This is a genomic window from Nocardioides conyzicola (genome assembly GCF_039543825.1).
GTDB classification, from domain to species: Bacteria; Actinomycetota; Actinomycetes; order Propionibacteriales; family Nocardioidaceae; genus Nocardioides; species Nocardioides conyzicola.
Window position 1 is genome coordinate 338,290 of the sequence record NZ_BAABKM010000001.1, and the last position, 56,205, is coordinate 394,494.

Genomic DNA, 56,205 nt, shown 5'->3' on the forward strand with positions numbered 1-56,205 from the left:
CCGCGGGACGCACGAGGTGGATCACAGCTGCCTCTCGTACGACGCCCACGCGACGTGGGACTCGTGCAGCGTGACGACGAGGCGTCGTACGCCGTCGCCCAGCTCCGCGATCCGGTCCGCGAGCCGGTCGGCGACGACCCGGGCGAGCACCTCGGTCGAGGTGTTGGCGCCGGCGAGGTCGGGGTCGTCGTCGAGGTTGCGGTAGGTCAGCGCGCCGAGCACCTCGTGCAGCACCTCGGTGGCCCGCCCGATGTCCACTAGGATGCCGTCGGGGCCGAGCTCGGGTCCGGCGAACGCCGCGTCCACGACGTACGTCGCGCCGTGCAGCCGCTGGGCCGGCCCGAACACCTCGCCGCGCAGGCTGTGGGCGATCATCATGTGGTCGCGGACGGTCACGGTGAACACGGAGCCTCCAGGTAGCTGATCGTGTGGCACAGCGCGGCGAGACGTCCGTCGCTCAGCCGCGGCATCAGGTCGGGCAGCTCGGCGAACGCCGAGTCCCCCGTCAGCAGCGCGTCGAACGCCGGGTCGTCGAGCAGCCGCAGCGCCAGGGCGAGCCGGTCGGCGTGGGTGTGCCGGTGGCGACGAGCCGCCGCGACGGCACCGACCTGGCTGGCCCGGATCCCCAGGCGACGGGAGTGGAACGCGCCGCCGAGCGACAGGTGGACGCGTTGGTCGCCGTACCAGCTGAGGTCGAGCACGGTGCCGTCCGCCGCGAGCAGGTCCACGCAGAGCTGGAGCCCCGCGGCGGTCGCGCTCGTGTGGACGACGGCGTCGCGGTCGCCGGCCGCGTCGGCCGGCAGCGCGAAGCCGACCCCGAGGAGCGCCGCCACCTCGGCCCGGGACGGGTCGACGTCGGCCAGGGTCACCTCGACCTCGGGGATCCGGGCCAGCAGGCGGGCGACGCTGCACCCGACCATGCCGGCACCGACCACCGTGATCCGGTCACCCGGCAGCGGACCCAGGTCCCACAGCGCGTTGAGCGCGGTCTCGACGGTGCCGGCCAGGACCGCCCGGCGGGCGGGCACGCCGTCCGGCACCGCGACGACCGCGGCGGCGGGCACGACGTACGCCGTCTGGTGCGGGTGCAGGCAGAAGACGGTCGTGCCGACGAGCGGGTCCGGGCCCCGCTCGACGCGGCCCACGCTCAAGTAGCCGTACTTCACCGGCCCCGGGAACCGGCCGTCCTGGAACGGCGCCCGCATCTCCTCCCACTGGCTCTCGGGGACGCCGCCGCGGAACACCAGCGCCTCGGTGCCGCGGCTGACCCCGGAGTGCAGGGTGCGGACCAGCACCTCGTCGGGGCCGGGCTCGGGCAGCCGCTCGGACCGGATCTCCCCCCGACCGGGCTCCCGCACCCAGAACGCACCGGCGGTGAACTCCACCGGCGCCTGCTCCGTACGACTGGTCACACCCCACACACGGAGGCACGGTGCTCCTGGTTCAGCGACCGGCGGACGCGATCACCGCCGTCCGGGCAGCGCTCGCGGTGGCCGTCGTCGTGATCGGCCCGACGGGACCCGGCCTGGTGCTCGTCGTGGTGGCGCTCGCCCTGGACTGGGTCGACGGCCAGGTCGCCCGCCGGACGGGGACCGCGAGCGCGTCCGGCGCCCGCTTCGACATGGAGACCGACGCGTTCCTGATCCTGGTGCTCAGCGCGTACGCCGCGCCCGAGGTCGGCTGGTGGGTGCTGTTCATCGGGGCCGCCCGCTACGTGCTGTGGCTCGCCGAACGGGTGCTGCCCTGGCTGCGCCGGCCGGTGCCGCCCCGCTACTGGCGCAAGGTCGTGGCGGCGGTCCAGGGCATCGCGCTCGCGGCCGCGGTCTCGGGCCTGCTGCCGGCGCGGCTGTCCGAGACGCTGCTGCTGGGGGCGCTGGCGCTGCTCGTGGAGTCGTTCGGCCGCGACGTCTGGTGGCTGTGGCGGACCCGCCACGCGGCAGCGCCGTACCCGGTCGGCGGTGGCGCCACCCTCCTGGCGCTGGGCGCGGTCTGGATCGCGCTCGTCCTCCCGCGCGACCCCGGCGACCTGGCCCGGCTGCCGGTCGACGCGCTGCTGCTGGTCGCCGTCGCCCTGCTCCCGTGGCGGCGGGCCCGGGCGTCGGCGGCCGCCGTCCTCGGCGTGGGGATGGCCGTGCTGGTGGTCATCGAGGCGTTCGACGCCGGGTTCCACACGTTCCTGGACCGGCCGTTCGACCCGCTCACCGACTGGGCGTACCTCGGGCCGGGCGTCGGCGTGCTCGGCGACTCGATCGGTGTCGGCGCGGCCCGGGCGACCGCCGTCCTCGCCGCGGTGGTCGTGCTCGTCCTGCTCGTCGTGCTGCCGCTCGCGGCCGTCCGGGCGGCCGGCACGATCGCCCGGCACCGGCGCCCGGCGCTGGCGGTCGCGCTGGTGCTCGCCCTCGCGCCACTCGCCCAGGTCGGCTCGACCAGCGCGTCCGGCCTGGCGTACGACGAGGTGCGCCAGGTGCGCTCCGACCTCGCCGACCGGCACGAGTTCGCGGCCGAGATCGAGGTCGACCCGTACGCCGGCGTACCGCCCCGCGACCTGCTCGGCGGGCTGCGCGGCAAGGACGTGCTCGTGGTGTTCGTCGAGTCCTACGGGCGGGTGGCGCTGCAGGACACGTCGTTCGCACCGGGTGTCGAGGCCGTCGTGGACGACGGGACCCGGCGGCTCGAGGCCGCGGGCTGGTCGTCGCGCAGCGCCTTCCTCACCTCACCCACGTTCGGGGCCGCGAGCTGGCTGGCGCACTCCACGCTCCAGTCCGGGGTCTGGGTCGACAGCCAGCGGCGCTACGACCAGCTCATCGACACGGACCGGCTCACGCTGACGTCCGCCTTCGCCGGGGCGGGCTGGCGCACCGTCTTCGACGTGCCGGCCGACACCAAGGACTGGCCGGAGGGCCAGGCCTACTACGGGTTCGACCGGATCTACGACTCCCGCGACGTCGGCTACCGCGGACCGCAGCTCGGGTACGCGCCGGTGCCGGACCAGTACACGCTGGCGCGGTTCCAGCAGCTCGAGCTCGACCCGGGCGAGCGGCCGCCGGTGATGGCCGAGATCGACCTCGTCTCCAGCCACCACCCCTGGGCGCCGCCGCCCGCGCTGGTGCCGTGGGACCAGGTCGGCGACGGCTCGACGCTGGTCGCTCCCCCGACCGACGAGGACCCCGACGTGCCGACCCTCTACGGCCGGTCGATCGAGTACACGATGTCGACCCTGGTCTCCTGGCTGGAGTCGCAGCCGGACCCGGACCTGGTGCTGCTCGTGCTCGGCGACCACCAGCCGCACTCCTACGTGACCGGGCCGCACCCCGGGCACGACGTCCCGGTCTCGGTGATCGCCCGGGACCCGGAGGTGCTGCACCGAATCGCCCACTGGGGCTGGCAGCGCGGCCTGCACCCGAGGCCCGACGCGCCGGTGTGGCCCATGGACGCCGTACGCGACCGCTTCCTCGAGGCGTTCAGCCGTTGAGCTCGAGGACCGGGCGGCCGTCGGCCGTGCGGACCTCCACCGACGCGATCTGGTCGGCGTCGAGCGCGGTGGCGCCGGTGAGGTGCATCGTCCTGCCGGGCAGCGCCTTCCAGGTCGCGACCTGCTCGACACCGCCGTCCTGCGTGCGCACCACGAGGGAGTACGTCGGGGCCGGGGTCTCGTGCGAGTAGCCACCGCTCGGCTCGTCGTAGCTGCACGTCAGGTCCAGCCGGGTGCCCCACGCGACCGAGGTCAACGCGACGCTGGCGTCGACCCGGTCCTGGTCGATCGGGGTCATCGTCTGGCCGCTCGCGGCGGGCGGCGGCTCGTCCTCGCCGGTCACCTCGACGACGGTCACCCCCAGGACCGCGATCGCCGCGACGGCGGCCGCCGCGGCCAGACCGACGATCCAGCGGCGGCGCCGCTGCACGCGGCGTACCTCGTCCACGAGACGGGGCAGCAGGGTGGCCGGCACCGGTTCCGGGGCCGGCGCGGACTCGACCTCGTCGAGCGTCAGCCGGCCCAGCAGGCCGGGCAGCCCGGCGAGCTGGCGCACTGCGGCGTCGCACACGGGGCAGGTGGCCAGGTGGCGCTCGAAGGCCAGCCGCTCGGCCGGCGGCAGGGAGCCGAGGACGTACGCCGCGTCGTCGTGCGCGCGCTCGCAGCCGTGGGTCTCCGTCATGCCACCACCCCCATCTCCTCGAGAGCGAGCCGCAGGGAGCGCAGCGCGTAGTGCGTCCGTGACTTCACGGTGCCGGCCGGGATCCCGAGCCGCTCGGCGGCCTCGGCCACCGGCAGCCCGCGGTAGTAGCACTCGACGAGCACCGCCCGGTGCTCCGCGGAGAGCCGGGCGAGCGCGTCGGCGACGACCCACGACAGCAGCACCTGGTCGGTGCGGTCGGCCTCGCCGGCGCCGTCGGGCACGTCCGCGACGGTGACCTCGCTCTGCGAGCGCTTGGTCCGCCAGTCGTCGATCACGATGTTGCGGGCGACGGTGAAGAGCCACGACCGGACCGAGCCCTGGGCGTCGTCGAGGGCCGGCAGGTTGCGCCACGCACGCAGCAGCGTCTCCTGCACCACGTCCTCCGCGCGTGCCCGGTCGTTGCCGGTCAGGCGCAGGCAGTAGCCCCAGAGCGCGGCGGCATGCTCGTCGTGCAGCTGTCGCATCAGCGCCACCGGACCGTCCCCCATCGCCCACCTCCACCCCTGACACGGAGGACAGGGCGATCCGGTTCAGTCCTGCTTCTCCTCGAGGGCCTCGGTGAGGAGGCTGACCAGCGCCTCGAGCTGGACGTCGACCGAGGTCGCGACCGTCTCGCCGGCTCCGTCGAGCGCACGGGCGGCGAGGCCGGCCTTGCTGTCGATGAGCTCGGCGATCCGGGTGTCGATCGTCTGCGCGGCGATGATCCGCCACGCGGTGACCGGCTCGGACTGGCCGATCCGGTGCACCCGGTCGATGGCCTGGGTCTGCTCGGCGTCGGTCCACGAGAGCTCGGCGAGCACCAGGTTGGACGCGACCTGCAGGTTGATGCCGACGCCCGCTGCGGAGAGCGAGCAGACGATGACCTCGACCTCGGGGTCGTTGACGAAGTCGCTGATGTTCTTCTCGCGGGCCTTCGTCGTCTGGTCGCCGCGGATCGAGGTGTAGCGGATCCCGCGGCGGGCGAAGGTCTCCTCGGCGGTGTCCATCACGTCGATGTGCTTGGCGAAGAAGACGACCTTGCCGACGCTGCGCGCCAGCTGGGCGGCGTAGTCGGCGGCCAGCGCCGACTTCGCCTGCCCGATGTGGCGCATCATCGTGAAGACGTTCTCGCCCGACGAGCTGTCGGTGTCCTCGCGCTCCCACGCGGCGACCTGGCGGACCAGCGCGTGGTCGATGCCCTCGACGGTGCGGCCCGACGTACGGGTGGCGAGCGCCGTCTCGTAGCGCAGGACCATGCGACGGGCGAGCTCGCGCTCGGCGTCGCGGATCGAGCGGCCGACCTCGCCGTCGAGCTCGACCGGCAGGTCGGCGACCCGGCGGGCCGGGATGTCGGCGGCCACGTCGACCTTGCGGCGGCGCACGATGCCCATGTCGACCACGCAGCGGCGGGCCGCCGGGTAGAACGCCGGGTCGGCGGGCGTCAGGCCGGTCTCCTCGAGCGGGGCCATCAGCTCGGGCAGCGGCTTGCGGTCGTCGATCCAGCCGAGGAACTGCCAGATCGCCCGGAAGTCCTCGATGTCGTTGATCAGCGGGGTGCCGGTCAGCGCCATCAGCAGCGGCCGGACGGTCCGCTGGCGGATCTGCTCGGACAGGTGCAGCACGTGCTGCGAGCGCTGCGAGCTCTTGTTCTTGATGAAGTGCGCCTCGTCGACGACCATCCCGCGGAAGCCGTGCTCGGCCATCCAGCCGACGTGGCGGTCGAGCACCTCGTAGTTGACGACGACGATGTCGGCGAAGCCGTCGATGTCCTCGCCGTCACCGTGGATCACGGCGACCGCGCGGTGGGGCGTCCAGATGCCGGCCTCACGGGCCCAGTTCATCTTGACGACGTTGGGCACCACGACGAGGAGCGGGAAGGCCTTGGCGGCCTCGGCCGCCAGCAGCGACTGGGCGGTCTTGCCGAGGCCCGGCTCGTCGGCGAGCAGGAAGGTGCGGTGGCCCTGGCGGGCGGACTCGACCAGCTGCGCCTGGTGGTGCATCAGCTCGTGGCCGCCGGCGGCCTGGAGCGAGGCCGGCTCGGGCAGCGCCATGCAGGACGTCGCGCCGGCGCCGGCGAACTCGAAGGAGCGGAAGAGCGGGCCGAGCAGCTCCCACGTCGCGAGGCGGTGGGTCAGCGGCTTGTGCGCCGTACCGGAGAAGTCGGGGGCGAGGAACGGGTGGGCGAGCTGGCGCGAGATCACCGACTGCGGGACGACCCGACGCTCGGTCGTGGCCGCGGCGTCGGTCTCCGTGACCTCGGGGACCTCCTCGACCTCGGCCTCGAGGCCGGCGGCGGCGATCATCTCCTTGCGCAGCTCCTTGGCGGCGTCGGAGATGACGGCGTCCTCGGCGAGCAGCGTGAAGAGCGTCGAGTCCCGCGCAGCCGTCTTGGCCAGGATCGTGGCGATCCCGTCGAGCCGCTTCAGCTGCTCGTTGCGCTGGGCCTCGGACATCTCGGTGTCGCCCTTGACCCGGATCCGCTCCTCGCGGGCGAGCAGCGCGACGACCTGGAACTTGGTGCGCACGCCGGGCATCGCCGAGCGACGCTCGACGGCGTTCTCGACCTCGCGCACGGCGCGGGCGAGGACCGGGATGATCCCGTCGTTGTCGAGCGGGCGCCGGCGACCGTTGCGCTGGTTGGTGCCACGCTGGTTGGACGATCGCTGCGACGTGCGCTGCGACGTACGGCGGTTTGCCGTCTGCTGCTGGCCCGATCGAGCCAAGGACCCCTCCTCGGAGTGGAGCCACGGCGACGGTGAGGGCAGCTGCACCCCCACGGCCTCCGAGACCGGTACGAACGTGCGTCAACGGACGTGGACGTGCTGCCACTTCCCTGACGCGATGTGGTCCGCGAGACACGGCACGCGACCGACAAGGCCGCGGCCCGACCGGGCCGACGACGTCGCCATCCTAGCGCGCCCCGCCCGGATCCGTGACTCAGACCGTGAAGTCCACCCCCTGGGCCAGCGGGAGCTCCCCGGAGAAGTTGATCGTGTTGGTCGCGCGGCGCATGTAGGCCCGCCACGCGTCCGACCCCGACTCGCGCCCGCCGCCGGTCTCCTTCTCGCCCCCGAAGGCGCCGCCGATCTCGGCGCCGGAGGTGCCGATGTTGACGTTGACGATGCCGCAGTCCGAGCCCTCGGCCGACAGGAAGAGCTCGGCCTCGGCGAGGTCGGAGGTGAAGACGCTCGATGACAGCCCCTGCGGCACGGCGTTGTTGAGCTCGATCGCGCCCGCGAAGTCGTCGTACGGCAGCACGTAGAGCAGCGGGGCGAACGTCTCCCGCGCGACCACGTCGGTCTGCGCGTCCATCCGGACGATCGCCGGCCGTGCGTAGTAGGCGTCGGGCGCGACGTCGGCGAACGCCCGGCCGCCGCCGGCGACGACCTTGCCGCCGTCGCCGGTGGCCGCGGCGATGGCGGCCTCCATGGCGTCGTACGCGCGCTGGTTGATCATCGGGCCGACGAGGGTGCCGTCGGCCATCGGGTTGCCGATCGGCAGGCGGTCGTACGCCGAGGCGAGCCGGTCGGTCAGCTCGTCGACGACGCTGGTGTGGGCGATCACGCGCCGCATCGTGGTGCAGCGCTGGCCCGCCGTACCGGCCGCGGAGAAGACGATGCCGCGCACGGCCAGGTCGAGGTCGGCGCTGCCGGACACGACGGCCGCGTTGTTGCCGCCGAGCTCGAGGAGGCTGCGCCCGAAGCGCTCGGCGACCCGCGGGCCGACGAGGCGGCCCATCCGGGTCGAGCCGGTGGCACTGAGCAGCGCCACGCCCGGGTGGTCGACGAGCGCCTGGCCGACCTCGGGGCCGCCGAGGAGCACCTGCGACAGCGCCTCGGGGGCACCGTGCTCCCGGATCGCCTGGGCGAGCACGGCGTGGCACGCGAGCGAGGTCAGCGGGGTCAGCTCGGACGGCTTCCAGACGACCGGGTCGCCGCAGACGAGGGCGACCGCGGTGTTCCACGACCAGACGGCGGCCGGGAAGTTGAAGGCGGAGACGACGCCGACGACACCGAGCGGGTGCCAGGTCTCCATCAGCCGGTGGCCGGGGCGCTCCGAGGGCATCGTGCGGCCGTAGAGCTGGCGCGACAGCCCGACGGCGAAGTCGCAGATGTCGATCATCTCCTGGATCTCGCCGCGCGCCTCGGAGGTGATCTTGCCGGCCTCGATGCTGACCAGGACCGCGAGGTCGTCCTTGTGCTCGGCCAGCAGCTCGCCGAAGCGCTTGACCAGCGCACCCCGGGCCGGCGCCGGCACCCGGCGCCAGGCCAGGAACGCCTCGTGCGCCCGGCCGACCGCCTCGTCGACGTACGCCGCATCCCTCCAACCGAGCGACGTCACCCGCTGGCCGTTGACCGGCGACCGGGTCTCGACGTCACCGCCCAGCGCGTCGACGTCGACCCCGCAACGACGGGCGGTGTCGAGGGCCAGCGCGGACAGCTCGGACTGGGTGGGGAGAGTCGTCATGGGTCGTTCCTACACGATCCCAGCGACGCCGGTTGAGTCGGGACTTCTGACCAGTTGAATCGGGAGATTTGACCGTCGAGTCGGGAGTTCTGGCGCGCCGGGTGTCCAAAAGTCCAGACTCGACCGTCAGAAGTCCGGATTCAACCGTCACAACTCCCGACTCGACCTCTCAGACGATGTTGAGCTCGGGACGTACGCCGCGGTCGGCGAACCGGTCGGCCGACAGCTCGGACACGTCCACGACGGGCGGCCGGTCGAGCACGAGGTCGCGCAGCACCTCGCCGATCGCCGGTCCCATCAGGAAGCCGTGGCCGGAGAAGCCGGTGGCGTAGAGGAACCGCGAGACCCCCTCCGCCTCGCCGACCAGGGCGTTGTGGTCGGGCGTCATCTCGTAGAGCCCGGCCCAGCCGGACGCGATGCCGACGTCGGCGAGCGCCGGCACCCGCCGCTCGATGGCCGCACCGAGGCGCGGCAGCCAGGCGTCGGTGCGGCCGACCTCGAAGCCGGGGTGCTCGTCGGGGTCGGACATGCCGAGCAGCAGGCCGGGGCCCTCGAGATGGAAGTACAGCGACGTGGCGAAGTCGATGGTGAACGGCGTGGCCGGGTCGAGCCCCGGCATCGGCTCGGTGATGAGGATCTGCCGGCGGAGGGGGACGACGGGCAGGTCGAGGCCGACCATCTCCCCGACCCCGCGCGCCCAGGCACCGGCCGCGCAGACGACGGTGTCCGTGGCGATCCGCCCGGCGTCGGTGAGCACGGCGCGGACCTGCCCGGCCTCGACCTCGATCCCGGTCACCGCGCAGCGGGTGACGATGCGGGCGCCGGCGCGACGGGCGCCGCCGGCGTACCCGAGCACCACCGACTCGGGCGTGCAGTGCCCGTCCTCCGGCGACCAGGCGGCGGCCAGGACGCCGTCGACGTCGACCATCGGCGAGAGCGCCTTGGCCTCCGCCGGCGAGATCATCCGGCTGGGGACGCCCAGGGAGTTCTGCAGGGCCACGTTGGCCTCGAACGCCGCGACGTGGTCCGGGTCGTCGAGCAGGAAGAGGTAGCCCGACTTGTGCAGGTCGATCTCCTGCCCGAGGTCCTCGGTGAAGCGTTCGTAGGCACGCAGGCTGCGCTGCCCCAGCTCGATGTTGACCGGGTCGGAGAACTGCGCGCGCACCCCGCCCGCGGCCTTGCAGGTGGAGCCGGACCCGAGGCTGTCCCGCTCGAGCAGCACGACGTCGACGCCGGCGCGGGCCAGGTGGTACGCCGCGCTCAGGCCGATGACGCCGCCACCGATCACCACCGCCGCGGCGGTGGTGGGGACGTCAGCCACCGGTGCCGCCGACCATCGACCGCGCGGCCTCGAGGATCTCCTCCTCGGTGACCAGCACGGTCCGGGAGGCCGGGCCGAGCGGCACGTAGGAGTCGGCGCTCGCGACGCGGGAGAGGCGGCCGACGTAGCCGCGCTCGACCAGGGCGCTGACGATGCCCTCCCCCACGCCGCCCGACCGCCGGGTCTCGTCGACGACCAGCACCCGGCCGAAGCCCGACGCGTACGCTGCGAGCTCGTCGACCGGCAGCGGCGAGAGCCACCGCAGGTCGAGCACGGTCGCCCGGACGCCCTCGGCCTCGAGCGACCGGCAGGCGCGCAGCGACATGGGCACCCCGTTGCCGAACGTCACGACCAGCAGGTCGTCGCCGTCACCGTGCGCGCGCGGGCCGCGCGGCGTCCCACCGACGCCGTACTCCGCCGTCCAGGCGCCGTCACCCGGCTCGTGCAGGTCGCGCGAGTGGTAGAGGGCGATCGGCTCGACCACGACGCACACGCGGCCCTCGAGCTCGGCCAGCTCGGCGCACTCGCGCAGCAGCAGCGGGGCGTCCGCCGGGTGGCTGGGCACGCACAGCACCAGGCCCGGGATGTCGCGCAGCACCGCGAGCGAGTTGTCGTTGTGGAAGTGGCCGCCGAAGCCCTTCTGGTAGCTCAGGCCCGGGATCCGCACGACCATCGGGTTGCGGTACTGCCCGTCAGAGAAGAACGCGAGCGACGCCGCCTCGCCCCGCAGCTGGTCCTCGGCGTTGTGGAGGTAGGCGAGGTACTGGATCTCCGGGATCGGCAGCAGCCCTGCCAGCGCCGCGCCGAGGGCGGTGCCGAGGATGGTCTGCTCGTCGAGCAGCGTGTCGATGACCCGGCGGCCGCCGTACCGCTTCCGCAGGCCCCGGGTGACGCCGTACACCCCACCCTTGACGCCCACGTCCTCGCCGAGCACCACGGCGTGCGGGCGCTCCTCCAGGAGGTCGGCCAGGGTCGCGTTGATCGTCTGAGCGAGGGTGAGCCGACCCTCCGGCGGCCACGCGGTCGCCCGACGCCGCGGTGGCGCCGGCCGGGTGTCCGGGCGGTGGAGCGGCCGGACCACCTCGCCGCGCGACTCCAGCCGGCGCTCGCCGATGACCGACTTCGCCTCGTCCATCACCACGGCGCGGGTGCGCTCGTAGCGGGACAGGACGTCGTCGACGGTCAGGCTGCCCGTCTCCACGAGGTACGCCGCGGTGGCGAGCAGCGGGTCGAGCTCGAGGTCGCGGGCGATCTCGGTGCTGGTCCGGTAGCCGAACTCGACATCGGAGCCCGCGTGGCCCAGGAAGCGCACGGTGCGCAGGTGCAGCAGCACCGGGCGCCGGCGGTGCCGGGCCCGGTCGACCGCGGCACCGACATCGGCCAGCAGCAGGTCCGGGCGCGGCGAGGGCGCCTCGACGTACTCGATCCCCGGCCGCCGACGCAGCGACTCCTCCATCCAGCCCGCCGGCGTACGGGTGCTGATGCCGAGGCCGTTGTCCTCGACGACGACGAGCAGCGGCAGGTCCAGGCCGCGATGGGTGAGGTACGCCGCGGCGTTGAGCGCACCCTGCGCCGTCGAGTGGTTGACCGAGGCGTCGCCGAGGCTGGTCACGACCACCGCGTCCTCGGGCCACCGCCGCTCGGGCGCGAGGTCGGCGAGGTTGCCGAGGGCGAAGGCGAGGCCGACCGCGCGGGGCAGGTGGGAGGCGATGGTCGAGGTCTGCGGGACGATGTGCAGCGCCGGGTGGCCGAAGACCTTGTGCCGGCCCCCGGAGATCGGGTCGGCCGCGGCGGCACTCAGGCCGAGCAGCACGTCGCGGACCGGCGTCGTGCCGCCATGGCGCGCCGCACGCGCGGCGTAGAAGCCGCCCGAGCGGTAGTGGAGCAGGGCCGGGTCGTCGACCCGGGTCAGCAGGCCGACGGCCGCATTGGCCTCGTGGCCCGCCGAGCCGATCGTGTAGAACCCCTCGCCCTGGCTCTGCAGCCACCGGGCGGCGAGGTCGAGGTGCCGGCTCTGGAGCTGCGCGTCGAAGAGCGCCAGCACCCGCTCGACGTCGGTCCCGCCGGTCGGCGTGCCGGGGGTGAGCCCACGCACCGACGCGACGAAGTGATCGTCGACCGCCTCCGCCATGGTCCCACTCTTCCACCGGTCCGGGTCGGGGTGCGGAACGACACGATCTGACAAATGTCTGTCACTTTCGGTCACAATGGTCGGATGCGCGACGATCTCATCGACCTGGCCCGTTCCATCGACCCCACCGTCCTCGGCGAACGGGTGCGTACGGCGCGCCTGCGCGCCGGACTCACCCAGGCGCAGGTGGCGGGCTCCCAGATGTCGGTCGGCTACATCTCCCGCATCGAGAGCGGGCAGCGCCGGCCCGACCCCCAGCTCCTCACCGCCATCGCCGACGCGCTGGGCGCCAGCGTCGACGAGCTGCTCGTCGGGGTCGCTCCCGACCGGGTCGTCCAGCTGCGGGTGCAGCTCGACCACGCCCAGCTCGCGCTGGTCACCGGCTCGGTCCCCCAGGCCCTCGAGATCGTGGACCGGATCCTCGCCGAGCCCGCCACCGAGGACCTCCCGGACGTCGAGCGCGAGGCGTCGTACCTGCGCGCGAGCGCCCTCGAGGCGTCCGGCGACCTCCAGTCGGCGATCCTCCTGCTCGAGGACCTGACCGAGCAGCAGTCCGCCGACCTCGCCTGGATCAACGGGGCCACGGCCCTGAGCCGGTGCTACCGGGAGTCCGGCGAGCTCGGCCGGGCGATCGAGGTCGGTGAGCGCGCGGGAGCGTTCATCGACGAGTCGGGCCTCGCGGGCCTCGACGAGTCGGTCCGGCTGAGCCTGGCCGTGGCCAACGCCTACCTCGACCGGGGCGACATCAGCTACGCCGCACGCATGTGCCAGCGGGTCGTCGACCGCGCCGAGGAGCTGGCGTCCCCCGTCGCCAAGGCGTCGGCGTACTGGAACCTCTCGATCGCCGAGTCCCGGCGCGGCCGCTCGACGATGGCGGTCGACCTCGCGCGTCGCGCGCTCGGGATCCTCGGCGCGGCCGACGACAGTCGCAACGTCGCGCGGCTCCAGACCCAGGTGGCGATCCTGCAGCTCCGGCTCGACCCGCCCGAGGCCGCCGAGGCCCTCGAGCTCCTGCTGCGCGCCGAGCGAGCGATGGCCATCACGGGCGGTGTGCCCGCGGACCTGGCGGACAACCATCTCGCCCAGGCCAGGGCGCAGTTCCTGCTCGGCGACGTGGACGCCGCCCGGCGGCTCGCGGCAACGACGGCGGACAGCTCGCGGACCGCGGCTCCGGTCGTGGCCGCCGACGCCCTGGTGCTGCTCGGCCAGATCGACGCGCACGCAGGCGACGTGCAGGCGGCTCGGGACCACTACCAGCAGGCGGTGCTCCTGCTCAGCGCCGTGGGGGCAGACCGCTCCGCCGCCCAGCTCTGGTTCGAGCTCGCCCACCTCCTGGAGGGCATCGGCGAGGCGTCGAGCGCGATCGACGCCTACCGCAGGGCAGGCGCCGCCAGCGGACTGGTCGCCTCCACGACCTCGTCCGCACCGGTCACCGCCTAATCACGCTCGGTCAGCAGCAGCCCCGGTCCGCCGACACCGCGACGGCCGAGCCTCCTTCGACAGCGCCCACTGCACCCAGCAGCGACAGCACGGCGACGATCCCGACCAGCATCTTGCGCGTACGAGTCATGTCCATTTCTCCCACATCCGACGATCTTTGACAGGTGCCAGTCATATTCTGGCAACTGCTGTGGCAGAATGGCTAACGACCGCGCATCGGAGCAGCCGCACATGTCGCAACCCCCCACCCCGCGACAGGCTTCTCGGGGGTGCACGGTCACCCGGAAATGCAACGACCCCGCCGGCTGCCATCCCCCTTGGCCGGCGGGGTCGAGCATGTTCAGGCGACGATCAGCGCCAGCCGAGCTCCGGGGCGACGTAGCGCACGATGCTCTCGAGCACGTGCGCGTTGTAGTCCACGCCGAGCTGGTTGGGCACGGTGAGCAGCACGGTGTCGGCGGCGGCGATCGCCTCGTCCTCGGCGAGGTCCTTGACCAGCTGGTCGACCTCCCCGGCGTACGACTTGCCGAAGCGGGCCAGCCCGCCGTCGATGTGGCCGACCTGGTCCTGGCTGCGGGACTCGTGGCCGAAGTAGGCCCGGTCCAGGTCGTTGACGATCGGGAAGATGCTGCGGCTGACGGACACCCGCGGCTCGCGCTCGTGGCCGGCGGCCTTCCAGGCGTCGCGGAACATCTGGATCTGCTCGGCCTGGAGCTGGTGGAAGGGGACCCCGGTGTCCTCGGTGAGCAGCGTCGAGCTCATCAGGTTCATGCCCTGCTGGGCCGTCCACTCGGCGGTCGCCCGCGACCCGGCACCCCACCAGATCCGGTCCCGCAGGCCCGGCGAGTGCGGCTCGATCCGCAGCAGCCCCGGCGGGTTGGGGAACATCGGCCGCGGGTTGGGCTGCGCGAAGCCCTTGCCCTCGATGACGTCGAGGAAGACCCGGGTGTGCTCCCGGGCCATGTCGGCGTGGTCGGAGCCCTCCGCCGGCACGTAGCCGAAGTAGCGGTAGCCGTCGATCACCTGCTCCGGTGACCCCCGGCTGATGCCGAGCTGGAGCCGGCCGCCCGAGATGAGGTCCGCCGACCCGGCGTCCTCCGCCATGTAGAGCGGGTTCTCGTAGCGCATGTCGATGATGCCGGTGCCGATCTCGATCCGGCTGGTGCGCGCACCCACCGCCGCGAGCAGCGGGTACGGCGAGGCGAGCTGGCGCGCGAAGTGGTGCACCCGGAAGTACGCGCCGTCGGCGCCCACCTCCTCCGCCGCGACCGCGAGGTCGATCGACTGGAGCAGCGCGTCGGAGGCGGAGCGGGTCGCCGACTGCGGCGACTCCGTCCAGTGCCCGAAGGACAGGAACCCGATCTTCTTCATGTCACCTCAACAAAGATTGAATTCTCAATCTTCCCTCACGGAGCGTTCCACGTCTGCAGGACCGGGTGCTCCCGCTCGTAGCCGAGGGTCGACAGCGTCGCGGTGTCGAGCTTGAACCACTGGCCGGCCTCGACCGGGCGGCCGAGCCAGCGGGCGGCGAGGGCCCGCAGGGCGTGCCCGTGGCCGAAGACCAGCGTGCGCCCCTCGGTCGCGCGCACCCGGGCCACCACCCGGTCGAGCCGCTCGCAGACCTGCTCGGCGGTCTCGCCTCCCGGTGTGGGATGGCTCCAGATCGTCCACCCCGGGTCCTGCTCGCGGATCGCGTCGGTGGTGATCCCCTCGTAGTCGCCGTACGCCCACTCGGCGAGGTCGTCGTCGGGCTCGGCGTCCGGGAAGCCGGCGAGCTCCGCCGTACGCCGGGCACGGAGGCGCGGGCTGGTCAGCACCTGCGCGAACTCGACGTCCGCCAGCCGCGACCGCAGGCCGCGCGCGACCTCCTCGCCCTCGGGCAGGAGCGGGAGGTCCGTGATGGACGTGTGCTTGCCGGCGGCGCTCCACTCGGTCTTGCCGTGCCGGACCGTCCAGAGCTCGTTCATGGGTCCATTCAAGCGTGCTCGCCCACAGGGGTGGACTTGACGAAAACCCACCCATCCGTGATCCGGGTCACTTATCGTCAGCGGCGCGGAACCGAGCAGCCGACACCCTTGGAGTCGTCACATGCACCAGCGCCCACTCGCGCGCGGCCTTGCGGTCAGCGCCGTCAGCGCCCTCGTCATCACCGGCCTCACCGTCGCCCCGGCGCACGCCGTCGGCCCCGACGTCGCGTTCATCAGCATCTTCAACCCGGCCCACCGGGTGTCGACGAGGCTCGACGCCGACATGGACCGGTCGATCTCGCTCGTCGCGGCCGCGGACGACGCGGACTCCCCCGACGTGTCGTTCGAGTACAACACCGACCCGGTGGCCGGCCCTGCCACGGCCGGGTGGACCGGGATCGGGGTGACAGCGTCGTACTCCAACGGGATCGCCAGTGCCACCTGGAGCCCCACCGATCTCAACGGCACGTCGATCGCGGTGCGCCTGGTCGCGACGACCCCCGACGGCACGTCGTACGCGATTCGCAACAACGTCGCCGTCACCGGCGACGGCTCGTCGGTCAACAGCGTCAAGATCGCCAGCCCGAACGGCGGCTACTTCGTCCAGCCCTACGCCGACTCGTCGCACACCAGGACTCTCAAGGCGGTCAGCGGGACCACGTCGGCCACCAGCGGCTCGGTGGAGCTGTCGTGGTGGCGGGCCTCGGACAACAGCTTCCAGGGCCAGACCGACGCCGCGGTCTCGCCGAGGGACCTCAAGGTCTCGATCCCGGGCACCTACGTGGCGGGCGGCGGCTTCAGCGGCGCCCTCGACATCACGGCGTACGGCGCGGACCCGGGCGACCTGCTCATGATCGGCGCCAGGCGGGACACCGACGACGTCGCGCCGCCCGTGGCGCTCTACACCCAGACCCTGACCTCGGCATCGGCCATGGCCGCGACGCCGAAGTCGAGCGGCACGCAGGTGCAGATCGACGTGCTCGACCAGAACTCGAACCCCGTCGCGGGAGCCGAGGTCCGGCGCCAGTCGGACGGTGGCCTCGTCGGCTACACCGACGGCGCCGGCGTCGCGACGGCCCTGCAGCCCAACGACTCCAACGAGACCTACTACGTCAACACGACCGACACCAACGCCTACGAGGGCGGCACCGACCTGATCACGTCGATGGTCACGACCGGCACCTACACGCCGGTCGTGACGGCGACCGAGGCCGTGCTCGCGGACGGCGACGTGTTCGACGACGACGAGTACGCCGCAGGTGACGTCGCGCTCCAGGTGCTCGACCAGGACGGGTCGCCGTACGCCGGAGCCGCGCAGGTCAGCTACACGCTGTACCCCACCGGCGCGACACCGCCGAGCCCGACGACCGCGACCACCGACGGAAACGGCCGGCTGGTGATCCCGTTCGACCCGGCGGACGCTGACGGCGAGTACACGCTGGAGTTCACCTCGCCGTCCGGCGCCCCGAGCCCCGAGGAGTACTCGCAGACGTTCGTCACCGGCGACGCCGTGCTGAGCCTCAGCCCGGGCCAGGGTGCCGCGGCCTCCGGCGGCCAGATCACCTACCACGGCAACCTCTCGATCGACGGCGAGGCGCTGCCCGGCCGCACGATCGGGCTCACCTACAAGCGCGGCGTCGAGCTCGTGCCCGGCACCGGCGCGGACGCCGGCATGGTCGGGGTCGGGGGTGCCCTGTCGGGGACCGTGACGACGAGCCCGAAGGGGACCTTCACCGTCACGGTGGACGACCCCGCCGAGGCCGGGAACCCGACCGAGACCGGCGGGAAGCTGTCTGCGGCGACGGCGACCAACGTCGCGTCCGGCGCCAGCACGTTGACCGGCAACGCGGGCGCCAGCACGGCGTCGACGGCGGAGTTCGGCTCGGGCAAGGGCAGCGTCAAGATCACCCTGAAGGGCACCGGCAAGGCCGGTGCCGCCGACAACCTCACGGTGGTGACGCCGGCGTCGGTGCGGGGCGAGAAGGTGACGATCTTCCGCAAGGTGGGCAAGGGCAAGTGGACCAGCGTGGTCACCAAGACCCTCGGGGCGTCCGGCCTCAAGCTCAAGCTCAAGGACCCGAACGGGGCGAAGGTCGTCCAGTACAAGGCGACCGTCGTGGCGAGCGACCGGGTCAAGAGCACCACGTCGAAGGTCCTCAAGCTCAAGTGACGACGGCGCGGGTCCGCCCGATGCCCGAGGCCGAGCTCGCGGCCTGGGGCGTGGCCCGGTCCGCCGACGGCGTACCTCTCCCTGAGCCGTACGGCGACGACGAGCACGAGGCCGTCACGGTGGAGGTGGACGGGGTCGACGTGGGCGGCGCGGTGCTCGCGTACGCCGAGGACGCCGGTGGCGTGCGATGCCTGGTGCGGGTGCTGCAGACGACGGTGCCCCGCGACGCCACGGAGGTGTGGACCGCGATCGCGACGGCGTTCGAGCAGCACGCGCGCGGGCGGGGGGCCACCACCCTGGCCACGGCCGTGGCGCCGGAGCTCACCTCCGCCTTCGGCCGGGCCGGCTTCCAGGCGACGATGATCTCGGCCGGCGGCACGCTCGACCCCGACACCGCCCCGGAGCTGCAGGTCGACCGCACCGTCGCGGTGCGCGAGATGGCGGTCGAGGAACGGCCCCACTTCGTCGACGACGCCCGCGAGGTGCTGGTCACCGGGATGGCGGGCGCCGGCATGGTCGACCCGGCCAGCAACCGGCTCGAGGAGCTCGAGGCGCGGCTGGCGCGCCTGACCGACGACCCCCTGCCCGAGGGCGAACTGCTCCTGACCGCGACGGTCGGCGGTGAGCCCGTCGGCAGCGCCTGGGCGACGCTGGTGCCGAACGGCGACGCTCTCGACTACTACGGCCACACGATGTTCCTCTACCCCGAGCATCGCGGCCGGGGGCTCAGCAAGTCGTTCCTCGGGGCGCTCGTCCGGCACGCCGAGGGCCTCGGGGTCGCCGACGTCCACGTGCGGGTCTACGGGCGGGACCAGTGGGCACGAGAGAGCTTCATCCGCGAGACCACGACCATCGACGACGTACACCTGCGCAAGGACCTGCGCTGAAGTAGCCCGATAGTGGGAGGGTGTCCCCATGAACGCACCCGCCACGATCGTCGTCGGCTACGTCCCGACTCCCGAAGGTCTCGCCGCTGTGGAGTACGCCGTCGGCGAGGCCCAGCGCGACAACGCCCGCCTGATCATCGTCAACTCGGGGGTGCGCGGCTACGACTCCGACCCGGCGTTCGCGACCGCGACCGACCTGGACGCCCTCGGCTCGCGACTCGACGGCCTCGGCATCGAGCACGAGATCCGCCAGTCCACGCAGGCCTTCTCCCCCGCCGAGGAGATCCTCCAGGCCGCGACCGACGTCGGTGCCGACCTGATCGTGATCGGGCTGCGCCGCCGCTCCCCCGTCGGCAAGCTCTTCCTCGGCAGCAGCTCGCAGCAGATCATCCTCGACGCCGCCTGCCCGGTCGTCGCGGTCAAGCGACCCGAGTAGGTCTGGCGGCGGCTCGTCGTACCGGGCTACCTGGGTGGCTGGTTGTCCGCCATCGAGGCCAGGCTCTGCGCGATGGACGCCAACGCCAGAGCCTGCACGGACTCCCACGTGCCGGGCTTCAGCTTCGCCGCGACTTCGCCTGCCTGGTCTGCGAGTTCCTGTGCCGTCATGACAGGTGACCCTATCCGTGCCCGGCCCGCTCGGGCGGGAGCGCGCGATCGCGGGCCCTCGACCCTCGCAGTGCGAGCGAGCGGTCCCGCTGACGCTTCCGCACGATGAACGCCACACCGCTGACCACGGCGACGACGAGAGCGAACACCAGGCCGGCGAACGCCAACGTCGCGACCGTTGCGGCGGTCCCGACACCGGCGATGCCGATCAGGGCGAGGACCGGAGGTGCGCAGCACGCGGCGCACGCGGCAGCGCCGCCGCCGATGAGGTAGCGCGTGCCAGAAGGGGTGCCCGTCGGCTCGCTCATCGCTCCCCGGCCCTCTCGACCGTGGTGACCTGGGCCAGGTCGACGAACGGGATGGGACAGCAGTCGCTGCCGGCGCACTGGTGCAGGTCGTCGCAGCCTGCCGCGATCGCTGCCGCCAGGTTGGCCTTGATCATGCCGAGGTCCTCGATGCGGGCCTCGACCTCGACCAGCTTGTCAGCGGCGCGCGCCTGCAGGCTCGAGTCGCGGCCGCGACGGCGGCCGACCTCGATGAGGTCCGCGACCTCGTCCAGGGTGAACCCCAGTCGTTGAGCGGCCTTGATCACCCGAAGCGTCACGACCACCTGCTCGTCGTACACCCGATGACCGCCGGGGCTGCGGTCCGGCCGTGCCAGCAGCCCGCGACGCTCGTAGTAGCGAAGCGTCTCGCGGTTCACACCCGCTGCATCGGCGACCTGGCTCGCTCGCATGCTCATGCCGACAGCCCCTCGGCGCGGGCAGCGAGCGCGTCGAGGACGTCCCGCCGCTCCGGTGGGACCGAGATCGACATCGTGACGTCGTCGTCCTGGCCCTCGAGCAGGAACGTGAAGAACGAGCAGCACGCCGTCTCTTGCTCGGCAAGGTCACGCACCGACTCCAGCAGGCCCTTCTGGCCGGTGAGGTGGATGCGCACCACCAGGTCTCCGCGGGACACGCTGCGCGCGGACGACGCGAACAGCGCGTCGAACTCGGCCAGCCTCAACGGGCGCTCGCTGGTCGGCAACGTGCACGCCGCGATCGTCATCAGCTCTTCCATGCCACGACCGTAGACCCGGACCTGAGTACCGGATGCAAGTAGCGATCAGGAGCGGAGCCGAGGATGACGGCACCGATGAGAACAGACGCCGGCACCGGTCTGTGTACGGTCCGGTGAAACGCGCCGCGCGCACCAGGGAGAGCAACGGGATGAGACCACTGCGCTACTCGATCAACGTCACGCTCGACGGCTGCTGCCACCACGAGGCAGGGATCGCGCCGGACGAGGAGTCGATGGCCTTCTGGACCGCCGAGATGGGACGAGCCGACGGCCTCCTCTTCGGTCGGGTGACCTACGAGATGATGGAGTCGGCGTGGCGGCGACCGGCGACGGGCACGTGGCCCGAGTGGATGGACGAGTGGGAGGTCCCGTTCGCCGAGACCATCGACCGGACCAGGAAGTACGTCGTGTCGAGCACGCTGAGCGAGGTCGACTGGAACGCCGAGCTGGTGCAGGGCGACCTCGGCGAAGCGGTGCGGCGGCTCAAGCAGGAGCCGGGTGAGGGCCTGTTCGTCGGTGGCGTGACGCTCCCCCTGGCGTTGGCAGACCTGGGCCTGATCGACGAGTACCAGTTCCTGGTGCAGCCGGTCCTCGCCGGACACGGACCGACCCTGCTCGCCGGCCTGCGCGAACGCATCCAGCTCGAGCTCGTGGACCGTCACGAGTTCCGGTCGGGGTCGGTCGCCCTGCGCTACCGGCCCGTGGGGTCACTCGCCTGACGCGGTTCGTCCCGGCAGCTCCTGGGCGACACTGGACACATGCGACGGCACCACCGGTGGGACGACGACGAGGACCGCCCCGAGCCTGACCTGACGGATCCCGCGACGGCCGCCGCGTTGGAGCGAGCCGCGCGCGATGTGCGCGCGGTCAAGCTGGTCCACCTGGGCCTGCTCGTCCTCGGGGTGGGCCTGCTCGCGCTGGCGCTGCTCCTCCTGGTGCGCTGACGCTCCGGCCTAGCACCTGCGGTGGAAGCTGACCGTGCCGTCGGGTTGGTGGGTCGTCTCGTACGTCGGGTCGTGGGCTCGGGCGTGATGCCTCGGGCACAGGAGACCGCCGTTGGCCAGGTCCGTCGGGCCGTCGTCGGTCCAGCGGGTCCAGTGATGTCCGTGGCACATCCAGGGTGGCCAGTCGCAGCTCTCGGCGAGGCAGCCGCCGTCCCGGATGGCCAGCGCGGTCAGCTGGGCCTTGGTGAAGAACCGCTTGGCGCGGCCGACGTCGAGGACCTCGGACTTGCCGTTGAGGACGACGGGGAGGATCCGGGCGGTGCAGGCGAGTCGGCGGACCTGTGCGGGGCTGATGCGTTCGCCGGTGTCGAGGACCCCGGCCTTCTGCAGCTTGCCCGTCAACACGTCGAGGTCGATGTGGATCACGATGGTGGCGTCGGTGCCGCCGACCTTGGGCAGGTCATTGGCGGAGATCCGTTCGATGAGTTCGGCGAACGCTCTCCCCATCCGCTCGGGTCCGGGGCGGCGTTCGACCCCTGGTCCGTGGGTGGCGGCCTGGTGCTTGGGCGCGGCGATCGCGAGGAGCATCTTCTTGAGCATTGCCGCCTGGACCGTCGGGAGCGTGAACCGGGCGTGGGTCTTGCCGTGCCCGTCGTCGGTCATCGTCAGCCGGGTCGCTTGGGCTGCTTTGGCTTCCTCCTTCTCGAGGAGGTCGGCCTCGTGCTGGTCCGCGAGGTCCGGTGCCACCACTTCCAACAGGCGGCGGCCGAGGATCCGCAGCGTGTTCGCGTCGTGCTCGCTCGCGGCATCCACAAGATGACGCTCCGCGCGGATCACCAGATCCGGGTCCAGATCCTCGGGCAGCTCCTTCACGGCACGGACGATGACCTGGGCTTGCTCGACCCGCAGGTCACCAGCAGCGAGGGCGTCGCGGACGACGTCGTGGGTGTCGAGGTCGTAGCCGAGGTGCACCACCCCGGCCGCGGCCGACCGGGTGATCCTGGTCTGATGAGCGAGCCACGTCGCGGTCGACGTCGCACCGACGTCGGTGCCGACCTGCAGCTCGTCGGCGTGCCGCGCGACCCGCGCGCGGAGCTCCACGACCTGCGCCTCCAGCTTCGTCAGCTCCACCAAAGTAGAAGCGGCCTCGGCAGCGGTCATGGACCACACCGACGCGTCCACCACGGCGTCGGCAATGCCGCGCATCCGCGCGGTCGCCGTGGCCACCTGGTGGTGGGGTGTGGTCATCGCTGTCATGGCTCTAGCCAAGCACTGGCCACCGACAGTGAGTGGCCTCAGAAGGCCTTATCCACAGGGTTGTAGGTCACGAAAAGGTCACGATCCGATAGAGGGAGGGCGGTCGGCTTTCCGGGGTTTCGACACGGGCCTAGCGGCCCTGCTCAACCACCGGTGGCGGCTACCGCAAAGCCGGAATGCAACGCCAACCCGAGCGCGCCGTACCCGCGTTACTGCCTAGCGGCGACCGACCCGTGCGGACCCGCAGGCAACTGACAGTCGGGTGGCGCCGGCCGGAAAGACGGGAGGCGACCGCAACCCACCGCCCGCCGTACCCGCGTAAACTGCCTGTCGGCGGCCGACCCGAGCGGACCCGCAGGCGACTGACAGTCGACAGGCCGCGGTGATCGCTCAGTAGACGACCACCCCGCGCAGGTTGGTGCCGGCGTGCATGTCCTCGTACCCCTGCGCGATCTCGTCGAGCTTGTACGTCCGGGTCACGAGCTCGTCGAGCTTGAGGTTGCCCTCCTGGTAGAGCCGGAGCAGCTTGGGGATGTCGGTCTTCGGGTTGGAGGCGCCGAAGAGGGAGCCCTGGATCCGCTTCTGGAAGAGGGTGATGTCCGCGAGCGAGATCGGCGCACCGACCGCCTGGACGTCACCGAGGCCGGTCACGACGACCGTGCCGGCCTTGCGGATCGAGGCCATCGCCTGACCCAGGTGGTCGCCGGTGATGACGCCGACGGTGACGATGGCGGAGTCCGCGCCCTGGCCGTTGGTCAGCGACTGGGCGAGCTCGGTCGCCTCCTCCATCGAGGCGAGGGCGTCGGTGGCGCCGAGCTCCAGCGCCTTGGTCCGCTTGAGCTCGACGGGATCGACCGCGATCACGCGGGACGCACCCGCGTGCGCCGCACCCTGGACGGCGTTGATGCCGATCCCGCCCACACCCATCACGATCACGACGTCGCCGGGGCGGACCTCGGCGGAGTTGACGGCCGAGCCCCAGCCGGTGCCGACACCGCACCCGACCAGGCAGGCCTTATCGAGCGGGATGTCGTCGGCCACCTTCACGGCGGAGTCGACGGCCACGGTCGTCACCTGGGCGAAGGTGGAGATGCCGCACATCTGACCGACCGGCTGACCCTCGTACGACAGCCGGAAGCTCGTCGGGTCGTCCCAGCGGGAGCCCATCAGCAGGGTGGCGCCGAGGTCGCAGAGGTTCTGCATGCCCCGTGAGCACCAGGTGCACTGGCCGCACGACGGGAGGAACGAGAAGACCACGTGGTCGCCCTCCTTCCACCCGGGCGTGTGCGGCCCGACGGCGCTCACCACGCCGGCACCCTCGTGGCCACCGCAGAACGGGTAGACCCCGACGGGGATGTCACCGGTCGCGATGTGGTCGTCGGAGTGGCACAGCCCGGACGCCGTCATCTCGACCTGGATCTCGCCCTGCCGCGGGTCCTCGACCTCCAGGTCGACCACCTCGTAGGTGCCCGGTGCCTCCTTGATGACCGCGCCTCGTGTGTGCATCGTTCCTCCCGAAAGATCGTTGGCGTGACGGGCGTCACTCCTCGATCGTGCGCCGTTCCCGTTGGCGTCCGGTTGGTCCGCGCGTCAGGGCGCGTCGATCAGCACGCACCGCGCGGCCTCGATGCTGCACCGCACCAGCCGTTCGACGGCACCGCCGTCACCGCCGTCGCCGACCACCGGCGAGACCAGGTAGTCGTCGTCCTCCCACGCCCACGACTCGACCCGGAAGCCCCACCCGGTCGGAGGACGGAGCGTCACCCGCCCGCTGCCGTCCAGCCGCTGCGCCTCGAGCGAGGGCACCTCGGCCACCTCGCCGCCGAGCGTCCCGGGTGGCGTCCACGCCATCGACTGCGCGCCAGGACTGATCACCAGCGAGTCGTTGGCCGGCACGTCGCCGGTCTTCGTGATGACGCCCGCGTCCGAGATCGTCGCGAGGTACGGCGCGCCCTCCGCCCCGTCGGTGACGACCAGGCCCGCCGCCGTGCTCGCGACGACCACCTGGCCGGGCGCGGTCTTCGTCAGGTCCACCGTACTGCCGTCCAACCAAGGGAGCCACAGCACGGCGGACGCCGCGCCCTGCGCGATCACCCGTCCGTCATCGGTGACCCCGCGCACGTACACCGGGTCCCCCGCCGCGGGGTCGCCGAGCTCGATCGGCGTGGCGCCCATCCCCTCGCCGCCGGGCCGGGTGTCGAACCCGGTGAGGTCACCCTCGTCGGTCCACCCCAGCACCTCGCCAACGTACCTGCCGTTGGGCGAGATCGCCGTCGACCCGATCAGGTCCTCCTCGATCGGGTGGGCCTCGGAGCTCTTGCCCCACCACCAGGTGTCACCCGCCCGGTGCGCCAGCCAACCGCCGGGGCCGGACTGCACCGACCACCAGTCGCCCGGCACCCGCTTCCCATCGACGTACAGCTTCTGCCCGAGGACGTACGGCGCCCTCGGCGCGGTCCTCGGGATGGGCACGTCCGACTCGACCTGGCCGTGCTTCGGTGGCGGCGGAGCCGGGTCGAGCTCGTGACTGCCTCCGCTGATCGCCTCGATCGCGACGGCGCAGCCCACGACCAGCAGCACGACCGCGGCGACGAGCAGGGCCTGCCAGTGCCGGGACGGGGAGCGTGGTGCCTCGCGGGGCAGGGCGGGCAACGGCGGGACCCGTACGCCGTCGGCGACCTGACGCAGCTCGCGGCCCAGGATCTCCTCGATGTCGACGGACATGTCAGACCTCCTTCTCGGTGTCGAGCGCCGCACGCAACGCGTTCAGGGCACGGTGCGCGGTGGACTTCACGTTGCCGCGGGAGCAGCCGAGCGCGTCCGCGATCTCCTGCTCGCTGAGCTGCTCGTAGTAGCGCAGCACGATCACCGCGCGCTGCCGGGGCGGCAGTGACGTCACGTGCGGCCACAGCGTCATCCGGTCCTCGAGGCCGCTCGCGGGCGCCAGCACCGGCTCGGGCGGCTCGTCGGTGAGCACCTCGAGCCGCCGCTTCTGCGGCCGGCGCTCGGACAGGTAGGTGTTGGTGAGCATCCGGCGCAGGTACGCCGCCGGCGAGTCCGCCGCCTCGACCCGCGCCCAGGACCCGTGCGCCTTGACCAGCGTCTGCTGGGCGACGTCCTCGGCGTCGGCGTGGTTGCCGGTCAGCAGGTAGGCGTAGCGGTAGAGCGACGGCCACGCGCTGCCGGCGTACTCCTCGAACGTGGGCGCTTCAGCGCGCCCCGCTGCGGTGTGGACCATCCGAGACCAACCCCCTTCTCCTCACCTGACTCCGGGAGTGGACAGAAGGTTGCGTCAGGGCTCGAGGGTGTAGCCGAGCCCGGCGGTGGTGACGAGATGGACGGGGTGGGCCGGGTCCGCCTCGAGCTTGCGGCGCAGCTGGGCGGCGTACACGCGCAGGTAGTTGGTCTCGTGCTCGTACGACGGCCCCCAGACCTCGTGGAGCACCTGCTCGCGGGTGACGAGACGGCCGACGTTGCGGGCGAGGAGCTCCAGGAAGGACCACTCCGTGGGGGTCAGGCGTACGTCGACGCCGGCCCGCGAGACCCGCTTGCGGGCGAGGTCGATGACCAGGTCGCCGGCCACCACCTCGGTCGTCTCGGGGGCGCCCTCCTGCCCGCGCCGGACGGCGGCGCGCAGCCGGGCGAGCAGCTCGTTCATCGCGAACGGCTTGGTCACGTAGTCGTCGGCCCCGAGGTCGAGCGCCTCGACCTTGTCCTCGCCGTGCTGGCGCGCGGAGAGCACCACGATCGGCACCTTCGTCCAGCCGCGCAGGCCGGCCAGCACCTCGGTGCCGTCGATGTCGGGGAGCCCGAGGTCGAGCAGCACGACGTCGGGGTGCTCGGTCGCGGCCGCCTCCAGCGCGGACCGGCCGTCGGCCGCGGTGACCACCTCCCAGCCGTGGGCGCGCAGGTTGATCGCGAGCGCGCGCGCCAGCGCCGGCTCGTCGTCGACGACCAGGACCTTGCTCATGCACTGGTCCGCGGGATCGACAGCACCATGGTCAGCCCTCCACCGGGAGTGTCCTCGGCGGACAGCGTGCCACCGACGGCCTCGGCGAGGCCGCGCGCCACGGCCAGACCGAGGCCGAGCCCGCCCGCGCTGGTGTCGCCGAGCCGCTGGAAGGGCTCGAACATCCGGCTCCGCCGGTCCTCCGGTACGCCGGGGCCGCGGTCGACGACCAGCACGTCGACGGTGTCCGGCAGGACGTGGGCGAGCACCCGCACCGGCGTACCGCCCGACACGCGGACCGCGTTGGCGACCAGGTTGGCGACGACGCGCTCGATCAGCCCGGCGTCGGTGCGCACCAGCGGCGCCGACTCGTCGAGCTCCAGCACCACGCTGCCCTCGGGCTGGCCGGCGACCGCGAGGGGCAGGATCTCCTCGAGGCTGCGGTCGCGGAGCACGGGGTGCAGCAGGCCGGACTCCAGCCGCGAGAGGTCGAGCAGGTTGTCGATGAGCCGCTCCAGCTGCTCGGTCGAGGAGTCGACGGCGGCGACCAGCTCCGCGCGGTCCGCCTCGTCGAGCGACCCGGACACCAGGCCGTCGACGGAGGCGCGCATCGTGGCGAGCGGTGTGCGCAGGTCGTGGGAGACGGCCCGGAGCACCGACGTGCTGGTGGCCTCGGCGCGCTCGAGGGCGGCGGCGCGCTCCTCGCGCTCGCGGAGCCGGCGGTACTCCAGCACCAGCCCGGTCTGCACGGCGAACCCCTCGAGCACCCGCTGGTCGGTCGCGCGCAGGGGCGAGCCGCAGAGGACGAGGACGTGGTCGTCGTCGACCTGCACCCGGGTGTCGCCGGCGTCCGGCTCGCAGGCGGGCGACGTGCCGCTGTCGGCGACGACGGTCCAGCCTGCGGGGCCGCGGGCGAGCAGCGCGACGGACTCCTGCCCGAACACCTCGCGGAGCCGCTCGACGATCGCCTCCGCGGTGTCCTGGCCGGTCAGCACCGAGCGCGACAGGGCACCGAGGGTGGCCGCCTCCGTCCGGGCGCGTACGGCGTCCGTCGCCCGCCGCGAGGCCCGGTCGACGACGGTCGCGACGCCGACGGCCACGGCCACGAACACCAGCAGGGCAACGAGGTTGGCGGGGTCGGAGATCGTGAGGTCGCGGACGGGCGGGGTGAAGAACCAGTTCATCAGCAGGAAGCCACCGAGCGCGGCGACCAGCGCGGGCACCAGCCCGCCGACCAGCGCCACGAGCACCGTGACGGCGAGGAAGAGGAGCACGTCGAGCGGCAGCTGGTCGGGGTTGTCGGTCAGCCGCAGGACCAGCGTCAGCAGCAGCGGCAGGACCACGGAGAGCCCGAGACCGACGACCTGGCGCCGGCGGCTGAGCGGCGAGAGGTACCACCGCGACCGGGCCGTGCGGGCCACCTCGCCGTGCGTGACGAGGTGGACGTCGATGGAGCCGGCGAGCGAGGCGATCCGGTCCCCCGTCGTACCGGTGAAGAGACGACGGACCCGGCCGTGCCGGGAGACGCCGACGACGACCATGGTCGCGTTGGCACCGGTCGCGAAGTCGACGACCGCGGCCGACACGTCCTCCCCCACGACCGAGTGGAAGGTGCCGCCGAGCGAGGCGACGAGCTGCTGCGCGCGGGCGATCCGGGTCTCGTCCGGGTTGGCGAGGCCGTCGTTGGCGATGACGTGGACGGCGAGCAGCTCGGAGCCGGCGGCGCGCTGGGCCAGCCGGGCGCCGCGACGCAGCAGCGTCTCGCTCTCGGGGCCGCCGGTGACCGCGACCACGATCCGCTCCTTGGCCGGCCACGGCGCCTCGATCCGGTGCGCGCGCCGGTAGTCGCCGAGCGCGTCGTCGACCCGGTCGGCCAGCCACAGCAGGGCGAGCTCGCGGAGAGCGGTCAGGTTGCCGACCCTGAAGTACGACGTGAGTGACGCGTCCACCTGCTCGGGCCGGTAGATGTTGCCGTGCGCCATCCGGCGGCGCAGCGCGTCCGGCGACATGTCGACGAGCTGAATCTGGTCGGCCGTGCGGACCACCTCGTCGGGCACCGTCTCGCGCTGCCGGACGCCGGTGATCCGCTCCACCTCGTCGTTCAGGGACTCGAGGTGCTGGATGTTGACGGTGGTGATGACGTCGATGCCCGCGACGCGCAGCCGCTCGACGTCCTCTGCCCGCTTCTCGGTCGTGCTGCCCGGCACGTTGGTGTGGGCGAGCTCGTCGACGCAGACCACGGCCGGGCGGCGTGCGAGCACCGCGTCGGTGTCCATCTCGGTGAAGGTCGTGCCGCGGTAGGAGACCTCCCGTCGCGGCACCACCTCGAGCCCGTCGAGCATGTCCGTCGTGTGCTCGCGACCGTGCGTCTCGACGTACCCGACCACCACGTCCGTGCCGCGCTCGCAGCGGCGGCGCGCCTCGGAGAGCATCGCGTAGGTCTTGCCGACGCCGGGCGCGGCGCCGAGGTAGACGGTGAGCCGCCCTCGGCGCCCGACCTGCGCATCGGCGTCCATGCTCACGATCCTGCCAGCACCTGCACGGCGATGTTGAGCTCGAGGACGTCGACCCGTGGCTCGCCGAGCACCCCCCAGGTCCGGCCGGAGGTGTGCTCGGCGACGAGGTGGCGCACGGCGGCCTCGGTGAGGCCGTTGGCGCGCGCCACCCGCGGCACCTGGAGGGCGGCGTACGCCTCCGAGATGTCGGGGTCGAGCCCGGAGCCCGAGGCCGTGACCGCGTCGGGGGGTACGTCGGCCGGGTCGACCCCCTCGCGCTCCGCGATCTCCGCCTGGCGCTCCTTGATGGCCGCGATCAGGTCGGGGTCCTCGGGGCCGTAGTTGGAGCCGTAGCTGTTGAGCGGGTCGTAGCCGTCGCCAGCCGCGGACGGGCGGTCCTGGAAGAGCGCGTCGTCGTCGACGGTCTGGCCGAGGAGGGCGGAGCCCACCGCCTTGTCGGCGTCCGTGGTGTGGCCGCCGGTCACCGTCACCAGGGAGCCGTGGGACTTCCAGGGTGAGGCCACCGCGGCCGCGCCGTACACGACGACGGGGTAGGCGACGCCGAGCAGCAGGGTCGCCGCGACCAGCACCCGCAGGCCGGCGAGGCTCTGGCGGAAGAGGGCGTACAGGTCCTTCATGGGGATCACACTCCGGGGATCAGCGAGATGACGAGGTCGAGCAGCTTGATGCCGGCGAACGGCGCGATCAGGCCGCCGACGCCGTAGATCAGCAGGTTGCGGCGCAGCAGGTCGGCCGCCGAGGACGGCGTGTAGCGCACCCCGCGCAGGGACAGCGGGATCAGCGCGATGATGACGAGCGCGTTGAAGACGACGGCCGAGAGGATCGCCGACTCCGGTGAGGACAGCTGCATGACGTTGAGGACGTGCAGCTGCGGGAACGCGACGACGAACATCGCCGGCAGGATCGCGAAGTACTTCGCGACGTCGTTGGCGACCGAGAACGTCGTGAGCGCACCCCGGGTGATCAGCAGCTGCTTGCCGATCTCGACGATGTCGATCAGCTTGGTCGGGTCGGAGTCGAGGTCGACCATGTTGCCGGCCTCCTTGGCCGCGGTCGTCCCGGTGTTCATGGCGACACCGACGTCGGCCTGCGCCAGCGCGGGTGCGTCGTTGGTGCCGTCGCCGCACATGGCGACCATCTGGCCGCCCTCCTGCTCCTTGCGGATCAGGGCCAGCTTGTCCTCGGGCGTGGCCTCGGCCAGGAAGTCGTCGACCCCGGCCTCCTCGGCGATCGCCTTCGCCGTGACGGCGTTGTCGCCGGTGATCATCACGGTGCGGATGCCCATCGCGCGCATCTCGTCGAAGCGCTCGCGCATGCCCTCCTTGACGACGTCCTTGAGGTGGATGACGCCCAGCAGGCGTCCGGTGTCAGCCACCACCAACGGCGTACCGCCGGTGGAGCTGACCCGCTGGACCAGCTCGTCGAGCTCGGCGGTCGAGCCGTCTGCCCACGCCGTGACGGTGGAGGCCGCGCCCTTGCGGATCTGGCGTCCGGCGAGGTCGATGCCGCTCATCCGGGTGTTGGCGCTGAACGGCACGAGCACGCCGTCCGGGACCTCTCGCCGTTCCCCGACCAGAGCCACGATCGAGCGACCCTCGGGCGTCTCGTCGGCGAGCGAGGAGAGCAGCGCGGCCTCGGCCAGCTCCTCGTCTCGTACGCCGTCGAGCGGGAGCAGCTCGGTGGCCTGGCGGTTGCCGTAGGTGATCGTGCCGGTCTTGTCGAGGAGGAGCACGTCGACGTCGCCTGCCGCCTCGACCGCGCGCCCGGACATCGCCAGCACGTTGCGGCGGACCAGCCGGTCCATGCCGGCGATCCCGATCGCGGAGAGCAGCGCCCCGATCGTCGTCGGGATCAGGCAGACCAGCAGCGCGGTCAGCACGACCACGGACTGGTGGGCGTCGCTGTAGTCGGCGACGAAGTAGAGCGTCGCGACGACCACCACGAAGATCGCGGTGAGCGAGGCGAGCAGCACGTTGAGGGCGATCTCGTTGGGCGTGCGCTGGCGCTCCGAGCCCTCGACGAGCGCGATCATCCGGTCCACGAACGACTGACCGGGGTCGGAGGTGATCCGGACGACGATCCGGTCGGAGAGGACCACGGTCCCGCCGGTCACGGCCGACCGGTCGCCACCGGACTCGCGGATCACCGGTGCGGACTCCCCCGTCACCGCCGACTCGTCGACCGAGGCGACCCCCTCGATGACGTCGCCGTCACCGGGGATCCGCTCGCCGGCCTCGACGATCACCACGTCGCCGGTGCGCAGCGACGTCGACGTCACCACGTCGAAGCCGCCGTCGGGGCGCTGGCGGCGCGCGGTCGTCTCCTGCTGGAGAGCCCGCAGGCTGGCGGCCTGCGCCTTGCCGCGGCCCTCGGCGACCGACTCGGCCAGGGTGCCGAAGAGCACCGTCAGCCACAGCCAGATCGTCACGCCGACGGCCATGGTCGTCGGGTCGAGGACCGCCATCACGGTGGTCGCGGCGGCGCCGATCTCGACGACGAGCATCACGGGGGCCGAGACCAGCTCGCGCGGGTCGAGCTTGCGGAAGGCGCCGGGCAGGGCGCCCTTGAGGTCAATGTTCACGACAGGGACTCCACGATGGGACCGAGGACGAGCACGGGCACGTAGGTCAGACCGACCACGACCAGCGCGACGCCCGAGAGGAGGGCCACGAAGAGTGGCCGGTGGGTGGGCAGGGTGCCGGCGCCCGGTGGCAGCCGGCGCTGCGCCGAGAAGCGCCCGGCGAGGGCGAGGACCAGCACGATCGGGACGAACCGGCCGAGCAGCATCAACAACCCGAGCAGCGTGTTCCAGAACGGCGTCCCCGACGTCAGCCCGCCGAAGGCGCTGCCGTTGTTGTTGGCCGCCGACGTGACGGCGTACAACGCCTCGGACAGGCCGTGCGGACCGGACTCCTGGAGCCCGGCCAGTCCTTGCGACGCGGTGATCGCGACCGCGATGCCGCCGAGCACGAGGACCGGTGTCGCCAACACGTACAGGGCGACCAGGACGATCTCGCGCTGGCCGATCTTCTTGCCGAGGTACTCCGGCGTGCGGCCGACCATCAGGCCGGCGAGGAAGACCGTGACGACGGCCAGCATCAGCATCCCGTAGAGGCCGGAGCCGACGCCGCCGGGCGCGACCTCGCCGAGCATCATGTTGAACATCGCGACGCCGCCGCCGGGGGCGGTGAACGAGTCGTGCATGGAGTTGACGGCACCGGTCGACGTGCCGGTCGTAGCGGCGCCGAAGAGCGCGGAGCCCGCCGTACCGAAGCGGACCTCCTTGCCCTCCATCGCCCCGCCGGCCAGCAGGGGCGCGGTGCCCGGCCCGGCCATCTCGGCCCAGGTGAGGAGCGCGATCGAGACGCCGAGCAGCAGCGCCATGACGGCCAGTACGGCGCCACCCTGGCGCTTGTCGCCGACGATCCGCCCGAACGCCCAGGCCATCGAGAACGGCAGCACCAGCAACAGGAAGATCTCGAAGAGGTTGGTGAACGGGGTGGGGTTCTCGAACGGGTGCGCCGAGTTGACGTTGTAGAAGCCGCCGCCGTTGGTGCCGAGCTCCTTGATCGCCTCCTGGCTGGCGACCGGCCCCCCGGTGACGTCCTGGGTCCCGCCGGTCAGCGTGTGCACGGTCTGGGGCTCGAGGAAGTTCTGGACGACACCGAGGAGCACGAGCACCACCGCGGAGACGAGCGCCAGGGGCAGCAGCACGCGCACGACGGTGCGGACCAGGTCGGACCAGAAGTTGCCGACCCGTCCGTCCTGGAGGTTGCGCGCGAGCCCACGGGCGAGCGCCGCGGCGACCGCCATCCCGACGCCCGCGGAGACGAAGTTCTGGACGGTCAGGCCGGACATTTGGAAGAGGTGACCGGTGGCCGCCTCGCCCGAGTACCACTGCCAGTTGGTGTTGGTCACGAAGGAGACCGCGGTGTTCCAGGCGCCGTCGGCCGGCAGCCCGGCGAACCCGAGCGAGAGCGGCAGCAGGTCCTGGAGCCGGCCGAAGGCGTAGAGCCCGAGGATGCCGACCAGCGAGAAGCCCAGCACCGCCATGGCGTAGGTCTTCCAGTGCTGGTCGGCCTCGGGGTCGAGCCGGAGCACGCGGTACGACGCCCGCTCGACCGCCAGGTGCTTGGGCGACGTGTAGACGTGGGCGAGGTAGCGGCCGAGGAAGGGCACCGCCACGGCGAGCGCGACGGCGAGCACCGCGATCTGGCCGAGGGCGGGCGCGAGGCTGCTCACTTCGACAACCGTCGGTCGAGGACGCCCACGAGGGCGGCGAGCAGGCCGAAGGCCAGCAGGGTCAGGAGGAGGTAGAGGAGATCGGACACATGGACATTCCTAGGTCCGTCGAGTGCCCCACCCCGACCGTCTTGACGGTTCCTTGACGCCCGACCCGGCGTTCTTGACGGAACCTGGACGGCCGGCGCTCAGGCCGTGAGCACGCCCGAGGACAGCAGCACGACGAGCAGGACCGCCAGCCCGAGGCGGTAGGCGACGAACAGGTCGAAGGTGTGCCGCGCGACGTACCTCAGCAGCCAGGCGATCGTCGCGTAGGCGACCACGAACGACACGACCGTGCCGGTCACGAGCGGCACGACGCCGACCCCGCCGCCGACGGCGTCCTTGAGCTCGTAGATCCCGGCGCCGGTGAGCGCGGGGATCGAGAGGAAGAACGACAGCCGGGTCGCCGCGACCCGGTCGAGGCCGCGGAAGAGGCCGGTGGAGATGGTCGCGCCCGAGCGGGAGAAGCCCGGGAAGAGCAGCGCGAGGATCTGGGCCGCGCCGACGGCCAGCGCGTCGACGAGGGTGATGTCGGACTCGGGGCGGTCGTGCCGCCCGAACCGGTCGGCGCACCACATGAAGACGCTGCCCGCCACCAGCGACCCGGCGACCACCCACAGGGAGGCGAGCACGCCGTCGACGAGCGGCTTCGCCAGCAGGCCGGCGACCACGACCGGGACGGTCGCCCAGACGATCCACCACGCGAACCGGTAGTCGGGGTCGGCACGGCGCCCCCTGTCGCCCAGGCCGCGCAGCCACGCGGTGGCGAGCCGGGCGATGTCGCGGGCGAAGAAGACCAGCACCGCGGCGATCGCGCCGACCTGGATGACCGCCGTGAAGCCGACGACGCTGTCGTCGGCGACGTCGAGGCCGAGCAGCCCCTCGACGATCTTGAGGTGCCCGGTCGACGAGACGGGGAGAAACTCCGTCACCCCCTCGACGACACCGAGGAGGGCGGCCTGCCAGATGTCGATGGTCACCCGCAGACCCTGGTGGAGCCGACCTGCACGTCACCTGACTGGGGCCGGTCGCGCGGTCAGGTCCCTGGCAGGTCGCCGCTCCTAGCGTGACCACCGTGATCCCGTCCCTGACGCCGTACCTGACCTCGCTCGGCCCCGCCGCCCTGCTCCTGGTGATGGCGATCGTCTTCGCCGAGACCGGGCTGCTCGTCGGGTTCTTCCTGCCCGGCGACTCGCTGCTCTTCACCGCCGGCGTCCTCACCTCGACCGGGGTGATCGGGCTGCCGTTCTGGGTCATGGCAGCGGGCGTGTTCGTCGCCGCATGCGCCGGGGACCAGCTCGGCTACCTCATCGGCCGCCGGGCGGGGCCACGTGTCTTCAACCGCCCGGGCTCCCGGCTGTTCTCGCAGCAGCACGCCGAGCGCGCGCAGCAGTTCTTCGCCCGGCACGGCTCGAAGGCCGTGGTGCTCGCCCGGTTCGTGCCGGTGGTCCGCACCTTCGCGCCCGTGGTCGCGGGCGTCGGCCGGATGCCGTACCGCCGCTTTCTCGCGTTCAACCTGCTCGGGGCGTTGGGGTGGGGGGTCGGGGTGCTGGCCGCGGGCTACTTCCTCGGTGGGGTGCCGTTCGTGGCCGCCCACGTCGAGCTGATCGTCCTCGGCGTCGTCGCGGTCTCGTTGGTGCCGGCCGCCGTCGCCGTCCTCCGGCACCGTCGTACGCCGCCCGCGCCGGTCGGCACGGAGCCCGCTCCGGTCCAGCGCGCCGCCTGAGCACGGACGGAGGGAGAATGCCCTCGTGGGCGACCTCCAGCACTACCTGGGCTTCGGGCTCGGGTTGCTCGCCCTCACGTCGTCGACGGTCGCGCTGGCCCGGTGGGCCGGAGTCGGGCTCGGCCTCTTCCCGCTGTGGGCTGTCCTGCGTGCCGTCGTCCAGCTGACGGTGGTCGCCCTGCTGCTCCGCGGCATCCTCGAGGTCCCGTGGACCGTCGTGCTCTTCCTCGCCCTGATGCTGACGACGGCGTCCTGGACCTCGGTCCGCCGGCTGGGCCTGCTCTGGCGCGGCCGTCGGGCCGCCGTGCTCGGTGGTGCCAGCCCGGCCGAGGCCGCGCAGTTCCAGCTGGTGGTGCTCGCCGGCATCGCGCTCGCCATGACGCTCACGTGCATCGTCGTCACCCAGATCACGGGACGTACGCCGTACCTCGCTGTCCGCGCCTGACCTCAGCCCGTCCGGCGCCGGACCCGGAGCCCGAACGCCGCCGCCATGTCCGGCGCGGTCGCGGCCTCCCCGAGGAGCGACGCGCCCAGGACCTGCTCGTAGAGCCGGGTCAGGCTGTACGGCGACAGGGGTGTCCCGACCACGTGGCCGCGCTGGCTGGGATGGAGGACGGCGGTGAGGACCGTGTTGCCCTGGGAGCCGTCGTCCTCGTCCGCGGTCACCACCACGGCCAGGTGACCGGAGGCGAAGTCCGGGCCGGCGAGGACCGGGGCGAGGTGGGCCCGCATCCAGCGGTCGGCGTCGCCGAGCGTGCAGTCGGGGTCGTGCGCGTCGTGGCAGGTGTTGGGGATCACCATGCCGGCGTTCGGCAGGTTGCCGTCGGCGACGTCGGCGGCGAAGGTGTCGAGCGGGAGGTCGTGCTGCCGGCAGAGGGAGCGCTCGTCGACGAAGTAGGCCCACGGGTTGTGGCGTACGGCGTACCGGTCCCCGCCGTCCTCGAGGGCGCAGGTGCCGGGCATCCCCTCCGCGTACAGGGTCGCCGTCCGACCCAGGGAGAGGGCCTGGCCGAAGACGGACGGGCCGGACGCGGCGTGGCTCGCGGGCGGGTCGTCGTCCGTGACGCCGAACCTGTCGCCGCCCGCGATCGCCAGGTAGTTGGGCAGCGAGGGGTGGGTGAGCGCCGTGGACGCGGTGGCGTACCCGTACCTCTGCGCCAGCCCGAACGTGTAGGGCATCTCGCTGCTCATCTCGTCGAGCGAGTGGTTCTCCACGACGAGCACGAGCAGCTTCGTCACCCTCGGGGCCGGGTGGGCGCGACCGGACGTGGAGCCGGACGGCGCGCTCGGCGTCAGCTCCGGCGCCGCCGGGCCGCAGCCCGCGACCAGGACGGCCGCCAGGGCGACGGCGGCCGCGGACCTGCATCGCGACGTCACCCGCGCAGCCTGTGCCTCCGAACCTGAACGCAACCTGACCGCGCCGGGCCGCTCGGGCGCGTGGGCGCGGTCAGGTTGCGTTCAGGCTGCGCTGCCTAGCGTCTGAGTCATGTCCACCGCCCTGCGTGTGCACGACCTCGATCCCGCGGTCCGGGTCGCACCCCGGTGGCGGGACTCGGCGTACGCCCCCGTCGCGGTGGCGGTCGTCCTGTCGGCGGCCCTGCAGACGGTGTGGCTGCGCTTCATGGCGACCTCGGGTGGCGACATCGCCGCCCAGGACGCCTGGGCGGAGTTCGCGCGCCTGCATCCCGGCAGCGCCTACGACCTCGCGTGGTACGGCGGGATGCACCCGGTCTCCTACAGCGCCATCTCACCCTTCGTGATGGCGGGGATCGGGGTGCGGACCACGATGGTGCTGACCAGTGTCGTCGCGGCCGCCCTGCTCGCCTGGCTCGTGACGCACCGGATGGCGCGCGGCGGGTCCCGCCTGGTCGTCGCCGGCGTGGGTGCGCTCGCCCTGCTCGGCAACGCCGTGTCGGGACGCGTCACCTTCGCGCTGGGCACGACGGTCGCCCTCGCCGCCGTCTGCGTCGTCACGGCCTGGCCGTCACCTCGTGCCGGACGGTCCAGGCTCGCCCGCGGCGTGCTGGCGGCGACGCTCGCCGCGACGGCGACCGCCTGCAGCCCGGTGGCGGGGCTCTTCCTGGGCGTCGTCGCCGCGGCCCTGTGGCTGCGCCGTCGCTGGGCCGCGGCGTACGCGCTGGGAGTGCCAGCAGTTGCGGTCGTCGCCGCGTCGACGCTGCTCTTCCCGTTCTCGGGTCGGCAGCCGATGAGCTGGACGTCGGCCGTCCTGCCGGCGGCACTGGCCGTCGCGGTCGCGCTGCTGGCTCCTCGAGGGTGGCGTGAGGTGCGGACCGGTGCCGGGGTCTATCTCGTGATGGTCGTCCTCGTCTGGCTGGTCCCGACCCCGATCGGGAGCAACGTGACCCGTCTCGGCCTGCTCTTCGGCGGCGTAGCGCTGGTGGCGGTCGCCCTCAGCGGCCGCTGGCGCGGGTCGGCCGTGGCCCGGCGGCTCGGCGCGCCGGCCGCCGCCGCCCTGCTCGCGACCGCGATCGTCACGTCGCTCGGCTGGCAGGTGAGCATCGCCGGCCACGACGCCCTGCGCAGCAGACCGCCGACGGCGCTCGACACCGACCTCGCGCCGCTGGTGGCCCGGCTCCGGGCGGCCGGCCCGGTCGTGGGCCGGGTCGAGGTGGTCCCGACCCGGAGCCACCGCGAGGCAGCGGCCCTGGCGTCGTACGTGCCCCTGGTCCGCGGCTGGAACCGGCAGGCCGACGTGCAGCGCAACCCGCTCTTCTACGGGAGCGGTCGGGTCGACGCCACGACGTACCACCACTGGTTGCGGCGCTGGGCGGTCCAGTACGTCGTCCTGGCGACCACCGCCGCACCCGACTTCGGAGCGGGCGCCGAGGCCAGGCTCGTCGGGGGCGGCCTGCCCTACCTCCACGTGATCTGGTCGGACCCGACCTGGACGCTCTACGCCGTACGCCGTCCCGCGTCGCTGGTGCGGCCGGTCGCGACCGTGACGTCGTTCGACGCCGACCAGCTCACGGTGACGACCCCGGCGGCCGGCCGCTACGTCGTCAAGGTCGCGACCTCGCCCTGGCTCAGCCTCGTCGACGCCGACGGGCGCGCCAGCGGCATCGGCTGCCTCACCGACCTCGACAGCGAACGCCCGACGTCCACGGGCCGGGCGCGCACCGACGACTGGGTGGTGCTCCGGGCCCCGGCCGCCGGAACCTACCGGATCGCGGCGCCCTACCGGCTCCCCCGCGGGTCCAGGTGCGCCGCATGAGGTTCTCGCAGCATCGCGAGGCGCTCACCTTCCTCGTCGTCGGCGGCAGCGGGTACCTCGTCGACGTCCTCGCCTTCAACTGGCTCAGGTCGCAGCCCGTCCTGGCCGGGACCGACCCCAGCGTCGCGAAGGTGCTGGCCGTCTGCGTGGCCATGGTCGTCACGTACCTCGGCAACCGGATGCTGACCTGGCGCGACCGACCGACGTCCGACAGCCGTCGCCAGGTCGCACTGTTCGTGCTGTTCAACCTGATCGGGCTGGGTATCTCGGTCGCGACGCTCGCGCTCACCCACGACGTCCTCGGGCTGACCAGCCGGCTGGCCGACAACCTGTCCGCCAACGTCGTCGGGCTCGCGCTCGGGACCGCCTTCCGGTACTGGTCCTACCAGCGGTTCGTGTTCGCCGGGGCCGGTCAGACGTCCCGGCGACGGAGCACCACGCCGGCTGCGACGAGACCTGCAACCACCCACCCCGCCATCACGGCGAGCCCGGTCCAGGGCGAGAGGGCGTGAGGCACCGGCAGGTTGGTGGAGAAGCTCTGGCCGGCACCGGTCGGCAGGTAGGCGGCGATGTAGGTGCCCCAGCTGGGGAAGACCAGCTCCAGCAGGATCGGCACCACGAGGATGACGGCGAGCGTGGCCACCAGCGCGCCGGGGGTGCTGCGGACGATCCAGGCCAGCACGCTGCCGATGAGGCCGACGAGCGTGAGGTAGATCCCGGTGCCGACCACGACCCGCAGCGTGCTCCCCTCGGTGAGGTGGTACGTCGGGCGGTAGCCCGACAGGACCGCCTGGGCGACGAGGAAGGCCACGACCGAGGCGGTGACCATCGCGATGCCCACGACGACCGTGAAGACGACGGTCTTGCCGATCAGCACCGGCAGCCGCCGGGGTACGGCGGCGAAGGTCGCCCGGATCATGCCGGAGCTGTACTCGCTGCTCACGACGAGCACTCCGAGCGCCGCCATCAGGAGCTGGCCGAGGTAGTAGCCCTGCAGCGGTCCGGAGGCCACGACGTCCTCGGGGTCGAGCCCGGCCGGGTTGCGGGTGTTGTAGGCGATCACGGCTCCGAACACCACCATCGCGACGACCGCTGCGGCGAGCACGAGGACGGTGGAGCGCAGGCTGCGGAACTTCAGCCACTCCGAACGGATGACCCCCCACTGGGTGACGGGGCCGTCGACGCGGCCGGTCCTCGTGTGGGTCGAGGTGGTCATGAGGCGAGCTCCTGGTCGGCGTCCTGGTAGTCGAGGGAGTCACGGGTGAGGGCCAGGTAGGCGTCCTCCAACGACCCCGCCTGCGGCGCGAGCTCCCACAGGGTGATGCCGGCCCGGGCGGCGATGGTGCCGACCTCCCGGCTCGTGGCCCCTCCGACCGTCAGCGCCTCGTCCGCGCGGTCGCCACCCTTGACCGTGGCGCCCGAGCGCCTGAGCTCCTCGGCGAGCCGTGCCGACTCAGGGCTGAGCACGCGCACGGACTCGACCGACGCCTCACGGATGAAGTCGGCCATCGGCTGGTCGCGCAGCAGGCGGCCCTTGCCGATCACGATCACGTGCTCCGCGGTCACGGCCATCTCGCTCATCAGGTGCGACGACAGGAAGACCGTGCGACCCTCGCCCGCCAGCCGGCTGAGCAGCGCCCGGATCCACCGGATCCCGTCGAGGTCCAGGCCGTTGACGGGCTCGTCGAGGATGAGGGTGCGGGGATCGCCGAGGAGCGCCGCAGCGACCCCGAGTCGTTGGCCCATCCCGAGCGAGAACTCGCCGACGCGCTTGCGGGCGACCTCGGTCAGCCCGACCATGTCGAGGACCTGGTCCACCCGCGGCCGACCGATCCCGCTGGTCAGGGCGAGGGCCAGCAGGTGGTCGCGGGCACTGCGACCGGGGTGGACGGCGCGGGCCTCGAGCAGCGCGCCCACCTCGTTGAGGGGAGCCGCGTGCTGCGCGTAGGGCTTGCCGTTGACCAGCACCGACCCCGACGTGGGCCGGTCCAGTCCCATCATCATCCGCATCGTGGTCGACTTGCCGGCGCCGTTGGGGCCCAGGAACCCGGTCACCACCCCCGGCCTGATCGTGAACGACAGGTCGTCGACCGCGACCTTCTCGTCGTACCTCTTGGTCAGGGCACGTGCTTCGATCACGTCGGGCCACCTTCGTCCGGGCTGAGGTCTGGTGCAGGGGTCAGGATGCCGACCCGACATGCGACACGTGCTACGTGCCCAGTCCGGTCGGGGCTCATGTCCGGGCTCCGTGGATGGGTGTCGTGGCAGCGAGCAGGCCGAGCCCGAGGAGGATCCCGAGCACGCCCATCTGACCGACGCCGACCAGCACCAACGCGGCGACGGCCACCAGGGCCGGCATCCGGAGGAGATCGTGAGGGCTCCCCGTCCGCAGGGCGATCAGGAGTCCGACGGCGGCGCCCAGCAGCACGACGCCGAGGAGCGGCAGCACGTGGGAGCGGAGCACGCCGACCGCGATCAGAACGCTCGCCAGGGCGACGGCGGCCAGGCGGCGGGCGGTCAGGACGCCTCGACCGGCCGCCGGCAACAGTCCCGGACGGTGAGCCGTCCGACCGTCGCCGGGATCACGAGGTTCCACCACAGCCGCCCACTTTCGTCCGGAGGGCGACAGCGTCGCCCTCCGGACCTGCAAGGTGCCTGACCGGCTAGTTCTCGCTGTCCCCCTCGATGACGACGACCTGGTAGGCGTCGTCGAGGCGGACGTCCACCGTGGAGCCGTCGGGCTTGGTCACCTCGACCTCGTACGTCGCGCCGTTCTCGTTGTCCGACTCCACGCTGTTGGCGGTCCCGCCACCGGTCGCGGCGAGCGCCGCCTTGGTGGCCGCGTCGGCCTGCTCCTGGGTGTACCGGTGGCTGGCCGGGCCGTCGTCGCCGCTCGTCGCAACGGCGACACCGCCGGCGCTGACGGCCCCGACGACCGCGATCCCTGCCGCGGCGATCACTACACGCTTGCGCATCGTTCTCTCCTCTCGTTGGTGTCCCACCACCGTGCGCCGCTCTCGCTGAAGCCAGCCTGAAGGTCGTCGGGTCGTGCGCGTTCAGCCGGCCTTCAGCGCGCCTTCAGCGACGAGGTGCCAGGGTGGTCGGCGTGCGGATCCTGGTGGTCGAGGACGACAAGCAGCTGGCGGCCGGCCTGCGTCGTGGGCTCGAGGCCGAGGGGTACGCCTTCGACGTCGCGCTCGACGGGACCGAGGGCGAGTGGTTCGCGCAGGAGCAGACGTACGACGCGATGGTGGTCGACGTGATGCTCCCCGGGCTTGCCGGGGACGTGCTCTGCGCCAGGCGTCGCGAGGCGGGTGACTGGACCCCGATCCTGATGCTCACCGCCCGGTCGGGCCCGGAGCAGGAGAGTCGGGCACTCGACGCCGGTGCCGACGACTTCCTCGCCAAGCCCTTCTCGTTCATGGTCCTGACGGCACGGCTGCGCGCGCTGGTGCGTCGCGGGACTCGCGAGCGACCCACGATCCTCCAGGTGGGCGACCTCCGTCTCGATCCGGCGACCCACCGGGTCTCGCGCGGCGAGACCGAGGTGGCGTTGACCCCACGGCAGTTCGCCCTGCTGGAGTACCTGATGCGCCATGCCGGAGAGGTGGTGTCGAAGACGGCGATCCTGGAGCACGTGTGGGACTTCGCCTACGACGGCCACCCCAACATCGTCGAGGTCTACGTCCGCCAGCTGCGCCAGCGCATCGACGAGCCGTTCGCGCTCCGGTCGCTCCAGACCGTTCGTCTGGTCGGCTACCGACTGGCGGCCGACGGCGGCGGCGCCGGCAAGGCGGACCCGTGACCCGTCGCCTCGGCCTGCGCGCGCGGGCGACCCTGCTCGGCACCCTGCTCTTCACCCTGGTGCTGGTGATCGGCTCGATGCTGCTCCTGTCGACGCTCGAGGCGCGACTCACGGCGTCGTCCGACCAACTGTCGCGCACGCGGCTGGCGGACCTGCTCGACCAGGCCGGCAGCGACGAGCTGCCGACCACGCTCCGCACCGTCGACGACAACGGCATGGCGCAGGTGGTCGGCCCCTCAGGCGACGTGCTCGCGGCCACCCCCAACCTCGCGGGTCGCGGAGCGGTGGCCGACCTCCCGGCCGGGACGACGCCCCGGCTACGGACGTTCCGAGCACCCGACGACCAGGAGTACGAGACGTACCGGGTCTGGTACGCCACCGGGTCCAGCCCGCACGGGCCGGTCACGGCGTACGTGGGGAGCAGTCTCGAGTCGGTGGCCGAGGCCTCGACCGCACTACGCCGGGCGTTGACCGTGGGCGTGCCTCTCGTGGCACTGGCGCTCGGCGTCGTGATCTGGCTGCTCCTCGGCCGGGCGCTCGGACGGCTGGACCGCATCCGAGCCGAGGTGGACCGGATCTCCGCGGAGAACCTGCACACCCGGGTGGCCGGTGACGGCGTGGCCGACGAGGTCGGCCGTCTGGCCGCGACCATGAACGCGATGCTGGGGCGGCTCGACGCTTCCGCGCAGCACCAGCGCGACTTCGTCGCCGACGTCTCCCACGATCTGCAGAGCCCGCTCGCCGCGCAGCGCGTCGCCCTCGAGCTCGCCCTCGCCCGGCCCGAGGACATCGACACCGACCGGCTGCGCGCGGACGTCCTCGGACCGACGAGCGACATGGAACGGCTGGTGCGTGACCTCCTCGTGCTGGCCACGATCGATGCGGACACGGTCGCTCGGCCGGCCCCGCTCGACCTCGACGCGCTCGTCCTGGAGGAGGCCGTCCGCGCCCGGACCGGCACCGGCGTACGGATCCGCACGGACCAGGTCTCCGCGGCGCCGGCGCTGGCGGACCCCGACGACGTACGGCGGATCGTCCGCAACCTGCTGGAGAACGCGGTGACCCACGCGGCAACAGAGGTCGTCCTGATTGTCGACGTCGACGACCACCAGGCCCGCCTCGACGTCGTCGACGACGGTCCGGGCGTCCCCGGACGAGCGCGAGCGGGTGTTCGACCGGTTCCACCGGGCGGAGCGGGTGCGACCGCGTGGCGGGGGCAGCGGGCTCGGCCTGCCCATCGCGCGCGGCCTGGCCGAACGCAACGACGGACGCCTCGACCTGGCCGACCTGCCCGGAGGAGCCTGCTTCGTGCTCCGGCTCCCGACCGTCCCCGCCTGACCGCGGGTCAGGCCCGCGGCACGGTGAGCACGAACCTCGCGCCGGTGTCCGCTGCGGCAACCTGCACCGAGCCACCCATCGACCGCGCGACCCGCTGCGCGATGCCGAGGCCGAGTCCGGTCCCACCGCGCGAGGACGCACCGACGTCGAAGAGCGTCTCCCGCACCCCCGGGTCCACCCCGGGCCCGTCGTCGGAGACCGAGATCTCCACCGCACGGGTGGTGTCGACGGCGGCCAGCGTGACGGTCGTGCGAGCGTGCGCGACGGCGTTGTCGACGATCGGAGCGAGGGCGCGCACGACCAGCTCCCGCGGACCGGCCATCCGTCCGGTCGAGTCATCGGTGGCGTCGACGAACACGAGCCCGGGCGGCACCATGGCCCGGACGGCGCCGACGACGTCGACGACGTGCGACGTCGAGCCGGTGCCCGAGGCGTTGTCGCGGGCGACGTCGACCAGGGTCGTGATGACGTCCGACATGGCGCGGGCGGACGTGGCGATCTGCTCGAGCTCGACCCGGGTCTCGGCGTCGTCGACGCCGCGGAGCAGGGCGAGGTCGGCGCTCCCCTGGATCGCGGTGAGGGGGGTGCGCAGCTCGTGGGCGAGCTCGGAGGTGAGGCGCTGCTCGGAGCGGATCGCCATCGACACCCGGTCGAGCAGGCCGTCGAGGGTCGCCCCGAGCTGGGCGAGCTCGTTGTCGGGACCGTCGAGGTCGAACCGGTGGCTGAGGTCGTGCTCGCTCCAGTCGGTCGCCCGCTCCGCCATCCGCGCGACCGGGGTGAGCGCCTGGGTCGTGACCCGACTCGCGATCGCCGCCGACACCGCGATCACCAGGACGCCGATGCCGATGGTGGCGACGAGCGCGTACATCTCGGAGCGCTCGTACGGCGTCGTCGCCTGGCTCACGACGACGACGCCGGACTGCCCCGCCTGGTTGGTGAACGGCACGGCCCGCAGCCGCAGCTCCTCGTCGGCGTCGACGTTGCGGGCCGAGGTCGTGGTGCCCAGGTCGTCGGCCGCGTCCCGGGCCCGGTGCTCGATCGAGCCCGCCACGAGCCGGCCCTTGTCGTCGTAGACCCGCACCCCCGGGTCGAGCAGCTCCTCCGGCACGCTGACGGTCGCGCTGCCGCTGTCGGAGTTGGCGTCCACGATCGCGACCACCGCGGCGGCCCGGTCCTGGAGGACCCGGTCGATGTCACGCTTGGCGGTGTAGGCGAGCAGGATCTGGACCCCGACGCCGACACAGATCATCACCGCCGTCATCAGCAGGACCGTCGACAGCACGATCTGGCCCCGGAAGGACCGAGGAGCGAACCGCCGCAGCCCGCCCCGCAGGACGCTCGGGCGGATCCGGCTCCACGGCTGCTCGCTCACTTCAGCGTGAACCCTACGCCGCGCACGGTCTGCAGCTTGAGCGGCGAACCGACCACGGTGAGCTTGGTGCGGATCCTGCGGACGTAGGAGTCGACGGTGTTCTCGCTGACCATCGCGCCGTCGGGCCAGGCAGCGGCGACGACGGCCCGGCGGCGGACGACCTCACCGGGTCGCGAGGTGATCGCGGCCAGCATCCGGAACTCCGTCGGGGTGAGCAGCACCTCGCGGTCGTCGCACACCAGCGCGTGCCGTGCGGGGTCCAGCACCAGGTCCCCGGGCGCGTCGGCGACGACGATCCGTCCCCGCTTCGCCAGGGCCTCGACCCGCGCGATCAGCTCCTTCACGTCGAACGGCTTCGGCAGGTAGTCGTCCGCGCCCGCACTGAAGCCGGCCAGCCGGTCGTGCACCGCGCCGAGGGCGGTCAGGAAGATGACCGGCGCCGGCTGGCCGGCGGACCGCAGCGCCTGGCAGACGTCGCGACCGTCGGCGTCCGGCAGCCCGATGTCGAGCACGATCACGTCGATCGCGTCGTCGGCGGCGAACAGCCGGATCGCCTCGCGACCGTCGTACGCCGCGACCGCGGTGTGGCCCGCGTGGTCGAGGGCGGCCAGGACGATCCGCCGGATCGCCGGGTCGTCCTCGCAGAGGCCGATCTTCGCCATGGGTGCGCTTCCTTCCGCGCTCCCGACCGCCGGGGGCGCGAGCCCATCGTGGGCTGCCGAACCTGCAAAGTACCTGACCCCCGCCGCCCGGGAGGCTGGTCAGGTCGGTGGCAGGTCGATCGACGGACCGTGGGCACCATGCCCGTCCTCGACCGCGTCGCCCCGCGCCCCGTCCGGCGGTCACGGTGGACGAGCGGGCAGCTCGTGGTCGCGTACCTCGCCGTCGCGGTCGCCGTCGTCCGCCTGCCGTTCCTGGCCCTGCCGCTGTCCCCGGACGAGGGTGGGTACCTCCTCGTCGCGTCGCAGTGGGATCCCGGAGCCTCGACGTACGGCGCGTACTTCGTCGACCGCCCGCCGGTGCTGATCGGGCTCTTCGGACTCGCCGACGAGCTGGGCGGCACGATCCCCCTCCGGCTGCTGGCACTGGTCGCCGTGGCCGGCTCCGTCCTGCTGGCCGGCCGGCTGGGCGGCTGGCCGGCGGCCGCGACGGCCGCGGTCTTCCTCTCGACGCCGCTCTTCGACGCCATGCAGGTCGACGGCGAGCTGCTGGCCGTGCCCTTCGTCCTCGGGGGTCTCGCCCTGCTGGTGCGGTCGTTGCGGACGACGTCACCGCAGTCGGCGTACGCCGGCAGCGCCGCCGCAGGTGCCCTCGCCGCGTGCGCCGTGCTGGTGAAGCAGAACCTGCTCGACGTCTTCGTCGTCGCCGCCATCCTGCTCGCCACCCTCGCCGTCCGGGGCCGGTGGCGCGACGCCGTCCGGCGGACCGGTGCGTTCGCCGCCGGCACCCTGGTCGCGGTCGGCTTCGCCCTGCTCGTCTCCGCGACCCGCGGGACCGGCCCGGCGGCCCTGTGGGACGCGATGGTGACGTTCCGCGCCCAGGCCGCCGAGGTGATCCACACATCGGCCAACTCCGCGACCCCGGACCGTCTCCACACCCTGGTCGTGGTGCTGCTCGTCAGCGGTGCTCCCGTGGTCGCGCTGGTCGCGCTCGGCGGCCTGCGCCGGCCCGAGACCGGACCCGACCTCCGCTGGGCGGCCCTCGCCCTGATCGCGTGGGAGCTCGTCGGCGCAGCGCTCGGCGGCAGCTACTGGCTGCACTACCTGCTGGCCCTGGTCCCGGGGTTGGTGCTCCTCACGGCGGCCAGCCGTCCGACGCGACCGTTGAGGTGGGGACTGGTGCTCGCCGGGGCGAGCACGACCGTGGCGCTGGTCGGGTTCACGCTGTCGCCCCCGAGTCCGGGGGCCGACCAGGCGGTCTCGGCGTACCTGCGCAGCCACTCCATCGCCGGGGACACCGTCGTGGTGGCGTTCGGGCACCCGAACGTCGTCCACGACTCCGGCCTCGGCTCGCCGTACGAGCAGCTGTGGAGCCTGCCCGTCCGGGTCCGCGATCCCCGGCTGCGCGAGTTCGCCCGGGTGATCGGCGGTGCCGACGCGCCCCGCTGGGTCGTCGTGTCGGGTGGGTCGCTGGCCACCTGGGGCGTGGACTCCACGGCTGCGCAGGTCGTCCTGGACCGGCACTACCGGCAGGTGACGAGCGACGGCGACTGGCACGTCTTCGAGCGCCGCTGATCCGACGGCGCCGCGGACGGCCTCGTGACGGTCAGGTTGCTGGCAGGACCGCCGGACCACTGTGCGAAGCATGGACCTGATCGTCATCCCGACCTACCAAGAGGCCGCCACCGTCACCGGGCTGGTCGACCGCATCCTCGGCGTCGCCGACCTGGCCTCGTTCCACGTGCTCGTCGTCGACGACGCGAGCCCGGACGGCACGGCCGACATCGTCCGCGCCCACCCGGCGTACGGCGACCGGCTGCTGCTCCTCCGGCGTGCGGGCAAGGACGGCCTCGGCACCGCGTACCGCGACGGCTTCGCCTGGGCCGAGCAGCACGGGTACGCCGTCGTCGTGCAGATGGATGCCGACGGCTCGCACCCGCCGGAGTCCGTGCCGGACCTGGTCGACGCGCTCCGCGAGGCCGACGTCGCGATCGGGTCCCGCTACGTGCCCGGTGGTCGGACCGTGAACTGGCCCTGGCGCCGGCGGCTCGTCTCGCGCGCCGGCAACCTGTACGTCCAGTTCCTCCTCGGGCTGCCGGTGCGGGACGCGACGGCCGGGTTCCGGGCCTACCGGCCGGGGGTCCTCGCGGCGATCGCGCCCGATGGCACCGAGGCATCCGGCTACTCGTTCCAGATCGAGACCACCTGGCGGGCGACCCGGTCGGGGCTGCGCCTGGTCGAGGTGCCGATCACGTTCGTCGAGCGCCAGCAGGGCAGCTCGAAGATGACGACCTCGATCGCCGTCGAGGCGCTGTGGCGGGTCTTCGCCTGGCGCTTCCTCTCGCCGCCGGCCGCTCCGGTCCGCGCACGCGTTCAGGTTGTCGGCAGCCAGAGCACGAGACGTTGACGCCATGACCCAGCACGCAACCATCGCCGGCACCGGCGCACGACAGATGCTCAACAAGGTCCCCGAGGTCACCATCTGGTTCTGGGTGATCAAGATCCTCTGCACGACCGTCGGCGAGAGCTTCGCCGACTGGATCAACATGACCCTCGGCGTCGGCCTCGTGAACACCGCCATCCTCTTCACCGTCATCTTCGCGGTGGTGCTCGCGATCCAGATGACCCTGCGGCGGTACGTGCCGGTCGCCTACTGGCTGACCGTGGTCGTCGTGAGCGTGACCGGCACGCTCTACACCGACATCCTCACCGACCAGCTCGGCGTACCCCTGTGGATCAGCACCACCGTCTTCTCGGTGCTGCTCGCCGCGGTCTTCGGCGTCTGGTACCTCCGCGAGCGCACGCTGTCGATCCACTCCATCGTCACCCTCCCCCGCGAGGCGTTCTACTGGCTCGCCGTCCTCGTCACCTTCGCGCTCGGTACGGCCACCGGCGACTGGACGCTCGAGCTGACCGGATGGGGCCCGAGCAAGGCGGTCATCCTGCCGGCCGCACTGATCGCCATCGTCACGCTGATCTGGCGGCTCGGCGCCAACGAGGTCCTGACCTTCTGGCTCGCCTACATCCTGACCCGGCCGCTCGGCGCCAACATCGGCGACTGGCTGGCCACGCCGTCGAGCGAGAAGGGGCTGGGCCTCGGGACGCTGGTCACCAGCATCATCTTCCTGGGCGCCATCCTCGCGACCGTCGTCTACCTGTCGATCTCGCGGGCCGACGTGATCGAGCAGCACGAGGAGGCACGGCCGACCGGGCGCTACGTGAGGCCGCATCGGCAGCGTCCCCTGCTGGCCGCCCTCGGGGTCGTGGCCGTCGCCACCGTCGCCCTGCTGGCGTGGGCGAACGCCCAGCCGCACCAGAGCGCCCTCGCCGACGAGGGCCCTGCCCCCAGCTGCTCCGGGTCCCCGATCGGCCAGGCCGAGGCCACCAAGCAGGTCGCCGCGAAGTTCCCGGCCGCCTCGGTGCAGAACTACCGCACGATCGCGCAGGACACCTTGAAGCTGGTGGACTCCGGCGACCAGGCCGGCGCCGCCAAGCGGGTGACCGACCTGGAGACCGCGTGGGACGACGACCAGGGCTCGCTGCAGCCGAAGGACTGTCAGGCGTGGGCCTTCGTGGACCAGCAGATCGACCCGGTCCTGTCGGCCGTCCGCGCCTCCAGCCCGGACACTGGCACCGAGGACAAGGCGATCCAGGCACTGCTCGTCACGCTCGGGTAGCACCCGCTCGGTCCTGCGGCCCTCGACCAGCTCCGGCTGGTCGAGGGCCGTCGGCGTCGTCAGACAGGCAGGCCCCGGACGCCGGTCGTGCGGCGGGACCAGGCGAGCACCTCCGCGCGGCCGTAGAGACGGCCGGTGCGACGGAGCGCGGCATCCCAGTCGTGGGCGATGGGGGTGCTCCGGTTGTGGTCGCGGATCGCCGCGCGCAGCCCCGGGTCGGTGACGACGCGGGCCATCGCGGCGATCATCTCGCGGTCGTCGGCCCCCAGCAGTCCCTCGCGGCCGTGCCGCACGAACTCGCCGAGGCCCGACTGCGCCGACCCGACGACGGGCAGGCCCAGCGCCCGGGCTTCGAGCGCCGCGATGCCGAACGACTCGAGCTCGGCCGGCGCCACGAAGCAGTCGGCGCGCAGCAGCCGGTCACGCACGCCCGCGCGGTCGAGGCGACCGGGCAGGTCGACCCACCCGTCCATGCGGTGGCGTCGGACGAAGCGCTCGAACGCCGGCCGCTGCGGACCGTCGCCGACGACGACGGCGCGGAACGCGACGTCGTCGGGGACGACCTCGCGCAGCCGCAGCAGCATCCGGGCGAGCGGGAGCGCCCGCTTGGTCCGGGTGAACCGCATGACGCTCAGCAGGGTGGGTCCGGAGGCCGTGGTCGCCGTGCCGGACGGGTACGCCGCGGGGTGCCACACGACCGGGTCGACCGCGTTCGGGAGCACCGCCACCTCGATGCCCGGCCCGAGCATCTCTCGGAGGGGCCGTGCCGCCGCCTCGCTCACGGCGGACCACTGCAGGGGCCAACGGCGCAGCTGCAGGAGGGACTGCGCGGCCGCGGGCAGCGGGCCGAGGCGGCTCCACAGGGAGTGGACGGTGACCAGGGTCGGCAGCCCGGCGCGACTGGCGTGGCGGGCGGCGAGCGTCGCGAAGGGGGAGAGCACCGAGACGTGCACGTGGACGCAGTCCGGCCGGAGCTCGGCGAGCATCGAGCGGAGCTCGGCGTCGGCGACGACGAGGGAGCGGTTCGGGTCGTGCTCGTCGCGACCAGGACGACGACCGGCCCGGTGGACCCACCCGGGGTCGGCCGTGCCCTCCGCGCCGGACAGGGTGATCACCCGGGCATCGATCCCGGCCGCACGCTGATGGCCGACGAGGTCGCTGACGTGCACCTCGATCCCGCCGAGGCGCGGGAGGTAGCAGTCGGTCACGTGCAGGACGCGCATCAGCCCACGGCGATCGCGGGGGCCCGGCGTACGGATCGGTGGTGCGCCACCATCCAGCCGGCGAGCGTGAGTCCTCCGACCGGGATCTCGAGGCCGAACGTCAGGGCCCGGTAGAGCAGGACGCCGAGAGCGACGCCCACTGATGAGCCGGGGAAGGCGAGCAGGGCGGCGGCGAGACCGACCTCGACGACCCCGGCGCCGCCCGGAGTGAGGCCGGCGAGGGTCAGCAGGCGCTCAACGGCGAACCCGGCCAGCACCGCGGCGACGCCCACCCCGGCTCCGGTCGCGGTCAGGCAGCCGAGCAGGAGCGCGAAGAGGCAGGCGGTGTAGAGGACCATCCCGAGGCTGAGCCGCCGCCAGCTGGTGCGTACGACGGCGCTCGTGCCGGCCTGGAGCGCCACCAGGGCGGCGCGGCACGACCGGCCGCGGAGCCACCGCCCGAGCACGCGGTCGCCGAGACCGCCCGCGCGATCCGCCGCTGCCGGCGACGCCAAGGTCGCCAGTCCGGTCGCGGCCACCACGGCCAGGACCAGCGCCGCCGCGAGCCCCGCGTAGGCGAACGAGCCGGCGACTCCGGGCGCGGCGACGAGCAGCACCGGCATGACCAGCGCCGGGAGCAGGAACTTGGCCAGGACGTCCCAGATGTTCGTGACGACCGTGTAGCTGCCGATCGCGGTGCCCGAGTGTCCCCACGTCCGCGCCATCCGGTAGTTGAGCGCGATGCCGGCGGCGCCACCGAGCGGCAGCACGTTGGCAACGGCGCTCCCGGTCAGGCTGAGCGTCAGCGCCCGCCGGTGGGTCAGTCCCGGCATCGCCCCGGTCAGGGTGACCGTGTGCGCGAGCAGGCCGACGAGCCACAGCACGACGAGTCCGGCGAGCCAGGCCATCGGGACGTGGGCCGCGGCCGGCGCGAGCTGCGTCCACGTGACCCCGGTGACGGTGGGCAGCGTGAGCGCGGTGAGCGCGATCCCGACGACCACGCTGACCGTGAACCTCAGCCGCCCGACCCAGCGCCGGCGTACCGCCGGCGACGAAGGCGGGCCAGGAACGGCCCGGGTCGCAGCCGAGGACCCCTGCTCGTCCGTGAGGAACGTTGTCACTCGTGCAGCGTCGCCAGCGCGACCTGCACGCCACCTGACCGCCTGTGACCGCCTGAGCCCGGACCCCGGGTCAGGTTGCGTGCAGGTTGCCTGCGCGAGGGTCGACCCCATGACCTCGCGGAACGGCTGGCTGCTCCGGCTCGGCGCGCTGGTCGTCGTGTTCGGCGTCGTCACGGCATGGCGCTCGCACGAGGTCGGGATCGCGGTGCGCGACCCGGGTGGTCAGTACCTCGTCGGGAAGGTCCTCACGAGCCTCGGGGTGTTCGTGGTCCTCGTGGTGATGGACGCCGTGGCCCGGACCCCGCGCCCCGGACGGAGTGTCCGCGGGGTCGCGGCGACCGTCCGGGACCGGTGGACGTGGGCCCGGCTCGGTCGGGCGTGGGCGGCCCTGCTCTGCTACCACCTCATCTACTTCTGCTACCACAACCTGAAGAGCTGGGACGTCCTCAACGCACCTCGCGACACCCTGCTGAGCCGGGTGGACGACCTGCTGTTCCTCGGCCACCACCCGGCGGTGCTGCTGCACGATCTGCTCGGCCAAGGCGTGGCCGCCTGGATCCTGATCGGCGTGTACGAGTCCTTTCCGACGCTCGTCACGGTGGCGATCGTCGCCCCGGTCGTCTTCGTCGACCGGGTGCGGGACGGGGCTGTGATGACGGCCGCGCTCTGCTGGGCGTGGGTGCTCGGGACCGTCTCCTACTACGCGATCCCGTCCCTGGGCCCCTTCCACGACCGTCCGCAGGACTTCGCGGGCCTGCCGACGAGCATCGTCACGCGCACCCAGGCGACGTACCTGGCCCAGCGCGACCACCTGCTCGCGGCCCCACGGGCCCACGACGCGTTCGCCCAGATCTCCGCGTTCGCGAGCCTGCACGTCGCCATCACCACGGTCATCCTCCTGATGGCGGCCTACTTCCGGCTCCGGCGTACGACGATCGCGCTCGCGGTCTTCCTGGTGGGCACCCTCCTCGCCACCGTCTACCTCGGCTGGCACTTCGCCGTCGACGACCTCGCGGGCCTGGCGATCGGATGGGTCGCCGTCCTGCTGGGGCGCCTGACCGTCAGCCCTCACCGGGCCGAGCTCCGGGCGGCGCTGACGTCCTTCGCGCGGCCGCTCCCGGCCCGGGCGCCGGCCGCCCCCGAGGATCGGGCTCCCGTCCGTGGCTGAGCGTCACTTCACCATCGTGTCGTTCCACGCCCACCCGGACGACGAGGCGCTGCTGACCTCGGGCACCCTCGCGCGAGCGGCGGCCGAGGGGCACCGCGTGGTCGTGGTGGTCGCCACCTCGGGCGAGGCGGGGCTCTCTCGGGAGGACTGGGCGCGCGGCGACCTGGGGGCCCGCCGACAGGCCGAGCTGGAGAGCTCGGCCCGGGCGATCGGCGCCGCGCGGGTCGAGGTCCTCGGCTACCCCGACTCCGGCTGGCCGCCGTCCGACGCCGGCCCGACCCCCTTCAGCCGGTTGGGCGTCGAGCCCCTCGCCGGCGACCTCGCCGCCCTGCTCACCGAGGAAGCGGCCGACGTCCTGACGATCTACGACCAGCACGGCGGCTACGGCCACCCGGACCACGTGCAGGTGCACCGGGTGGGGGTCCGCGCCGCCGAGCTCGCCGGCACCCCGGTGGTCCTCGAGGCGACGGTCGACCGTGAGCTCATCGCCCGCGCGGTGCGCGGCCTGCGGCGCCTGGGCCGTCTCGTCCCGATGCCCGAGCTCCCGGACATGGACGCCGCGTTCACCGCGCACGCCGAGATCACCCACCGCGTGGCGGTCGGCCGCCATCTGCGCGCGAAGGAGGCGTCGATGCGCGCCCACGTCAGCCAGGCGACCGACGCCGACGGCGGTGGCGTCCGGACGCTCGCACTGCTCCTCCGGCTCCCCCTCCCCGTGCGCCGCCGCGTGCTGCGGCACGAGTGGTTCCGTGAGCGGGGGGTCCCCGCGGGCGCCGTCCCGGTCGACGACGTGTTCGCCTCGATCCGGTAGACCAGCGCCGCCGGCAGAGCGCCGTGCGGTGGTTGGATAGCCCGCATGGCCAACTACGCGGACTTCCAGACCGGCCTCTACTTCGCCGGCCTGGCGGGCGAGACCCCGGCGTACCCCCTGACCTTCGCCGGTCTCGAGACGGCCGCCCGGGACAAGATGGAGCACCGGCTCTACGACTACGTCGCCGGCGGCGCCGGCGACGAGCACACGCAGCGCGGCAACGTCGCCGCCTTCGAGCGTTGGGGCATCCAGCCGCGGATGCTGTCGGGCGCGGCCGACCGCGACCTGTCGGTCGAGCTCTTCGGGCACACCTACCCGACGCCGCTCTTCCTGGCGCCGATCGGCGTGCTCGGCGTGATGACCGACGACGAGCACGGCGACCTCGCGACGGCCGCCGCCTCAGCCGCGTCCGGTGTCCCCATGGTCGCCTCGACGCTGATGCAGGACCCGATGGAGCAGGTCGGCGCGGCCCTCGGTGACACCCCGGGCTTCTTCCAGCTCTACACGCCCAACGACCGGGAGCTGGCGGAGAGCTTCGTCCACCGCGCCGAGGCGTCGGGCTTCCGCGGCATCGTGGTCACGCTCGACACCTGGACGCTCGGCTACCGCCCCCGCGACCTCCAGCACGCGACCTTCCCGCAGCTGCGCGGCGCGTGCCTCGCCAACTACACCTCGGACCCGGTCTTCCGGTCCCGCCTCGCGGCGCCGCCCGAGGAGGACCCGGCAGCAGCCGCGTTCCAGTGGGCGCTGACCTTCGGCAACCCGACCCTCACCTGGGACGACCTCGCGTGGCTGCGCGGCCTGACCGAGCTGCCCCTGCTGCTCAAGGGCATCTGCCACCCCGACGACGTACCCAGGGCCAAGGACGCCGGCGTCGACGGGATCTACTGCTCCAACCACGGCGGCCGCCAGGTCGCGTCCGCCCCGGCCATCGACTTCCTGCCCGGGGTCGTCGACGCCGCCGAGGGCACGCCCGTGCTCTTCGACTCGGGCGTGCGCTCGGGTGCCGACGTGGTGAAGGCGCTCGCGCTCGGCGCCACGGCCGTGGGCATCGGCCGGCCGTACGGGTACGGCGCGGTGCTCGGCGGCACCGCCGGCGTCGAGTTCGTGCTCTCCTGCCTGCTCGCCGAGGCCGACCTGACGATGGGCCTCAACGGCTACGCCAGCATCGCCGAGCTCAGCCGCGACGTGCTGGTGCGGGTGCCCTGACGACCCGTCAGGTGTAGAGCCCGAAGTACATCCGGGTGGCGGCGTCGACCATCTCGTCCGGCGTCGCGTCGAGCACGCCGTCGAGCCACGCCGTGATGAGCTCGGCCATGCCGCCGATGAAGAGCAGGCCGCCGATCTCACCCTCGGAGGGGGTGGGTGGCCGCAGCCCCATGACCTCGGCCGCGTCCTCGGCCGAGCGGTGGGCGAAGTGCCGGAGCAACGCCGTACGCCGCGGGCGCAGTGCCGGGAGGGCGCCCGCCTCGATGATCGCGACCCGACCCTTGCGGGGGTCCTCCTGCAGCAGGGTGACGAAGGCCAGCACGGAGGCGCGGACCCGCTCGGCCGGCCCGGACCCGGCGGCCTCCGCCTCGTCGGCCGCCGCCTGGACGCGCTCCTCGATCTCGAGCGCGATCGAGTCGAGCACGGTCACCAGGGCCTCGTCGAGGTTCGCGAAGCTCTCGTAGAAGTAGCGCTCGATCAGCCCGGCCGACGCGCAGATCGCGGTCATCGTGACCTTGGGCCCGGCGGTCGCCCACACCTCCAGGGTGGCCTCCGTCAGCCGCCGACGACGGTCGGCCGTGCGCTCGGCGGCGCTGACCCCCCGGTAGACCCCTGACTGCACCGCCACGGCGTCAGCGTCTCACACGAGCACGGTCCGGATCGATCGTTGACAGGACTCCCTGTCCGAATCATGCTGAGGCTCGTGAGCACCACGAGCACGTCCCTGCCCACCGACCCGCCGGCGCGCGCCCGCCGTACGTCGACGGCCGCCGACGGCCCCACCCGGCCGGTGCCCGCCATCCGGCGCGAGGACCGCGGCCTGCCGGTGCTCGGCCGGCTGCTGGAGTTCGCGGCCGACCCCGTCGCGCTGATGACCAAGCAGTGGGAGACCTACGGCTCCGTCGCCCCGCTGAAGGGCGCGCTCGGCGAGGACGCCGTCATGTTCCTGGGGCCGGACGCCTGCGAGGAGGCCCTGCGCAACAAGGACAAGGCCTTCGCCAACGGCCCGGCCTGGAGCCGGATCGTCGGGCCGTTCTTCAACGGCGGCCTGATGCTCATCGACTTCGACCACCACCACGCCCACCGGCGGATCATGCAGGAGGCCTTCACCCGCGACCGGCTCGAGGCGTACGCCGCGCGGATGCACCCGGCCATCGAGCACGGGCTGTCCAGCTGGCAGGGCGGGCCCGGCTTCCAGTCCTACTGGGCGCTCAAGCAGCTCACCCTCGACATCGCCGCCGACATCTTCATGGGCGGCGCCGAGGACACCAGCCGCGCGGAGATGGACCGCGTCAACAAGGCGTTCATCGCCTGTGTGCAGGCGGCCGCCGGCGTGGTGCGTGGCGACGTGCCCTTCACCCGCTGGGGCCGGGGCTACCAGGGCCGGCGCGTCCTCGAGGACTTCCTGCGGCAGTACCTCCCGGCCCGTCGCGCCACCAAGACCGACGACATCTTCTCGGTGCTCTGCCACATCGAGACCGAGGACGGCGAGCGCTTCACTGACGACGACGTCGTCAACCACATGATCTTTCTGATGATGGCGGCGCACGACACCTCGACGATCACGACGTCGACGATGCTGCAGTTCCTCGGCCAGCACCCCGAGTGGCAGGAGCGGTGCCGCGCCGAGTCGCTCGCGCTCGGCCCGCACCCGAGCCTCAAGGAGGTCGAGGGCCTGGTCTCCCTGGAGCTGGTGATGAAGGAGTCCCTGCGGCTGCGGCCGCCGGTGC

53 protein-coding genes and 1 pseudogene (2 of these 54 cut by a window edge) are annotated in these 56,205 nt (G+C 72.8%); 20 read left to right on the forward strand and 34 right to left on the reverse strand.

Annotated elements, in window-relative coordinates; genetic code table 11:
- The 3 genes in view from ABEA34_RS01665 to ABEA34_RS01675 are tightly spaced (each overlapping or abutting the next) and all read right to left on the reverse strand, a layout consistent with a single transcriptional unit that may run on beyond the window.
- On the reverse strand, positions 1–25 hold the 5' end (the start) of the coding sequence (locus ABEA34_RS01665; RefSeq protein WP_345518571.1) for a glycosyltransferase family 4 protein. 878 nt of this gene lie to the left of the window's left edge; only the first 25 of its 903 coding nucleotides appear in the window; its start codon is at positions 23–25; its stop codon lies beyond the left edge, outside the window.
- A complete protein-coding gene (locus ABEA34_RS01670) occupies positions 22–405 on the reverse strand; it encodes a 6-pyruvoyl trahydropterin synthase family protein (protein ID WP_345518572.1) in 384 nt (127 codons plus the stop codon). The genes ABEA34_RS01665 and ABEA34_RS01670 overlap by 4 nt, the downstream gene beginning before the upstream one ends.
- Positions 393–1,412, reverse strand: coding sequence for a zinc-dependent alcohol dehydrogenase (locus ABEA34_RS01675; RefSeq protein WP_345518573.1), 1,020 nt, complete (start codon positions 1,410–1,412; stop codon positions 393–395). The genes ABEA34_RS01670 and ABEA34_RS01675 overlap by 13 nt, the downstream gene beginning before the upstream one ends.
- Before the next feature lie 20 nt (positions 1,413–1,432).
- On the opposite strand from ABEA34_RS01675, the gene ABEA34_RS01680 reads away from it, so the two are divergent.
- Positions 1,433–3,472 carry a CDP-alcohol phosphatidyltransferase family protein gene (locus ABEA34_RS01680; RefSeq protein WP_345518574.1) on the forward strand — a complete coding sequence of 680 codons (2,040 nt, stop codon included), beginning with the start codon at positions 1,433–1,435 and terminating at the stop codon, positions 3,470–3,472.
- Here the strand turns inward: ABEA34_RS01680 and ABEA34_RS01685 are convergent.
- The 6 genes from ABEA34_RS01685 to ABEA34_RS01710 form a co-directional block, all read right to left on the reverse strand.
- Positions 3,462–4,154 (reverse strand): zf-HC2 domain-containing protein, encoded by a 693-nt coding sequence (locus ABEA34_RS01685; RefSeq protein ID WP_345518576.1) that lies wholly within the window; start codon positions 4,152–4,154, stop codon positions 3,462–3,464. The two genes, ABEA34_RS01680 and ABEA34_RS01685, sit on opposite strands and share 11 nt — an antisense overlap.
- Complete coding sequence (locus ABEA34_RS01690; RefSeq protein WP_345518578.1) at positions 4,151–4,639, reverse strand: sigma-70 family RNA polymerase sigma factor; 489 nt, start codon at positions 4,637–4,639, stop codon at positions 4,151–4,153. Before ABEA34_RS01690 ends, ABEA34_RS01685 begins: the two co-directional genes overlap by 4 nt.
- Positions 4,640–4,705: 66 nt before the next feature.
- Complete coding sequence (locus ABEA34_RS01695) at positions 4,706–6,877, reverse strand: DEAD/DEAH box helicase (RefSeq protein WP_345518580.1); 2,172 nt, start codon at positions 6,875–6,877, stop codon at positions 4,706–4,708.
- Positions 6,878–7,091: 214 nt separating this feature from the next.
- Positions 7,092–8,621 carry an L-piperidine-6-carboxylate dehydrogenase gene (gene amaB / locus ABEA34_RS01700; protein ID WP_345518582.1) on the reverse strand — a complete coding sequence of 510 codons (1,530 nt, stop codon included), beginning with the start codon at positions 8,619–8,621 and terminating at the stop codon, positions 7,092–7,094.
- Between the two features lie 169 nt (positions 8,622–8,790).
- Positions 8,791–9,942 (reverse strand): NAD(P)/FAD-dependent oxidoreductase, encoded by a 1,152-nt coding sequence (locus ABEA34_RS01705; protein ID WP_345518584.1) that lies wholly within the window; start codon positions 9,940–9,942, stop codon positions 8,791–8,793.
- Entirely contained in the window at positions 9,935–12,073 is a 2,139-nt protein-coding gene (locus tag ABEA34_RS01710) for a transketolase C-terminal domain-containing protein (protein ID WP_345518586.1), read from the reverse strand. Before ABEA34_RS01710 ends, ABEA34_RS01705 begins: the two co-directional genes overlap by 8 nt.
- A gap of 84 nt (positions 12,074–12,157) precedes the next feature.
- Between ABEA34_RS01710 and ABEA34_RS01715 the strand changes: the two genes are divergently transcribed.
- On the forward strand, positions 12,158–13,513 hold the full coding sequence (locus ABEA34_RS01715) for a helix-turn-helix domain-containing protein (RefSeq protein ID WP_345518588.1): 1,356 nt from the start codon (positions 12,158–12,160) through the stop codon (positions 13,511–13,513).
- Positions 13,514–13,864: 351 nt separating this feature from the next.
- On the opposite strand, the gene ABEA34_RS01720 is transcribed toward ABEA34_RS01715, so the two are convergent.
- Positions 13,865–14,884 carry an LLM class flavin-dependent oxidoreductase gene (locus ABEA34_RS01720; protein WP_345518590.1) on the reverse strand — a complete coding sequence of 340 codons (1,020 nt, stop codon included), beginning with the start codon at positions 14,882–14,884 and terminating at the stop codon, positions 13,865–13,867.
- A gap of 35 nt (positions 14,885–14,919) precedes the next feature.
- The gene (locus ABEA34_RS01725) at positions 14,920–15,480 is read right to left on the reverse strand and encodes a histidine phosphatase family protein (RefSeq protein WP_345518592.1); all 561 of its coding nucleotides are present in this window, start codon (positions 15,478–15,480) and stop codon (positions 14,920–14,922) included.
- A 121-nt stretch (positions 15,481–15,601) separates the two neighbouring features.
- Between ABEA34_RS01725 and ABEA34_RS01730 the strand changes: the two genes are divergently transcribed.
- Genes ABEA34_RS01730 through ABEA34_RS01740 form a run of 3 tightly spaced genes read left to right on the forward strand, consistent with a single transcriptional unit; the run spans position 15,602 to position 18,973 of the window.
- Positions 15,602–17,650, forward strand: coding sequence for a hypothetical protein (locus ABEA34_RS01730; RefSeq protein WP_345518594.1), 2,049 nt, complete (start codon positions 15,602–15,604; stop codon positions 17,648–17,650).
- Between the two features lie 20 nt (positions 17,651–17,670).
- Entirely contained in the window at positions 17,671–18,537 is an 867-nt protein-coding gene (locus ABEA34_RS01735) for a GNAT family N-acetyltransferase (RefSeq protein ID WP_345518596.1), read from the forward strand.
- A gap of 28 nt (positions 18,538–18,565) precedes the next feature.
- Positions 18,566–18,973, forward strand: coding sequence for a universal stress protein (locus tag ABEA34_RS01740; RefSeq protein ID WP_345518598.1), 408 nt, complete (start codon positions 18,566–18,568; stop codon positions 18,971–18,973).
- 181 nt (positions 18,974–19,154) lie between these two features.
- Here the strand turns inward: ABEA34_RS01740 and ABEA34_RS01745 are convergent, their stop codons facing one another.
- From ABEA34_RS01745 to ABEA34_RS01755, 3 genes are read right to left on the reverse strand one after another with little or no spacing between them, the layout of a single operon-like run.
- Positions 19,155–19,451 carry a hypothetical protein gene (locus ABEA34_RS01745; RefSeq protein WP_345518600.1) on the reverse strand — a complete coding sequence of 99 codons (297 nt, stop codon included), beginning with the start codon at positions 19,449–19,451 and terminating at the stop codon, positions 19,155–19,157.
- Complete coding sequence (locus tag ABEA34_RS01750; protein ID WP_345518602.1) at positions 19,448–19,885, reverse strand: MerR family transcriptional regulator; 438 nt, start codon at positions 19,883–19,885, stop codon at positions 19,448–19,450. Before ABEA34_RS01750 ends, ABEA34_RS01745 begins: the two co-directional genes overlap by 4 nt.
- Entirely contained in the window at positions 19,882–20,205 is a 324-nt protein-coding gene (locus ABEA34_RS01755) for a hypothetical protein (protein WP_345518604.1), read from the reverse strand. The genes ABEA34_RS01750 and ABEA34_RS01755 overlap by 4 nt, the downstream gene beginning before the upstream one ends.
- Before the next feature lie 149 nt (positions 20,206–20,354).
- On the opposite strand from ABEA34_RS01755, the gene ABEA34_RS01760 reads away from it, so the two are divergent.
- On the forward strand, positions 20,355–20,924 hold the full coding sequence (locus ABEA34_RS01760) for a dihydrofolate reductase family protein (RefSeq protein ID WP_345518605.1): 570 nt from the start codon (positions 20,355–20,357) through the stop codon (positions 20,922–20,924).
- A 39-nt stretch (positions 20,925–20,963) separates the two neighbouring features.
- Positions 20,964–21,149 (forward strand): hypothetical protein, encoded by a 186-nt coding sequence (locus tag ABEA34_RS01765; RefSeq protein ID WP_345518606.1) that lies wholly within the window; start codon positions 20,964–20,966, stop codon positions 21,147–21,149.
- Between the two features lie 9 nt (positions 21,150–21,158).
- Here ABEA34_RS01765 and ABEA34_RS01770 read toward each other — a convergent pair whose 3' ends face one another.
- The 10 genes from ABEA34_RS01770 to ABEA34_RS01815 form a co-directional block, all read right to left on the reverse strand.
- Positions 21,159–22,406 (reverse strand): HNH endonuclease signature motif containing protein, encoded by a 1,248-nt coding sequence (locus ABEA34_RS01770; RefSeq protein WP_345518608.1) that lies wholly within the window; start codon positions 22,404–22,406, stop codon positions 21,159–21,161.
- Positions 22,407–22,796: 390 nt separating this feature from the next.
- A complete protein-coding gene (locus ABEA34_RS01775; RefSeq protein WP_345518610.1) occupies positions 22,797–23,912 on the reverse strand; it encodes an NDMA-dependent alcohol dehydrogenase in 1,116 nt (371 codons plus the stop codon).
- An 84-nt stretch (positions 23,913–23,996) separates the two neighbouring features.
- Positions 23,997–25,130, reverse strand: coding sequence for a hypothetical protein (locus ABEA34_RS01780; protein ID WP_345518612.1), 1,134 nt, complete (start codon positions 25,128–25,130; stop codon positions 23,997–23,999).
- Between the two features lies 1 nt (position 25,131).
- Entirely contained in the window at positions 25,132–25,644 is a 513-nt protein-coding gene (locus tag ABEA34_RS01785; protein WP_345518614.1) for a SigE family RNA polymerase sigma factor, read from the reverse strand.
- A gap of 54 nt (positions 25,645–25,698) precedes the next feature.
- Positions 25,699–26,376: a response regulator transcription factor gene (locus tag ABEA34_RS01790; protein WP_345518616.1), complete on the reverse strand. Its 678-nt coding sequence runs from the start codon at positions 26,374–26,376 to the stop codon at positions 25,699–25,701.
- Positions 26,373–28,871 (reverse strand): sensor histidine kinase, encoded by a 2,499-nt coding sequence (locus ABEA34_RS01795; protein WP_345518618.1) that lies wholly within the window; start codon positions 28,869–28,871, stop codon positions 26,373–26,375. The genes ABEA34_RS01790 and ABEA34_RS01795 overlap by 4 nt, the downstream gene beginning before the upstream one ends.
- A gap of 2 nt (positions 28,872–28,873) precedes the next feature.
- The gene (locus ABEA34_RS01800; RefSeq protein ID WP_345518620.1) at positions 28,874–29,488 is read right to left on the reverse strand and encodes a potassium-transporting ATPase subunit C; all 615 of its coding nucleotides are present in this window, start codon (positions 29,486–29,488) and stop codon (positions 28,874–28,876) included.
- 5 nt (positions 29,489–29,493) lie between these two features.
- Positions 29,494–31,452, reverse strand: a complete 1,959-nt coding sequence (gene kdpB, locus ABEA34_RS01805) for a potassium-transporting ATPase subunit KdpB (RefSeq protein WP_345518622.1) — start codon at positions 31,450–31,452, stop codon at positions 29,494–29,496.
- On the reverse strand, positions 31,449–33,113 hold the full coding sequence (gene kdpA / locus ABEA34_RS01810) for a potassium-transporting ATPase subunit KdpA (protein WP_345518624.1): 1,665 nt from the start codon (positions 33,111–33,113) through the stop codon (positions 31,449–31,451). Before kdpA ends, kdpB begins: the two co-directional genes overlap by 4 nt.
- 188 nt (positions 33,114–33,301) lie before the next feature.
- Positions 33,302–34,129 carry an undecaprenyl-diphosphate phosphatase gene (locus ABEA34_RS01815; protein ID WP_345519119.1) on the reverse strand — a complete coding sequence of 276 codons (828 nt, stop codon included), beginning with the start codon at positions 34,127–34,129 and terminating at the stop codon, positions 33,302–33,304.
- Positions 34,130–34,230: 101 nt separating this feature from the next.
- Between ABEA34_RS01815 and ABEA34_RS01820 the strand changes: the two genes are divergently transcribed.
- The gene (locus tag ABEA34_RS01820; protein ID WP_345518626.1) at positions 34,231–34,881 is read left to right on the forward strand and encodes a VTT domain-containing protein; all 651 of its coding nucleotides are present in this window, start codon (positions 34,231–34,233) and stop codon (positions 34,879–34,881) included.
- Positions 34,882–34,906: 25 nt separating this feature from the next.
- A complete protein-coding gene (locus ABEA34_RS01825) occupies positions 34,907–35,326 on the forward strand; it encodes an ABC transporter permease (RefSeq protein WP_345518628.1) in 420 nt (139 codons plus the stop codon).
- A 2-nt stretch (positions 35,327–35,328) separates the two neighbouring features.
- Here the strand turns inward: ABEA34_RS01825 and ABEA34_RS01830 are convergent, their stop codons facing one another.
- Positions 35,329–36,258 (reverse strand): alkaline phosphatase family protein, encoded by a 930-nt coding sequence (locus ABEA34_RS01830; protein ID WP_345518630.1) that lies wholly within the window; start codon positions 36,256–36,258, stop codon positions 35,329–35,331.
- A 109-nt stretch (positions 36,259–36,367) separates the two neighbouring features.
- Here ABEA34_RS01830 and ABEA34_RS01835 point away from each other — a divergent pair, with 109 nt between their 5' ends.
- Together ABEA34_RS01835 and ABEA34_RS01840 are read left to right on the forward strand one after the other, a co-directional pair.
- Complete coding sequence (locus ABEA34_RS01835) at positions 36,368–38,113, forward strand: MFS transporter (protein ID WP_345518632.1); 1,746 nt, start codon at positions 36,368–36,370, stop codon at positions 38,111–38,113.
- Positions 38,110–38,625 (forward strand): GtrA family protein, encoded by a 516-nt coding sequence (locus ABEA34_RS01840; protein ID WP_345518634.1) that lies wholly within the window; start codon positions 38,110–38,112, stop codon positions 38,623–38,625. Before ABEA34_RS01835 ends, ABEA34_RS01840 begins: the two co-directional genes overlap by 4 nt.
- Here the strand turns inward: ABEA34_RS01840 and ABEA34_RS01845 are convergent.
- The 4 genes from ABEA34_RS01845 to ABEA34_RS01860 all read right to left on the reverse strand — a co-directional run bounded on the left by ABEA34_RS01845 (position 38,526) and on the right by ABEA34_RS01860 (position 41,088).
- Positions 38,526–39,329 carry an ABC transporter permease gene (locus ABEA34_RS01845; protein WP_345518636.1) on the reverse strand — a complete coding sequence of 268 codons (804 nt, stop codon included), beginning with the start codon at positions 39,327–39,329 and terminating at the stop codon, positions 38,526–38,528. The two genes, ABEA34_RS01840 and ABEA34_RS01845, sit on opposite strands and share 100 nt — an antisense overlap.
- Positions 39,326–40,252, reverse strand: coding sequence for an ABC transporter ATP-binding protein (locus ABEA34_RS01850; protein WP_345518638.1), 927 nt, complete (start codon positions 40,250–40,252; stop codon positions 39,326–39,328). Before ABEA34_RS01850 ends, ABEA34_RS01845 begins: the two co-directional genes overlap by 4 nt.
- A 94-nt stretch (positions 40,253–40,346) precedes the next feature.
- On the reverse strand, positions 40,347–40,658 hold the full coding sequence (locus ABEA34_RS01855; protein ID WP_345518640.1) for a hypothetical protein: 312 nt from the start codon (positions 40,656–40,658) through the stop codon (positions 40,347–40,349).
- Positions 40,659–40,776: 118 nt separating this feature from the next.
- Complete coding sequence (locus ABEA34_RS01860; protein ID WP_345518642.1) at positions 40,777–41,088, reverse strand: PepSY domain-containing protein; 312 nt, start codon at positions 41,086–41,088, stop codon at positions 40,777–40,779.
- 131 nt (positions 41,089–41,219) lie between these two features.
- Here ABEA34_RS01860 and ABEA34_RS01865 point away from each other — a divergent pair, with 131 nt between their 5' ends.
- Both ABEA34_RS01865 and ABEA34_RS24115 read left to right on the forward strand, forming a co-directional pair.
- Positions 41,220–41,918, forward strand: a complete 699-nt coding sequence (locus ABEA34_RS01865) for a response regulator transcription factor (RefSeq protein ID WP_345518644.1) — start codon at positions 41,220–41,222, stop codon at positions 41,916–41,918.
- A gap of 215 nt (positions 41,919–42,133) precedes the next feature.
- Positions 42,134–43,256: pseudogene (locus ABEA34_RS24115) on the forward strand (HAMP domain-containing sensor histidine kinase).
- Between the two features lie 7 nt (positions 43,257–43,263).
- Here ABEA34_RS24115 and ABEA34_RS01880 read toward each other — a convergent pair.
- Positions 43,264–44,628: a sensor histidine kinase gene (locus ABEA34_RS01880; protein WP_345518650.1), complete on the reverse strand. Its 1,365-nt coding sequence runs from the start codon at positions 44,626–44,628 to the stop codon at positions 43,264–43,266.
- Positions 44,625–45,290, reverse strand: coding sequence for a response regulator transcription factor (locus tag ABEA34_RS01885; RefSeq protein ID WP_345518652.1), 666 nt, complete (start codon positions 45,288–45,290; stop codon positions 44,625–44,627). Before ABEA34_RS01885 ends, ABEA34_RS01880 begins: the two co-directional genes overlap by 4 nt.
- 138 nt (positions 45,291–45,428) lie before the next feature.
- Here ABEA34_RS01885 and ABEA34_RS01890 point away from each other — a divergent pair, with 138 nt between their 5' ends.
- The 3 genes from ABEA34_RS01890 to ABEA34_RS01900 all read left to right on the forward strand — a co-directional run bounded on the left by ABEA34_RS01890 (position 45,429) and on the right by ABEA34_RS01900 (position 48,964).
- The gene (locus ABEA34_RS01890; RefSeq protein ID WP_345518654.1) at positions 45,429–46,862 is read left to right on the forward strand and encodes a hypothetical protein; all 1,434 of its coding nucleotides are present in this window, start codon (positions 45,429–45,431) and stop codon (positions 46,860–46,862) included.
- A 70-nt stretch (positions 46,863–46,932) separates the two neighbouring features.
- Positions 46,933–47,694, forward strand: coding sequence for a polyprenol monophosphomannose synthase (locus ABEA34_RS01895; protein WP_345518656.1), 762 nt, complete (start codon positions 46,933–46,935; stop codon positions 47,692–47,694).
- A 4-nt stretch (positions 47,695–47,698) separates the two neighbouring features.
- Entirely contained in the window at positions 47,699–48,964 is a 1,266-nt protein-coding gene (locus ABEA34_RS01900; protein ID WP_345518658.1) for a COG4705 family protein, read from the forward strand.
- 59 nt (positions 48,965–49,023) lie between these two features.
- Here the strand turns inward: ABEA34_RS01900 and ABEA34_RS01905 are convergent, their stop codons facing one another.
- Positions 49,024–50,187 (reverse strand): glycosyltransferase family 4 protein, encoded by a 1,164-nt coding sequence (locus tag ABEA34_RS01905; protein ID WP_345518660.1) that lies wholly within the window; start codon positions 50,185–50,187, stop codon positions 49,024–49,026.
- On the reverse strand, positions 50,187–51,287 hold the full coding sequence (locus ABEA34_RS01910) for a lysylphosphatidylglycerol synthase transmembrane domain-containing protein (RefSeq protein ID WP_345518662.1): 1,101 nt from the start codon (positions 51,285–51,287) through the stop codon (positions 50,187–50,189). The genes ABEA34_RS01905 and ABEA34_RS01910 overlap by 1 nt, the downstream gene beginning before the upstream one ends.
- A 109-nt stretch (positions 51,288–51,396) precedes the next feature.
- Between ABEA34_RS01910 and ABEA34_RS01915 the strand changes: the two genes are divergently transcribed.
- The 3 genes from ABEA34_RS01915 to ABEA34_RS01925 are packed head-to-tail and all read left to right on the forward strand — an operon-like array spanning position 51,397 to position 54,475.
- Complete coding sequence (locus tag ABEA34_RS01915) at positions 51,397–52,455, forward strand: phosphatase PAP2 family protein (RefSeq protein ID WP_345518664.1); 1,059 nt, start codon at positions 51,397–51,399, stop codon at positions 52,453–52,455.
- Entirely contained in the window at positions 52,448–53,266 is an 819-nt protein-coding gene (locus ABEA34_RS01920; RefSeq protein ID WP_345518666.1) for a PIG-L deacetylase family protein, read from the forward strand. The genes ABEA34_RS01915 and ABEA34_RS01920 overlap by 8 nt, the downstream gene beginning before the upstream one ends.
- Before the next feature lie 45 nt (positions 53,267–53,311).
- A complete protein-coding gene (locus tag ABEA34_RS01925; RefSeq protein ID WP_345518668.1) occupies positions 53,312–54,475 on the forward strand; it encodes an alpha-hydroxy-acid oxidizing protein in 1,164 nt (387 codons plus the stop codon).
- Positions 54,476–54,482: 7 nt separating this feature from the next.
- Here the strand turns inward: ABEA34_RS01925 and ABEA34_RS01930 are convergent, their stop codons facing one another.
- The gene (locus tag ABEA34_RS01930; RefSeq protein ID WP_345518670.1) at positions 54,483–55,103 is read right to left on the reverse strand and encodes a TetR/AcrR family transcriptional regulator; all 621 of its coding nucleotides are present in this window, start codon (positions 55,101–55,103) and stop codon (positions 54,483–54,485) included.
- Between the two features lie 75 nt (positions 55,104–55,178).
- On the opposite strand from ABEA34_RS01930, the gene ABEA34_RS01935 reads away from it, so the two are divergent.
- Positions 55,179–56,205: the 5' portion of a cytochrome P450 gene (locus ABEA34_RS01935; RefSeq protein WP_345518672.1), read on the forward strand. It continues 383 nt past the right edge of the window; 1,027 of the gene's 1,410 nt are visible here — the first part of the coding sequence; the start codon lies at positions 55,179–55,181; the stop codon falls past the right edge of the window.

Excerpts from the sequence above, each read along its gene's own strand:
- ABEA34_RS01685 (WP_345518576.1), bottom strand. The coding sequence starts at position 4,154 with ATGACGGAGACCCACGGCTGCGAGCGCGCGCACGACGACGCGGCGTAC.
- ABEA34_RS01690 (WP_345518578.1), bottom strand. The coding sequence starts at position 4,639 with ATGCGACAGCTGCACGACGAGCATGCCGCCGCGCTCTGGGGCTACTGC.
- amaB (WP_345518582.1), bottom strand. The coding sequence starts at position 8,621 with ATGACGACTCTCCCCACCCAGTCCGAGCTGTCCGCGCTGGCCCTCGAC.
- ABEA34_RS01710 (WP_345518586.1), bottom strand. The coding sequence starts at position 12,073 with ATGGCGGAGGCGGTCGACGATCACTTCGTCGCGTCGGTGCGTGGGCTC.
- ABEA34_RS01715 (WP_345518588.1), top strand. The coding sequence starts at position 12,158 with ATGCGCGACGATCTCATCGACCTGGCCCGTTCCATCGACCCCACCGTC.
- ABEA34_RS01720 (WP_345518590.1), bottom strand. The coding sequence starts at position 14,884 with ATGAAGAAGATCGGGTTCCTGTCCTTCGGGCACTGGACGGAGTCGCCG.
- ABEA34_RS01725 (WP_345518592.1), bottom strand. The coding sequence starts at position 15,480 with ATGAACGAGCTCTGGACGGTCCGGCACGGCAAGACCGAGTGGAGCGCC.
- ABEA34_RS01730 (WP_345518594.1), top strand. The coding sequence starts at position 15,602 with ATGCACCAGCGCCCACTCGCGCGCGGCCTTGCGGTCAGCGCCGTCAGC.
- ABEA34_RS01735 (WP_345518596.1), top strand. The coding sequence starts at position 17,671 with ATGCCCGAGGCCGAGCTCGCGGCCTGGGGCGTGGCCCGGTCCGCCGAC.
- ABEA34_RS01740 (WP_345518598.1), top strand. The coding sequence starts at position 18,566 with ATGAACGCACCCGCCACGATCGTCGTCGGCTACGTCCCGACTCCCGAA.
- ABEA34_RS01745 (WP_345518600.1), bottom strand. The coding sequence starts at position 19,451 with ATGAGCGAGCCGACGGGCACCCCTTCTGGCACGCGCTACCTCATCGGC.
- ABEA34_RS01750 (WP_345518602.1), bottom strand. The coding sequence starts at position 19,885 with ATGAGCATGCGAGCGAGCCAGGTCGCCGATGCAGCGGGTGTGAACCGC.
- ABEA34_RS01755 (WP_345518604.1), bottom strand. The coding sequence starts at position 20,205 with ATGGAAGAGCTGATGACGATCGCGGCGTGCACGTTGCCGACCAGCGAG.
- ABEA34_RS01760 (WP_345518605.1), top strand. The coding sequence starts at position 20,355 with ATGAGACCACTGCGCTACTCGATCAACGTCACGCTCGACGGCTGCTGC.
- ABEA34_RS01765 (WP_345518606.1), top strand. The coding sequence starts at position 20,964 with ATGCGACGGCACCACCGGTGGGACGACGACGAGGACCGCCCCGAGCCT.
- ABEA34_RS01770 (WP_345518608.1), bottom strand. The coding sequence starts at position 22,406 with ATGACAGCGATGACCACACCCCACCACCAGGTGGCCACGGCGACCGCG.
- ABEA34_RS01775 (WP_345518610.1), bottom strand. The coding sequence starts at position 23,912 with ATGCACACACGAGGCGCGGTCATCAAGGAGGCACCGGGCACCTACGAG.
- ABEA34_RS01780 (WP_345518612.1), bottom strand. The coding sequence starts at position 25,130 with ATGTCCGTCGACATCGAGGAGATCCTGGGCCGCGAGCTGCGTCAGGTC.
- ABEA34_RS01785 (WP_345518614.1), bottom strand. The coding sequence starts at position 25,644 with ATGGTCCACACCGCAGCGGGGCGCGCTGAAGCGCCCACGTTCGAGGAG.
- ABEA34_RS01790 (WP_345518616.1), bottom strand. The coding sequence starts at position 26,376 with ATGAGCAAGGTCCTGGTCGTCGACGACGAGCCGGCGCTGGCGCGCGCG.
- ABEA34_RS01795 (WP_345518618.1), bottom strand. The coding sequence starts at position 28,871 with ATGGACGCCGATGCGCAGGTCGGGCGCCGAGGGCGGCTCACCGTCTAC.
- ABEA34_RS01800 (WP_345518620.1), bottom strand. The coding sequence starts at position 29,488 with ATGAAGGACCTGTACGCCCTCTTCCGCCAGAGCCTCGCCGGCCTGCGG.
- ABEA34_RS01835 (WP_345518632.1), top strand. The coding sequence starts at position 36,368 with ATGTCCACCGCCCTGCGTGTGCACGACCTCGATCCCGCGGTCCGGGTC.
- ABEA34_RS01840 (WP_345518634.1), top strand. The coding sequence starts at position 38,110 with ATGAGGTTCTCGCAGCATCGCGAGGCGCTCACCTTCCTCGTCGTCGGC.
- ABEA34_RS01845 (WP_345518636.1), bottom strand. The coding sequence starts at position 39,329 with ATGACCACCTCGACCCACACGAGGACCGGCCGCGTCGACGGCCCCGTC.
- ABEA34_RS01860 (WP_345518642.1), bottom strand. The coding sequence starts at position 41,088 with ATGCGCAAGCGTGTAGTGATCGCCGCGGCAGGGATCGCGGTCGTCGGG.
- ABEA34_RS01885 (WP_345518652.1), bottom strand. The coding sequence starts at position 45,290 with ATGGCGAAGATCGGCCTCTGCGAGGACGACCCGGCGATCCGGCGGATC.
- ABEA34_RS01890 (WP_345518654.1), top strand. The coding sequence starts at position 45,429 with ATGCCCGTCCTCGACCGCGTCGCCCCGCGCCCCGTCCGGCGGTCACGG.
- ABEA34_RS01895 (WP_345518656.1), top strand. The coding sequence starts at position 46,933 with ATGGACCTGATCGTCATCCCGACCTACCAAGAGGCCGCCACCGTCACC.
- ABEA34_RS01900 (WP_345518658.1), top strand. The coding sequence starts at position 47,699 with ATGACCCAGCACGCAACCATCGCCGGCACCGGCGCACGACAGATGCTC.
- ABEA34_RS01905 (WP_345518660.1), bottom strand. The coding sequence starts at position 50,187 with ATGCGCGTCCTGCACGTGACCGACTGCTACCTCCCGCGCCTCGGCGGG.
- ABEA34_RS01915 (WP_345518664.1), top strand. The coding sequence starts at position 51,397 with ATGACCTCGCGGAACGGCTGGCTGCTCCGGCTCGGCGCGCTGGTCGTC.
- ABEA34_RS01925 (WP_345518668.1), top strand. The coding sequence starts at position 53,312 with ATGGCCAACTACGCGGACTTCCAGACCGGCCTCTACTTCGCCGGCCTG.